Source organism: Frankia nepalensis (assembly GCF_016786325.1).
Taxonomy (GTDB): Bacteria; Actinomycetota; Actinomycetes; order Frankiales; family Frankiaceae; genus Pseudofrankia; species Pseudofrankia nepalensis.
The window spans coordinates 1-40,834 of record NZ_JADWYU010000123.1; the positions used below are offsets into that span (position 1 = coordinate 1).

Genomic DNA, 40,834 nt, shown 5'->3' on the forward strand with positions numbered 1-40,834 from the left:
TGGGGCTTACCCCGGACGATGGCCGGGGCCTTGCCGGGAGCGCACTGGCCGATGGCGTTGCACTTCATGTCGGTACGCCCGTACTTGCGGTTCGCCTCGGCGACCGACTGGCGCATCTCGGCGTCGGGGCTGACCCGAAAGCCCGTCGGGTCGGTGTAGGTGACCGGGTTCGCGGCGGCGTAGGTGTAGCGGTTGTCGGCAGGGGCGCCGGTCCAGGGCAGGTCGGCGGTGTCGCGGGACAGGAAGGTGGCGGTGGCCGGGTTGTACCAGCGGGCCTGGGCGTTGACCAGGCCGGTGTCGGGGTCGGTCCAGCTGCCCTGGTAGCCGATGCGCAGGTTCGGGTCGCCGGCGACGACCGGGGCGCCGAAGGGGTCGTAGGCACGGTCGTCAGTGAGGGCCGTGCCGTCGATGGTGAACGCCGCCACGATGTCGCCGGCACCGTCCGGCCAGGAGGAGCGGCCAGCGCGGCACCGACATCCGACGGCCACCAGCGCCGACGTCACCTGAGATGCCGCGAGAGCGGCCGCGTCGCTGCCGGGTGAGATCGCCGATCGGTGGTGGTGCGTAGGGTGGTGGGCGCAGCGTGATCCGTGCCGCCTGGCCTGGGAGTGTGACGATCGATGGCTCGCCGGTTCCAGACGGCTGGTCCGTGCCGGCCTGGAATCGACTACATGATCCCAGCGGTGTCACGGTTGCCGGAGGTTCCCGATCTGGTGAACCAGGAAGGGTACTTCGTCGTACACGCGCCCCGACAGACCGGGAAAACGACCACACTGACCGCGCTCGCCGAGGAACTGACAGCCAAAGGCCGCTACGCCGCCCTGTTGTTCTCCTGCGAGGCGGGGCGCGCCGCCGGTGACAACTACGGCGCCGCGACTCGCGACATTCTCTCCCGGATCCGCGCCGCGGCCAACACGGCGCTGCCTGCGGACCTACGCCCGCCGCCGTGGCCGGAGGCGTCGGAAGGCACCCTTCTCGCGGCGGGCCTCGCGGCCTGGGCCCAGGTCTGCCCCCGGCCGCTGGCACTGTTCTTTGACGAGATCGACGCGCTGAGCGGACAGAGTCTGATCAGCGTTCTCAGCCAGCTGCGGGACGGCTACCGCGACCGCCCGACCAGCTTCCCGGCCTCGATCGCGCTGTGTGGCCTGCGCGACGTCCGTGACTACAAGGCCGCCTCCGGGGGCGACCCATCCCGGCTGGGGACGGCAAGCCCGTTCAACATCAAGATCAAATCGCTGAGGCTGGGGGACTTCACGGCGGACGAGGTCGCCGAGCTCTACGGCCAGCACACAGCGGACACCCGGCAGGAGTTCACCCCAGCGGCATTGGAGCGGGCGTTCGAGCTGACCGCTGGCCAGCCGTGGCTGGTCAACGCGCTGGCCAACGAGATAGTCAAGGAGATGGCAGTGCCAGCGTCGGTACCGATCACGGTCGACCACCTGGAACAGGCCAAGGAGCGGCTGATCCTGGCGCGGGCGACGCACCTGGACTCGCTGGCCGCCCGACTCGCCGAGCCACGCGTCCGCCGGATCGTACAGCCCTTGCTCGCCGGCGACCTGGTACAGCTCGACCCCTACGACGACGACCTCGCCTACACCCGCGACCTCGGCCTGATCGCCCCCAAGAACCCGGTCCGGATCGCCAACCCCATCTACCGGGAGGTCATCGTCCGGATCCTGACCACCCAGGTCGAGGCCAACGTCGTCGCCGACCCCCGCAGCTTCGTCCTACCAGACGGCCGCTTCGACCTCGCACTGCTGTTGCGGGAGTTCGCCGAGTTCTGGATCGAACACGGCGACGTCCTGACCTCAACCGAGCACTACCACGAGGTCGCCCCACAACTCGTCCTCATGGGATTCCTCCAACGCGTCGTCAACGGCGGCGGCTACGTCGAACGGGAATACGGCGTCGGCCGAGGCCGAATCGACCTCCTCATCCGCTGGCCCCACACCCACGACGGCAAACGCCACTGGCAGCGAGAAGCCCTCGAACTCAAGGTCTGGCACCCCGGCAAAGCCGACCCGCTGCGCCGAGGCCTGACCCAGCTCGACCGCTACCTCGACCGCCTCAGCCTCAACACCGGCACCCTCATCATCTTCGACCGCCGCCCCGACGCCCCCGACCTCAGCGAACGCACCCAATTCGACACCGCGACCACCCCTACCGGCCGCACCGTCACCGTTCTGCGGGCGTAGTCCTCCCCTCCCCCACCAAATCCTCGACGCCCCCACAGGCTACTCAAGCTCCCCAGGATCGATTGCGACGCATTCCCATATCAGTTCTTGAATTGAGTACATCGCCTCTCTGATCTTCGGCTTTTCAGCATCCCCATAAAGAGTGATCACGGATTCCATTGCAGGGAGAATGTCAGCGAGGATGTTCGCCGCGAGTCTAGGTATACACTCCACCTCCCGCCACGCGACAGCACATTCTCCGAGCCGGTCGCAGAGTTCCCGATAAGCGTCGACACTGAACCCTTCGCCCATGCGAAGGGAGGTATCAAACCGCGCCCAGGAGATCCTGAGACCTTTTGTTACATCCGACATCGCTAACCCCCTACAACCCATCTCGTTGCGCCCGGAGGAACATTCCCCACAAGAAGTACCTCGGCGGAGGCACTACTTCGATCGGTCGTCGTAACACCCCTAGTTCCGGCAGCATTACGACCCGCCGCAGCAGAAGGATCAATAACGGTGCCATCAAACTTATTCAGATCAATGAGCCTTTTCCATCTGGGTTTTCCTGATCCCCGGTCAAACTCTCCAGCGCCAACAGCGCCACCGGCTTGACCAACCGTTGTCGGTACGGCCGCCGAAAATAGACGAGTCCCCGGTAGATCACAGGGTGCCTAATCCACTGTTCCCTGACCGAGGACTCTGGTTGCTAACCTACCCCGGCACCATCGACCTGCCCGAAGCGACCCTGGACTTCCTGGCCGCACTCCTCGCCGACGACCGCGCCCAGCGCGGGACCTGGCGCAAGCTCCAGACCCGTGAGCAGGCGCTTCTGGTGCTCGCGCACCTGCGCAACGGCGACACCTACACCCGCCTCGCCGAGGGCTTCGGCATCGGTGTGGCGACCGTGTGCCGCTACGTCCACGAGGCCGTCGACCTGCTCGCTCGCCGCGGCCGGACCCTGCTCGCCGCCGTCTGGACCTTCGCCTGGACCTGGAGCAACTTCCTCATCCTCGACGGCACCCTCGTGCGCACCAACCGGATCCGCGCCCACAACAAGCCGTACTACTCCGGCAAGCACCGCCACCACGGCGTCAACCTCCAGGGCCTGATGGACCCCCACGGCCGCATGATCTGGATCTCCGACGGGCTGCCCGGCTCGACCCACGACCTCACCGCCGCCCGGACCCACAACGTCCTGCACGTGATCAACCAGGCGGAGACGATCTACCTGTACGCGGACAAGGCCTACGTCGGCGGCGAGAGCGACCACCTCCTCGTCCCCCACAAGAAGCCCCCCAACGACGAACTACCCGACGAGTTCAAAGAGGCCAACCGCGCCCACGCGGCCACCCGCGCACCCGGCGAGCGTGGCTTCGCGGTCCTGAAAAACTGGCACATCCTCGACCGCTACTGCGGCTGCCCCCGCCGCGTCGGCCCATTCGCCCAGGCCCACCTCGTCCTGCCGGGGCCAGTTCCCATCACAGGGTCCGGTAGGCGCCGCCGTCGGCGAGGATCTGCGCGCCGTTGAGGTAGGCCGACGCGTCGCTGGCGAGGAACACGCAGAGGCCGACGAGGTCGTCGGGCCGGCCGATCCGCCGCATCGGGTTCGCCTCGCCGGCGTGTTGCTTCTGCTCTGGTGTCCAGGCCTTGGTGATGTCGGTGTCGAAGGCCCCGGGCAGGACGACGTTGGCTCGTACCTTCGGTGCCCAGGCACCGGCCAGTCCGAGCGTCATCGCGTTCAGGCTGGCCTTGGCCATCGCGTACGGCAGGTCGTCCACGCCTGGGCGCAGCGACCCCGCCGTGGACACGTTGATGATCGACCCGCCGTCGGCGGCGTGCATGCGGGTACCGAACAGGGCCGCCAGCCGGAACGGCCCCTTGGCGTTGACCGCGTGCGTCTTGTCGTACAGCGCTTCGGTCACCGATACCAGGTCGGTGTACAGCGGCGAGAGCCCGGCGTTCGAGACGAGGACATGGCAGGCGCCGAAGGCGTCGTACACCGTGTCGACGAGGCGGTCGCACTCGTCCCAGTGGCTGACGTTCGTCGCGACGGCCAGCGCCTTGCGCCCGGTTGCGCGCTCCACTTCGGCGGCGGCGGCGCGGCAGTTGTCGAGCTTGCGGCTGGCGATGACGACGTCGGCGCCGGCCGCGGCGAGCCCCTCGACGACGGCGTGGCCGATGCCGCGGCTGCCGCCGGTCACGACCGCGACCTTGCCGTTCAGGTCGAACAGTTCCGACGGTGATCTGGACATCAGCGTGCCTCCGGGTAGTCGCTGGTTTCGGCGAGTTCGGCGGCGTCGCGCATGAGCTGCAGGACGATGGGGCCGAAGCTGCGCAGTTTCTCGTCGTCGCCGGCGCGCTGGAAGCCCTGCTCGAGCACGATCGCGAGTTTCCAGCGGGCCAGGACTATGTAGTAGTCGAAGTCGTCGACCTGCCGCCCGGACCGCGTGGCGTAGTGGTCGAGCAGCGCCGAACGTCCCGGCATGCCGGTGACGTCGATGTAGCCGACGCTGCCGGCGTCGGCGGTGGTGTTCTCGGGCCAGCCCTGCAGGGCCCAGGCCAGGTCGAGCTTGGGGTCGCCGACGGTTCCCATTTCCCAGTCGACGATCGCGGCGAGCCGGCCGGGGCGGCCGTGGTGGAACATCACGTTCGCGAACTGGTAGTCGCCGTGCATGATGCCGGGCTGGAAGTCGAGCGGGCGGTGGCGGTCCAGCCACCGGGTCGCCTCGTCGTAGCCGGGCACCTCACGGGCCCGGATCCGGTGGTAGAAGGACGTCCACCGCGCGACCTGACGGTCGTGGAAGCCGTCCGGGCGGCCGAGGCCGGACAGCCCGTTCGCCTGCCAGTCGACCGCGCCCAGGCGTACGACGCCCTCGATCAGTTCGTGGGCCAGTTCGGCGCGCGCGGCGGGCTGGCTCTGGAACGGTTCCGGCAGCAGCCCGATGCTGCCCATCGGCGACCAGCCGTCGACGAAACCCATCAGGTAGAACGGCCGGCCCAGCACGGCGGCGTCCGGGCACATGGCCAGCGCCTTGGTGTGGGGCACGTCCGTGCCGGACAGTGCCTGGATGATCCGCCACTCACGGGTGATGCCGGCGTCGCGCTGGGCGGGCGCGGCGGCCGGTGGCTCGCCGCGGGAACCTCCCCCGCGCCGGAATGGTGCTCGCCGACGGCCACCGATCGCTCCGGGACGACTTCGAGGTGTCGAGCCCGGAACTGGACGCCGCCGTCGCCTCCTGCCAGGCCGCCCCCGGCTGCCACGGCGCCCGCCTGACCGGCGGAGGGTTCGCCGGCTGCGTGGTCGCGCTGGTCGACACCGCTTACACCGACCTTTTCGCGGAAGCCGTCCTCGGCGACTACCGCGCGCGGACAGGGCTGCAGGGAGCGCTTCACCTCTGTGTTCCGGTCGACGGCAGTTCCCTGGTGCCGGTCATCGCGGGCAGCAACATGGCCTGGGCTCGGTAGCCTTCATCGGATTCGCCCACGCCGCCTGCCATCGAGCCGCCGGCTCTGTTCCGCTTCCGGCACGCTGGATGTTGACGGGGTACGAACCGTGCCCCGCCCGGCCTACGAACCTTTGCCCACGACCTCCACGGTGATGCCCTCTCCTTCGAGGAGTTCGAGCTGTTCAAGCGAGGCGTCGTAGGTGCCCAGGTGGACCGTCTGGGCGGAGTAGCCAACCCCGGCGGTGTTGTAGTAGAAGCCGAGATTCCCCCACGGGATGTAATAGATCAGGTCGCCGTCCTCCGGGTCGGACCCCGGGGAATCGCGGTACTCAAGTTCGCGCGGAAGGTAGCTGATCTTTTCCCGGCCGGTGAACTCCTCAATGGTGAGTGTGAGCGGAAGCATCGAGAGAAAGTCACGGGCGGCGGGATTGTCTTCATCGATGGTGACGTCGACCGACGTCGCGCGGGAGGAGAATCGCACGACGGTACCCACTACCTGGTCCACGTCGCCGCCCGCGCCGCCCGCCGCGGCCGAGCTGGGTGACGCGGGCGGTGTGACGGATTCGCCGGGCTGAGCGGTCGGTGAGGACTCACCGTCCCCTCGTGTCTCGCCCGCTGGAGAGCCGCACGCGGCGAGCGCGACCAGCGCCGCGAGGCCGAGGGCGGCCGCGAAGGCCTTCGGTCGCATTGTTCATCCTTCCGAGTCGACGCGCGGGCGGCGGGCGGTCAGCAGCGGGCTCGGCCGCCGTCGACGAGGGCGCGGCCGATCGGGAAGCCGGGGAGGTCCAAGCACCGTCACGGCACCGCCGAGGCGATCTCTTCGGGGCCGCGGGGGTCACACGGTGAGCAGTGTCTTGATCGCGCGGCGTTCGTCCATGGCCCGGTAGCCTTCGGCGGCGGCGTCGAGGGGCACGGTCAGGTCGAAGACCTTGCCCGGGTCGATCTGGCGGCGCCAGATCAGGTCGATCAGCTCGGGCAGGAAGCGGCGTACCGGGGCGGGTCCGCCGTGCAGGTGCACGCCGGAGAAGAACAGCTCCTCGCCGGGCAGCCGCACGTTGTGGGCGACGCCGACGTAGCCGACATGCCCGCCGGGGCGGGTGGAGCGGATGGCCTGCATCATCGATTCCTGCGTGCCGACGGCCTCGATCACCGAGTGCGCCCCGAGACCTTTGGTGAGCTCCTTGACCGCGGCGACGCCGTCGTCACCGCGCTCCGTGACGACGTCCGTCGCGCCGAACGCGCGGGCCAGCGCCTGCCGGTCGGCGTGGCGGCTCATCGCGATGATCCGTTCCGCGCCGAGCTGCCGGGCGGCGAGCACCCCGAGCAGACCGACGGCGCCGTCACCGACGACCGCCACCGTCTTGCCCGGCCCGGCCTCCGCGGCGACGGCGGCGACGGCGGCGAACCATCCTGTGCCCAGCACGTCGGACGCGGCGAGCAGGCTCGGGACCAGCTCCGCCGGCGGCATCTCCGGGGTGGCGACCAGCGTGCCGTCGGCGAGCGGGATGCGCGCCCGCTCGGCCTGCGTCCCGATCGCGCCCATCAGGACGGCGTGCACGCAGCGGCTCTGGTAGCCGGCCCGACAGATCTCGCAGGTGTTGTCGGAGGCGAAGAACGACCCGACGACGAACTGCCCGGGCCTGAGAGTCGCGACCGCGCTGCCGACCTGTTCGACGACGCCGACGTACTCGTGCCCCATCGGGGCGGGCCCGTCGAGCGCGTCCACGCCGCGCCACGGCCACAGGTCCGACCCGCAGACACAGGCCGCCGAGACACGGATGATCGCATCGGTCGGCTCGACGATCGTCGGGTCCGGCCGCTCCTGCACCTGGACCTCTCCGGGGCCGAGCATCACCACACCACGCATCTGCCACTCTCCGTCGTATATCGCGACTGCTGACCGCACGTTCCCCTGCCTGTGGCGCTGCCCGAGACAGGCCAGGCCAACCAGCGGCGCGGCGACGCGGCCTCAGGCCGGAGCGCCCCGCTCCTGATCGCCACCGGTCGGGCACCGATAGCGCGCCGCGTCGCGCTCGGCACGACCATGCAACGCGTCTCGGCGTGCCTGTGGGAGGGCGGGCTTATCGGGGTAGAAGCTCTCCCTCCCACCCCAGGAGCAGCCTCCGTAGCCTGGTTGGGGTGGACACCCGGGCCGAGATCCGCGACTTCCTGGCCACCCGCCGCGCCAAGATCAGCCCGCAGCAGGTGGGGCTGCCCGTCACCGGCCGGCGGCGGGTCCCCGGGCTACGGCGCGAGGAAGTCGCCGTACTCGCCGGCATGAGCACCGACTGGTACGTACGCCTCGAACGCGGACACATCGCCGACGTCTCCGACGACGTGCTCGCCGCGGTCGCCCGCGCGCTCCAGCTCGACGAGGCCGAACAGGCCCACCTCCACGACCTGGCCCGCGCCGCCAGACCGACCCGCAGACCCCACCGCCGGCCCAGGCCACGCATCCGCCCAAGCGTGCAGTGGATGCTCGACTCGATGACCGCCGCGCCGGCGTTCGTCCGCAACGGCCGCATGGACATCCTGGCCAGCAACACACTCGGCCGCGCCCTCTACGCCCCCATGTTCGACCACGGCGACCAGCCCGGGCCGGTCAACATCGCCCGGTTCAACTTCCTCAACCCGAGAGCACGCGACTTCTACCCCCACTGGGACACCGCCGCCGACACCACCGTCGCCATCATGCGCACCGAAGCCGGCCGAGACCCCCACGACCGCGACCTGACCGACCTCGTCGGCGAACTCGCCACCCGCAGCGACGAGTTCCGCTCCCGCTGGGCCGGCCACGACGTACGCCTGCACTACACCGGGCCCAAAAGCTTCCACCACCCCGTCGTCGGCCACCTCGACCTCGTCTTCGAAGCCATCGACCTGCCCACCGACGACCTGCGGGGCCTCAACCTCACCGTCTACACCGCCCCACCCGGATCAGCCACCGAAGACGCCCTCAAGCTCCTCGCCAGCTGGGCCGCCAGCCATGACACCACGATCGCCCCTGACGCTGGCGAGGCCATAACCGCCGAACATCCGATCATCGGCGAGCAGTAACCCTCGCTCCAACACCCCAGTTCCGGGCAGGACTGTGCCGTCGCAGTGACCCGATACTGGGAGCTCCGCCGACCCGGCGCCCCGGTAGCCGCCAATCGGCGAGGACATGGCGCAGATTGAGCTGCAACTTCGCTGCCAGACGCCCTCGTACCTGACCCCACATGATGGTGCGGCTGGTGTCCCTTGCCGTGGTCCGGACACGCGGGCTGACACGATCGAGATGGCGGTTCCCCGGCTGCGTCAGGGCTCGTAAACCCCCGGCCGGCTGTTAGGTCAACATGGCCTCGTCAAAGATCGCGTAACGGCTGCCACCGCTACGCTTCGCGACGTACATCGCGCTGTCGGCGGCACGCAGCAGTCTTTCGCAGTCATCTAGCTCCTCGCCCGACAGGGCGACGCCCGCGCTGGCGGTCACCGCGATCGCCTGTCCGTCCGCAGTTCGCGTGACGTTCACGGCGGCGATCACGGAGTCGGCGAGAGTACGGATCGAAGCAGGTTCGGCGATGGCTGGACGAAGAATCGCGAACTCGTCCCCCGCGACGCGGGTCACGGTATCGCCTGGACGAACAACCTGCCTGAGCCTTGTGGCCACCTCCCGGAGCACCTCGTCGCCCGCCTGGTGGCCCAACGTGTCGTTGACCGCCTTGAATCCATCAAGATCGACGAAGACGAGGCCGATCTGGTTCCGATGCCGTCCAGTATCGATCAGCGCCCGGCGAAGCCGGTCGACCAGCACCGTCCGGTTCGGCAGGCCGGTGAGTTCATCGTGCCGGGCTCGATGGCGGGCCTCCGCCGCCGCGGCCCGCTGCGCCTCATCCATACCTGCCCTGACCACTGCGGCCGAGATCTGGCTGGCCACCAGCTCTACGTAGTCACAGTAGTCACGGTCGAAGGCAAGACGGCTTCCGATCCCGGCGACAAGGAGTCCGATGGGCCAGTTCTCGGAGCTGCTGGCGAGAGGCACGATGATCGCCGCGCCCGGCGCCGGCGACCCGTCCCGTCTGAGGGGAAATGATCTCGGCAGCCGTTCGACAATCCTCGGCTGGTGGGACGACAGCGCGACCGCGAAGTCTCGGGGCGGGTCGGGGTCGAACACGCCCAGCAGGCCAAGCGCGGCCTGCTCATCAGCCAAGCCCCACGTGGCCATCGGACGAAGAGCCGGCCGAGCCCGCGACTCGTGGAGGAGAATCACCCCGAATGGAATATCGTCGTAGAAACGGTCGAGCACCGCGGCGGCGGCGCGACAGACCGTCTGCCGGCTACGCTTGTCTGAAACGGCGAAGCCGATCTCGCGGAGGCAGGCGAGACGCCTGGTCGCGAGGATCTGTGGGGTCGTTTCCAGGAATGTGCCGAGGATCCCGGCTACGACACCCCCGGCCGAGATGTCGCGAATCGGGCTATAGGAAATGGTTACGTAGCACTCCTCCGGATAGCCATACCGATCAACGGACAAGCGCCAGTCCTCGAACCATGTGGCACCTCGACCCGACATCACCTGATCGAATATCGGGCGCATGGCACCCCACATCTCGGGCCATCCCTCAGCGAAGGGGCGCCCAAGGACGTAAGGATGCTTACGCCCCAGAAGTGGAGCCACGGCGTCGTTGTACAGGTAGACGTGCTCCGGCCCCCACTGGACCACCATCGGGAAACGGGACTCCAGGCAGATGGCCACGGCCGTCCGCAAGCTGACGCTCCAGTCCGGGACTGGGCCAAGGGGGGTGGAGGCCCAGTCCTTCGCCGCCATGAGCGGCCCCATCATGCCTCTGACCGCGAAGAGCCGGTCAGTGACCGTTGCGTCCGCGCCGACGGCCCCGTCCTCGCCAAGGAGCAGGCGGGAACCGACAGCGGCGAGCCGACGCCGCTGCTGCCTCCAGCCGCGTCGGCTCCCACCGCGTCGGCGCCGAGACTCCACCGTCCTCGCCTGCTCTCGGTGACCGCAGCCTGCCGATGCCGGACCTATCCGCCGCTACCATCCTGTCAACGAGGGTTCTTCCCCCGCCGAATCCTCGAAACCTGTGTGCTCACACCGGTCCGACGCCAGCACCCGCCCCCACGCCTGCTGGCGCCGGGAACTCGAGTCGCGCGCTGGACGATGATGTCCGGTACGGCGGGGTCGACCGGGTCAGTCGCACGAAGTGCGCCACTCCGCGTCGGAGCGGCCGGGGCGGTGGGCGCGCCGCCCCGGCCGTCCGTTCACGAGAAGAGGGGCTCCATGTTCTCCGTGAGGTTGACCGTCTTGAGTTCGTAGTAGGCCTGCACTGCCTCGGGACCGGTGTCGCGACCGATGCCCGAGCACTTCACCCCGCCGAACGGCGCCTCGGTGTTGTAGGTGAAGGAGTTGACACTGAACGTCCCGGTCCGCACCCGGCGCGCCACATCCGCCGCCCGCCGCGGGTCGCCGGTGAACACCGCCCCGTGCAGGCCATAGTCCGAGTCGTTCGCGATCGCCACCGCCTCGTCCACCGTGTCGTAGCTCAGCACGACCGCGACCGGCCCGAAGATCTCCTCACGGGCGATGCGCATCCCGTTGTCCGCGTTCGTGAAGACCGTCGGCTGTGCGTAGCTGCCCTTGTCCAACCCCGTGGGCACCCCGCCACCGGTAGCCACCGTCGCCCCTTCGGACTTTCCGATCTCGATGTAGGACAGCACCCGTTCCTGCTGACGCCTGGACACCAGCGGCCCCATCGTGGTGGAGGGGTCGAACGGATCCCCGACGACGAACGACTCCGCGGTCGCGACCAGGGCGCCGACAACCTCGTCGAACCGGCTCCTTGGAACCAGCACTCGGCTGTAGGCCGCACATACCTGGCCGGTGTTGAAGAACGACCCCACCGCCAGTCCCGCCATCGTGGTCTCGATGTCGGCATCGTCGAGCACGATCGCCGCGGACTTGCCGCCCAGTTCCAGCTGCAGCCGTTTGAAGCTCCCGCCGCACTCCCTGCCGATCTCCCGGCCGGCCGCCGTTGACCCGGTGAAACTGACCTTGTCGACCTCCGGATGCGCGACCAGCGCCCTCCCGGCGGCGCGGTCGCCGGTGAGGTAGTTGAACACCCCCGCGGGTACTCCCGCGGCGACCAGCGCCTCGGCTATGGAGAACCCGTCCAGCGGGGTCTCCGGGGCAGGCTTGTAGATCACGCTGCACCCGGCGACCAGCGCGGGCAGGATCTTCGAGATGGCCATGTTGAAGGGGCCGTTCCACGGCGCGATCGATGCCACGACGCCGACCGGCTCCTTCAGCACCGCCGTGGGGCCGTACGCGGTGCGCCGGACCTCGCTGAACGAGTCCGTCTTCGCGACTTCCAGGAAGTACCGTCCGGTGGCCAGGGCGCCCGGGATCTGCATCCGCGCGATCGACGTCGGTAATCCCATTTCCGACGTCACGAGGTCGCCGATCTGCTCGAGCTTCGGTTCCAGGAGCGTCATCGCCGCCTCGAGGATCGCGGCACGTTCCTCGACCGGCTTCCCTCGCCAGGCGCCCTCGGCGAACGAGCGGCGTGCCGCCCTCGCCGCGGCGTCGACGTCCTCGGCGTTCGCGTCGGGAGCATCGCCGATCACCTCGTCGGTGGCCGGCGACACCACCGGGATGCGTGCCGACGAACTTGGTTTACGCCACTCGCCGTCGATCAGAAACTGGTCACGGACGATCATGTTTCATCCCTTTCCGAGAGCGTGCGCTCAGCGGTCGACGTGACGGTCAGCAGGCGCAGCGCACAGCACGTCTTGTCCGACGCGGAGCGACCGCCACATTCCTGACGGCGGCCGAGCCGACCAACTCCGCGCCGGTCGGCGGATTCACTCGTGGGTGCCACGTTCGCCGACGTCCGCCCATGAGCCACTCAGCGCGCCACGGGCGCGCGCGTCGGCCGTCGGAGCGGCGGTCCGCGGCCAGTCCCCCTGGTCAGACAACCAACGTTGTTCTCCGTCACCCTCGCGTCGAGAACCACGATCCGCGCACACTCCTTGACCTTGACGGCCGAGGCGCTCTCGCCGTCCGCCTGGATCGCGTGGAACAGTCCTGGCCGCGGCCCGCAGAAAGGCCGCCGTGGAAGCGCCCGTTGGTATCACCCGCTCCACTCGGTGGCCAGCCAGAGACACGGGTAACCGGCGGGCATTCACGTGGATCCTGCTATCTCAACTGGTCCGCGCGGCCACGGCCATCAGACAACCACCCTACAACTATTAGGCTGCGAGTGTCTACGGTCACATCGACACGCCTCACGCCACCAGAGGGGGCCAAATGATCATCTCGACGGGGCTCCGCGCCCGGCAGGGAGCCAGTCCCATCCCCCGCGGGAGGCTCCCTGGGCCGCGGCGCCGAGGGACAGGCGAGCCGAGGCTCGCGCTGACGCGCTCGGACAGGGCCAGGCGCGCAGATCCAGCCACATCGGGCGGCCGGCGGGAGCCGGTCCGCGTGCACCGTGGCACGCACGCGCTCCTGGGCCCACGCCGAGGCGGGCCAGGCACATCCCCGGCCGGCATCCGCTCCGCCGGACGGCGCCGCCGCTCAGGACGAGCCACCCGCGCGCCGGCCGGACGCGACAGCGGGTCGCCTCGCCCTGGCCGAAATGACGACGTCTCCACGACCTCCTGAGGACGGCGGCGGCTCGACCAGTCCCTCCAGCACACGTCACCCAACGACGAAGGGAGATCCGGCCATGCCCTTACGCAAAAGGCCAATGTTCCGGACGATCACGGCAATGCTTTCTCTGGGCAGCCTGGCGATGCTGACCGCCTGCGACAGCCCGAGCGGTTCCGACGAGCGCACAGCCGCGCTTTCGTGCACGGCGCCAGGAGTAAGCGGGTCCGAGATAAGAGCCGGTCTGCTCTTCAGCGACACCGGGGCCGGGCAGTCCGCCTTCCAGGCATTCCGGGCCGGCGTCGACGCCCGCCTCGGCGTCGTCAATGCCGAAGGCGGCGTGAACGGCAGGAAGGTCGTCTATTCCTGGTACGACGACGCCACCGATCCGGCGCAGAACCTGGTCGGCGCGCAGACGCTGGTCGGCTCGGACGCAACATTCGGCATCATCGAGGGGACGACCACCGGCGCCGGCTCCGCCCAATACCTCGATGATCATGATATCCCCGTCGTCGGGGTGGGCGGCGAGATCGCCTGGACCCAGCACCCGAACATGTTCGCCTGGAGCTACTACACGACCTCGGCGGGCTCGAACAGCGTCTGGGGGGAGCTCATCCGAAGCCAGGGCGGTACCCGCGCCGCGCTCGTGGACATGGCCATGAGCGAGGCGATCCAGAACTTCCACCGCCAACTCGCGGAGAGCCTCGAAGCGGCCGGCGTCCAGGTTGACCAGACGTTCAACGTCACCGCGGGGACTACGAACTTCGAATCGCTGGTGCGGCAGATGAAGGCCGCCGGCATCGACACGCTCACCGGTTCGATCTTCCCCGACGTGCTCGCGAGGATATTGCCCGCCGCGCGCGCCGCCGGCCTTGACCTCAAGGTCGTCCTGTCACCACTCGGTTACGACCAGACCCTTCTGGGCCTGATCGGCCCGCAACTCGCGGGAACAGTCATATATCTCGATTTCGTCCCGTTCGAGGCCAACACCCCGGCGCACAGCCGCCTGCTCGCCGCGATGCAGATGTACTCGCCGCAAATCCAGCCGCCGGCCCAGCAGAGCGCGGTCTTCGGCTGGCTGTCCGCCGACATCTTCCTGCGCGGACTGGAGGCCGCCGGCCCCTGCCCCACGCGCGCGGCCTTCATCCAGGGCCTGCGAGCCGTCCATGACTACCACGGAGACGGGCTCCTCCCTCACCCGATCGACTTCGCCACCAACCGAGGCCACCTCAGCGGCTGCTACGACTTTGTCCGCGTCAGCGAGGACGGCAGCCGGTTCGTACCGTTGCAGCCCGTCTCACGCTGTGGTGAGCCACTCCGCTAGTGGATCACGTTGGGGAACTGGGGCAGGTGCCGCCTCGTCGCCATGGCGCGTTGCGGGCCTGCCCCGCGGGACCCATGAGCGACCGCGTCCAGGTAGTCCAGCGGCTTGAGCGAGGATCCGTGCGGCGCGCGCCGGCGAGCAGCACCTCTAAAACCGCCGGCGGACCGTCCCACAGGTCGGACACATGGATGATCACAGCGTCCTGACCGACGGACGGGTGGTGCGTGCGGATGCGGATAGTGCCTACCGTGACCAGCCCTCATCGGTCGCGGTAGGCGGCTGGTCGCTTCTCCAGGAAGGCGGCGACCGCCTCCCGGTGGTCCTCCGTCATCCCGGCGAGGACCTGGGTGCGGTCCTCCAGCGCGACCGCTGCCCGCAGTCCGGCGACCTCCTGGTTCGCCCACAGCAGTTCCTTGGTCTGCCAGACCCCGAACGGGCTGAGCTGCGCGATCGCGGTGGCGCGCTCCAACGCCGCGTCAAGCAGCTTCTCATCGGGAACGACGGCGCTGACCAACCCGATCCGTTCCGCATCCCGGGCGTCCACCGATCCACCGGTCAACAGCAGGTCCGCGGCCCGGGCGAACCCGATGGCGCGGGGCAGCAGCCAGCTGATGCCGACGTCGCAGCTGCTGAGCCCGCGCCTGATGAAGGACGCGTGAAACGAGGCCGACTCCGCCGCCAGCCGGAGGTCGCACAGCAGCGAGATCGACAGTCCGGCGCCGGCCGCCGGGCCGTTGACAGCGGCGATGATCGGGGCGCGCACCGCGCGGAAGTCCTCAACGAGTTCGGAGACGTGCCGCTGCCCCCGCAGGCCGGACTGCGGGATTCCCTCGCCGGCCGCCGGCGTCCCGGGCAGGTCACCATAGCCGTGCAGGTCGAGGCCGGCGCAGAAGCCTCGTCCGGCACCGGTGAGCACCACGGCGCGCACCCAGCTGTCGTCCCGGATGCCCCGCAGCACGTCCCGAAGCCCCTGAATCAGCTCGGCCGTGATGGCGTTGAGCACGTCCGGCCTGTTCAGCCGAACCAGCACAATGCCAGGCCGCGGCTCCTCGGTCTCGATCACGGTGACGGGCATCGCGCTGGCTCCTCGTTGGCTTTCGGTGGTCGGTTCTTTCTCGACGCGGCCGGGAGGCGGCCGCCGATGAGCTCTCGCGTGCTCGGGTGGCCGCCGTTCGTCAGCGCGGTGTTCCTCGACTCGTGGCGACGGTCGACACGTCCCGGGCCGCCGGCCGGGCTAGAGGCGCTCGAGGATGGTGGCGTTGGCCATGCCGCCGCCCTCGCACATCGTCTGCAGGCCGAAGCGGATGCCGGCGTCCCGCATGTGGTGCACGAGCGTTGTCATGAGCCGGGCGCCGCTGGCGCCGAGCGGGTGACCCAGCGCGACGGCGCCGCCCAGCGGATTGAGGCTCGTCTCGTCGGCGCCGGTCTCGGCAAGCCAGGCCAGCGGCACGGGCGCGAATGCCTCGTTGACCTCGAACACGCCGATGTCGCCGATCTTCAAGCCGGACCTGTCCAGGGCCTTCCTGGTCGCCGGGATCGGCCCGAGCAGCATGACCACGGGGTCGTCGCCGGCGACGACCGCGGTGTGCACCCGGGCGATCGGGGTGAGGCCGAGCTCGCGGGCCTTCTCCGAGGTCGTCATCAGCATGGCGGCCGCGCCGTCGCTGATCTGCGAGCTGTTGCCCGCGTGAACCACGCCGTCCGGTTTGAAGGCAGGCCTGAGACCTGCCAGGGTCTCGAGGGTGCCGCCACGGCGGATGCCCTCGTCCCTGCCGACGACCACGCCGTCGGGATTGGTCACCGGAACTATCTGCCCGTCGAACCGGCCGTCGTCCTGGGCGGCTGCCGCCTTCGCGTGGGAGCCGAGGGAGAACTCGTCGAGCTGCCCGCGCGACAGCCCCCACCGGTCGGCGATCGACTCGGCACCCAGCCCCTGGCTGGCCATCGGCACGCCGAAGCGCTTCTCGAAGCCCGAACCCATGGGGTTGTCGCCAACCGAGACAGTCGAGGCCATCGGCACCCGCGACATGCTCTCCACTCCGCCGGCGACAACGACGTCGTAATGGCCTGCGATCAGGCCGGCGGCGGCGAAGTGCACCGACTGTTGTGACGACCCGCATTGCCGGTCTACCGTCGTACCTGGTACGGACACCGGCCAGCCGGCCTGCAGCACGGCGTTGCGCCCGATGTTGAGCGCCTGGTCGCCGACCTGATCGACGCAGCCCCAGATGACGTCGTCGACGATGTCCGGGTCGACGCCCGCGCGCTCCACGACAGCCTTGAGTACCTCCGCTGACAGGTCGGTCGGGAGAATCCGCGACAGCCCGCCGTCGCGCTTCCCGACCGGCGTCCGCACGGCCTCGACGATCACAGCGTCCCGCATGTCCTGCTCCTCGTGTGTCTCGTTTCCGCGCCGGGGTGGAGCGTTGTGGGCCGCCGCCGCGGACAGGTGCCGGGGCTGGGCACCCGCCCGCGGCGGCGGCCGTCCGAGCGGGGCCCCAGCTCACCGGCCGACCGCGGGGCGGTCCGCGCGCTCTGCTTCGGCTACCGCGGTGCCATGCGGATGGCGCCGTCGAGCCGGATGGTCTCGCCGTTGATCATCGGGTTCTCAACGATGTGCGCCGCGAGCGCTCCGTACTCGGTGGGGTCGCCCAGCCTGGCCGGATGGGGCACCTGTTTGCCCAGCGACGCCTTCGCCTCCTCAGGCAGGCCCGCCAGCAGCGGCGTGTCGAACAGACCCGGCGCGATGGTGTTGACCCGGATGAGCTTGTCCGCGAGGTCGCGCGCGATGGGCAGCGTCATGGCGACCACGCCGCCCTTCGACGCCGAGTAGGCCGCCTGGCCGATCTGCCCCTCGAACGCGGCGACCGACGCGGTATTGACGATCACCCCGCGCTCGCCGTCCAGCGGGTCGAGCCTGGCCATGCGCTCCGCTGCCAGCCGGATCACGTTGAACGTCCCGACCAGGTTGATGGTCACGATCCTCGCGAAGGCGTCCAGCGGGAAGACACCGTCCCGGCCGAGGACGCGGACCGCGTTGCCGGTACCGGCGCAGTTGACGGCGATCCGCGGCGGCCCGAGCGTCTCGGCGGCGTCGAGCGCGGCCGCCACCGCGTCGGGGTCGGTGACGTCCGCCGGCGCGAACACGGCGCCGTCGCCGAGCTCCCCCGCGACCCGCTCGCCCGCCGAGCTCGCCAGATCGACCAGCACGACCTTCGCGCCAGCGTCATGCAGCCGCCTCGCCGTCGCCAGCCCCAACCCTGACGCGGCACCGGTCACGAGCGCGACCGCCCCCTCGATCCTCATCTGGCGATCTCCCTTTCGTAGGTTGCGGCACGGTCAGAACGCCACCGCGCTGTCGCGGCCAGCTGACGGCGAAACCGTCGACGCGGTCAGCCCCACCAGCCATCGACCCGGCGACCGAGGTTCAGGCGTCCGGGCGCTGGGGTGCCAGGCCGGTGATGTCTCCTCGCCAGGGGGCAGGTCGACGAAGCCCGCCGGGCCGTGGGACAGCAGGCGCCTCGCCGCGCGACCACGGCGGGCCGGCCTCAGCGCAGCAGGTCCCGGCTGATGATCTCCTTCATGATCTCGTTCGTGCCGCCGTAGATACGCTGGACACGGGCATCCATGAACGCCCGGGCGATCGGATACTCGGTCATGTAGCCGTAGCCGCCATGCAGCTGGACGCCGGTGTCGATGACCTTCCACTGCACGTCGGTGGCCCACCATTTCGCCTTCGCGGCGTCGACCGCCGACAACGTCCCGGCGTTGAGCTGCCGGACGCAGCGGTCGAGGTAGGCCCGCGTCACCTCGACCTGCGTGCGCAGTTCGGCCAGCGCGAAACCCACCGTCTGAAACTGCGCGACCGTCCGGCCGAACGCCCGCCGCTGCCGGACGTAGTCCAGCGTCCAGCGCAACGAGGCCTCCGCCGAACACTGCGCCGCCACCGCGATTCCCAGCCGCTCCCGCGGCAGGTTGCGCATCAGCGAGCGCAGCCCCTCGCCGACACCGCCCAGCAGGTTGTCGGCGGGCACTTCGACGTCGCGGAAGAACAGTTCGGCGGTGTCCTGCGCCGGCAGGCCCACCTTGTCCAGCTTGCGCCCCCGCTCGAAACCGGGCATGCCCCGCTCGACCACGAACAGGCTGTATCCTCCGGCGCCCTCGGTCTGGTCGGTCTTGGCGAACACGATCACCAGATCCGCGAGGACACCGTTGCTGATGAACGTCTTCGACCCGTTCAGCAGCCAGCCGTCGCCCCTACGGACTGCCTGGGTGACGACCCCCCTCAGGTCGCTGCCAGCTTCCGGTTCGCTCATCGCGATGGCGCTGATGGTCTCGCCTGAGGCGAATCCCGGCAGCCAGCGCGCCTTCTGCTCCTCCGTCGCCTGTTCCAGCAGGTAGCCCAGCACGATGTCGTCGTTGACGCCGAACGACGACTGCAGGGCCGCCGCCCCGACGTTCGCGATCTCCTCCGAGACGACGAAACGGTACCGGTAGTCGCTGACACCCGCGCCGCCGAACCGCTCGGGCACCGCGAGGCCTGTCAGGCCGGCGGCCCCCGCCTTTGTCCAGGTTTCCCGGTCGACAGCGCGCTGCCGGTCCCATCCGTCGACCTTCGGCACGACCTCACGCCGGATGAACTCTCTGGCCGTCTCCCGGTAGGCCTCGTGATCGGCCTCGTACAGATCGGTTTCCATCACCGCTCCTTCCGCCGAACCGTGCTACGTTCCGCCGACGCGGCGCGCGTCCGCCGCGGGCCATCCGCCGGTCAGCGCCGCTACGCGAGCCCGTAGACGGCCTGCTTGAGCAGATAGGCGTCCAGGCCCTCGGGGCCGAGCTCGCGTCCGAGCCCACTCGCCTTCACACCGCCGAACGGCGAGGCGAAGTCGATGACGTAGTCGTTGACGCCCACCGTCCCGGTCTCCAGGCGCCGCGCCAGCGCCAGCGCGTCGTCCTCGTCGCCGCCCCACACGGTCGCGGCAAGACCGAAATCCGAGTCGTTCGCGAGGGCCACCGCGTCGTCGAGGCCGTCGTAGGGCAGGACGCACAGGACCGGGCCGAAGACCTCCTCGCGGGCGATCGCGGTGTCCGGGGCGACGTCCGCGAAGACGGCCGGCCGGACGAAGTTCCCTGGCCCGGGGAGCGCCTCCCCGCCGACAACGAGCCGGGCGGCCGTCCGCCTGCCTGCCGCGATGTGGGCCAGCACCCGGTCTCGCTGCGCCGGGCTGGCCAGGGGTCCGATCTGGGTCTTCCTGTCGAGCGGGCTGCCGATGACGTAGCTGGCCACGACGTCGCTCACGCGCGCGACCACCTCGGCGTAGCGCGCTCTGGGCGCGAGAATCCGGGTGCTGGCATGGCAGGTCTGTCCGGAGTTCGGCAGGCACACGTCGAGCAGCTTCGCGGTGAACACGTCCAGATCGACCTCGTCGGTGAGGATCGCCGCCGACTTGCCGCCGAGCTCGAGCGTGACCGGGCGCAGCAGTTCGCCGCAGGCGCGCGCGATGGCCCGGCCGGCCGCGGTCGACCCGGTGAAGGCGACCTTGTCGACCCCGGGATGAGCCACGAGGTAGGCGCTGACCTCGCGGTCGGCCGGGACGATGTTCAGCGCTCCCGGCGCCAGCCCCGCCGCCAGCGCTGCCTCGGCGAACACCCGGGCGTCCAGCGGCGTCTCGGGCGCCGTCTTGAGCACGACGGTGCAGCCGGCCGCGAGCGCGGGCGCCACCTTCATCGCCGCCAGCGACTGCGGGTAGTTCCACGGGACGACCGCCGCGACGACGCCGACAGGCTTGCGCTCCACCGCCGACCTGCCGCCGAACATGGCGGGGCGGAACTCCTCCCACAGGACATCGCTGATCAGGCCGGCGTAGTACCGGAAGATCGCCATGGGCGCGTATCCGTTGGCGGTCGCGGAAAGCGAGATCGGCATGCCGTTCTCCCGGGAGACCAGCTCGGAGGTTTTCCGCGCGTTCTCCTTGAGGTGGCGCGCCATCGCGGCCAGCCGCTCGGCCCGCTCCTGAGGGCTCGTCGCCGACCAGGCGGGCAGCGCGGCCCGCGCGGCGTCGACGGCGCGGTCGACGTCGGCGCGCTCGCCGAGCCGGACCGTGTCGAGGGCCTCGTCCGTGGCGGCGTCACGGACGACCCGTGGCGCCCCGGCCCCCGCCGACCATTCGCCGTCGACGAACACGTCACCGCTACGCGTCATTCGGATTCCCTTCGTCGTCGGGGCGCGCGGATCAGGTGGCGGGTGCGCTGGCGAAGACCGTCGCGCTGACGAGCGGGGCCGCCGGCCCGCCGATGAGCAGCGAGACGTCGGCTTCGGCGACCGGGTTCGGCGAGCCGCCCCGGATCTGGCGGACGGCCTCGACCACGAGGTTGATGCCGTGGACGAATCCCTCCGCGAGGTTGCCTCCGGAGGTGTTGAGGGGAAGCCGGCCGCCGTCGACGACGAGGTTGTCAACATTCATGGTTCTCACAGCGGCCGGGCCGGGTTCGCACAGCCCGAAGTCGATCATCGAGGCGACCGCGGGGCCGGTGAAGTTCTCGTAGAGCTGCACCACGTCGACGTCGTCCGGGCCCACCCCGCAGGCGTCCCAGAGCCGGTCGACCATCGCGCGGTGGAAACCGGCGCTGGTGTAGGCGGCCTCGTTCTCCAGCGACTCCGACCAGTCCGGTCCCGAGCCCTGTACGCCGCCCAGGATGTACGCGGGACGGCCGCGGTACCGGTCCACGTGCTCGGCGGGGACGACGAGAACCGCGGCGGCGCCGTCGTTCTCCCGCGAGCAGTCGAACAGTCGCAGCGGGGAGGAGACCCAGCGGGCGTCGCCGTACGTCCGCCGCGTCAGCGGCTGGCCGTAGGACACCGCCCTGGGGTTGCGCTGCGCGTGGTGGTAGCCGGCCAGCGCGACCGCCTCCATCGCCTCGGCGGGGACGCCGTCGAGCTCCAGCATCCGCTGGGTGCGCAGCGCGCAGATCTGCGCCGCGGTGAACAGGCCGTGCGCGGTGTACAGCGGGCCCAGATGGTGCGTGACGTAGGAGCCCCGCCCGTCGTCGGCCTGGGTGATGGCGCGGTACACCGCGACGCAGTCGGCCTGGCCGGTCGCCACCGCCGCCGCCGCGGCGTTGACGGCGGCCGCGACTCCACCGCCGCCACCGCCGAAGACCAGCGTCGACCAGCGGATCTCGTCGACGCCGAGGTTGGCGCCGACGCGCAGCCCCTCGTTCGAGTCGTGCGCGTACGAGGCGAAGCCGTCGACCGCGGTCGACGAGACGTCGGCGTCCTCGCAGGCACGCAGCACCGCCATCGCGGCCAGCTGCATCGCCGAGTAGGGGCTGGTGCCGCGGCGGTAGAGCTCCGTCTCACCGACTCCGACGACGGCCGCCGCGCCGCGGAACCGGCGCTCGCGGTCACTGGCCATCGTGGTCTCCCCCGGTCTGTCCATCCGCGTCGCCGGGCCGGCCGGAAAGCCGCCAGCGAAGGATCTTCCGGTCGCCGGCGCCGAAGGGCACGAAGTGCCCGTCGACCGGGTCTCCGATCGCGGGGGTCACCGCGTCGGGCGTCGGTTCGAGAAGGGCGGCGACCCGGACGCCGCCGGCCTGGGGTAGCTCGACGAGGGCGACAACGAACGGCACCCGGCCAGCCATGGACGGCTCGAACGGCTGAACGGTCCGCGTCCACGCGAAGATGAGCCCTTCCGCGGCGACAGGTGCGTAGCCGAGCTCGAAGCTGCGGCAGCGCGGGCAGAGGTGGCGGGGGCCCCAGATCCACGTCCGGCAGGCGGAGCACCGCTGGACGCGCAGTTCTCCCTGGTTCATCGCCACCCAGTGCCCGGCCTCGACGGGCGGGTAGCCGCCTTCGGGGAACACCGGGTCGGGCAGGCGCGCGGGCAGGTTGCGCGCCTGCTGGACACGCCAGGAGCCCTCATACGGGACCCACCGCAGCCGCACGTCCCGGGCGCCGCCGTCTGGACCCGTCCAGCGCAGCAGTGTCTCGACCGAGAAGCCCGCGCCAGGGCGCACCGCGGTGACCACCACGTCCGTGACAGGTATGGGGAGATCGAGCGAGGCGAGGATCTGCTGCCATCGGTCCGGAAGAAAGTCGGCCACCACCGCCTGGCGGTCGCCGGCGCTTAACGAAAGCGCATGTCGCTGCGCGCACCGCCGGACCTCGTCGAGGTCGGTTGTCGTTGCTGTGTGCACACTCATCACTCCGGCGTTGAAACGGTCGGCTACCGGTGGCCACATCCGGCGGGCAGGCACCGTCCGCGTGACGTGTTTTCGCCGCCCGGCGGTCGTGCGCGGCCGGCGTCAGGACGTCACCGGAAAGTTTTCCAGCGAGGCGGCCTTCCAGGAGCCGTCGCGCAGTTCCCAGGTGGAGCGAAGCCCGATCCGCCCCCGCGGGGTGTCGTAGACCGTCTCGCCCACCCAGGTGTCACCCTCGGGCCGCATGTCGACAATGTCGAATGCGTCGATCTCGCCGCGGGGCACTGTGACCCCTTCAAAGATCAGCGGAATGTTCACCATGTCGGCGAGGACCGCCGTGCGGTCTCCTTCGACGACCAGCTGGACGTGCCGCCGGTAGAGTTCCTGGAATTCGGGCCGCTGCGTGGGCATTGCCAGACCTCCTCGTCCCGCGGCCAGCTGGCCGGAGTCGCAAATCTTCCTAAACACCCGATCCCATCCGGGAGATGGCTTCCTCTCGGGCATGGCGCGACAATCCCGCCGGCATCTCGGGCGCTGTTCCGAGGCCGCGTCGGGCACCCCGAGGCGAAGGCGGCCGTCGCCGCCGCGGTCCATGTTCGGAGCGCGCCGGGGGGAAACAGTGCGGGCGAGGTCAGGAGACGAGCCGACCGAGCTCCCGGCGGAAGATCTGGTTGGCCAGTTCGTTGCGCCCGAGCAGCATGCCGCCCGCGTCCGCGCTCTCCAGGCCGGCCTGGGAGCTGCGTAGCAGTGGGAAGTCCTCTGCGTGCAGCACGGCGAGCAGGATCTGCCAGTTCTTCTCCCAGAGCCGCGTCCACGCGTCCTCGGTCAGGCCGCTGGCCTCGACGGTCGGCACCAGGACCCGCATCTCCATGCGGCACCGGCCCGGGTCCTTCGGGTGCGGACGGAACGTCAGCAGTTCGAAATGGTCGGGCTGGCGCAGCAGCGTGCTGTTGGGCAACAGGAAGTGGGTCTCGGTGACGTGCGGGGCGAGGCTGTTCTCGCCCGGGTCCTCGTCGACCCAGGGGTCGATGGTCTTGCGCGGCGCGACGAACCGGCAGTGCCGGCCGAAGTCCTCCAGCGCCATGACGTTGGTGTGGATGTGCCTCGCCGCCGTGTTCGCGTGGGCGTACTGGATGTGGTAGCCGTCCAGGAAGGCGTCCTGCATGATCTTCCAGTTGACGGGCTCGTCGAATCCCCCGGCGCGGTAGCTGACGAGGTCCGCCAGACCGTATCCGGCGAGGATCTCGTCCATGGGCGAGCCGAGCCAGGCCGCGACGTCGATCTGCTGGGTCGCGTCGTCCACCAGCCAGACGAAGCCATGGCGTTCCTCGCAGGGCAGTTCGACCAGGCCGTGGCGTGACCGGTCGACCTCACCGAACGTCGCGTCCCGGGTGATCGACCGCAGCGAGCCGTCGGTGCCGTACGCCCACCGGTGGTACGCGCAGGAGAATACCCGGCAGTTGCCGTTCTCCCGCTCCTCGAGCAACGCGCCGCGGTGCCGGCACAGGTTCACGAAAGCCTTCAGCCCGCCGTCGGCCTGCCTGGCCACGATGACTTTGTTGCGCGGCATCTGCAGGGTGATGAAGTCACCCGGGCGGGCAAGCTCCGAGCTGTGCGCGACGATCGAGGGAACCCGTCCGAACACCAGGTCCCGCTCACGCGCGGCGACGTTTGGGTCCGTGTACTCGGCGGCGTCGAACGGCGTCACGACGTCATACTCGTCCGTCGACCCGTTGCGCAGGTGTTCCAACGCGCGCCTGATCCGGGTTTCACGCGGCGCCGTCAGCTGGATCATGCCCGCCTCCCTGGTCCTGAAGGCCCGCAATGCTCACCACCCGGGCCCACACTCACAGCCTAACACTTTTAGGTTGAGATGCCACGCCCGCGCGAACCCGCGCCAGAAGGGTTCCTCGACAATGTCCCGCGCTATGACGCCCGTCACAGCGCGCGCGCCGGTCACTGATGCCGCGGTCCGCGAGTCGCGACGGGTCGCTGCCATAATCTGGGCATGTCCCGCCAGCCCACACCCTCGCTGACCCGGCAGGCGATCGTCCGCACCGCGCTGGCCATGGTGGAGCGCGACGGCTACGCGGCGTTCACCATGCCGCGGCTCGGCGAGGAGCTTGGCATCCGGACCGCGTCGCTCTACCACCACTTCCGCGACCGGGCGGACATTCTGACCGAGATCGCCCGGACCATCGTCCTGGAGACCGACGTACCGCGGCTCGCGCCCTCCACCCACTGGACCGAGTACTTCGTGACGCTGGCCGTCAACTTCCGGCGGACGATCCTGCGGCATCGCAATGCCGCCCCGATCCTCCTGCAGTTTCTGCCCCGCGACGTCCTCACGCCGCTCTACGAGACCGCTGCCGAAGTCCTCGAGCAGGCCGACGAACTGGCGCCGTCCAGCCGCATACTCGTCCTCGACGGAATGGACCGCATCGGGCTCGGATCCGCGTTGCTCGAGGCCGCCGCCGCGCCCGACGCCCACGGCCCGTTTCCGAACGCCTCCCCGCAGGCCCAGCCGACGCTGACCGCCGCCCTCGAGCGCAACACGCTCGACGCCGAGCAGCTGTTCGTCGAGTCGATCCGCGCCTTTCTGGCGGGCGTGCTGGCGGGCCAGCAGGCGCGGCGCGGCTGACCCGTCAGGCACCGGCCGACAGCGCGGCGCTCCCGCCCCTAGTAGTACCGGGAACCGCTGTGCCGCCGGGAACCGCTGTGCGCAGGGCGGGATCGCCGGGCGGCGGCTGCAGGACTCCGGCATGTACGAACTCCTCGATCCGGTCGTCGGTCAGGCCGAGAAGCGAGGCGCAGATCTGCCGGGTGTGCTCCCCCTGGGCGGGAGCCGGGCGAAGCTCCGGGTCGGGGACTGTCGAGAACCGGGCGACCCGCGCGTTCGCCGGCATCGGCGTGGGCAGCGCATCGTGCCGCAGCTGCGCGAAGGTCGCCCGCTCGACGAGCTGGGGGTCGGTGAGCTCCTCCGGCAGGCGCAGCATCACGCCCGCCGGGACCCCCGCTTCCTGCAGCCTCGTCATCACCTCCCGCGGCGCACGCCCCCGCGTCCAGGCGGCCACGACGCCGTCCGCCTCGGCCCGCCGCGCGGCACGCGCGGTGGCGGTACGGAACGCGGGATCATCCACGAGATCCGGACGACCGACCACCTGGCAGAGCCGGGCCCAGTCGTCGTCGTCGCGGACGGACACGACGCACCATTCGTCGTGCCCGGCGCAGGGATACACGCCGGACGGTGCCTCATCCGTGACGACGCCGACGGGTGCCGGCCGCTCGCCGCCGCCGAGCGACTCGGCCGCGAGCCGTGCGCCGAGCGCGACCAGCGCGACGTCGGCCTGCGCGCCGGTGACCACCGCGCCGCGTCCGGCGGCGCCGGCGCGCCGCGCGCGCAGCCGGCCGATCAGCGCGGCGAGCACCGCCACGGCCGAGGCGTACCCTGCGACGTGATCGGGGTACACCGTCGAGCCGTCGCAGAAACCGTCGACGGTGCCGGGCACGCGCCACAGCTCGGAGACGCCGCAGGAGGCGCGCACCAGCGGCCCGTATCCCATCCGGGTGCGCCATGGCCCCTGACCGCCGAAGGCGCCGCTGTCCGAGACGATGACCGCCGGGTTGATCGCGGTGAGCGCCGCGGCGGAGAAGCCCAGGGACTCCATCGTTCCCGGCTTGAAGTTCGCGAGCACGATGTCGGACCGCGCCACCAGCGCGCGGAAGAGCTCGGCACCCCGCGGGTCGCGCAGGTCGAGCCCGAGGCCGCGCTTGTTGCGGTGGCCCCACGCGAACGAGGCGCTCATCGCCACGCCGCGGCGCGACTGGCGCAGCCCGTCCGGGAACGCGGCGTTCTCGATCTTGATCACGTCGGCGCCCTGGTCGGCGAACAGGCGGCCGAGCTCGGCGCCGAACACGATCACTCCGAGATCCAGTACCCGGATGCCTTCCAGTGGCCGGCCCGGGCCGGTCCGGGGTTCGGACGGAGCCGGCCGCGCCGGGGGTGCCGTGCTGGTGGTCGCGCCGAGCGGTGCCGTCTCGGTCGGCCCGTCGAGCAGAAGGTGGCTGTGCTCGCCGGGCAGCGGGGCGCGCCGGCGGAACCCGGCGCGTTCGCCGTCGACGCTGACGTGGCCCGACGGGATCCTGGCGCGCAGGCCAGGCGCGATCTCGGCGTCGACCAGCGCGCCGGTGACGGCGAAGTGCTCGGTGGCCAGCACCTCGGCCGGCGTCAGCACCGCCGCGATCGGCACGCCGCGCCGAGTGCCTTCCGCGACCAGCTCGTCGCGGGGACGGTCACGAAACAGCGCGGCGATCAGTGGATGCAGCCGGTCCGCCGCCCGGAACCGGGCGGGAATCGTGTCGTAGCGCGGGTCGGCGAACTGCGCCGGCTCTCCGAGCCAGGCGAACATCGCCCGCCACTGCCGCTTCGCGAGCAGGCAGATCCGGACGTGGCCGTCGCGTGCGGCGAACACTGGGTAGAAGGCGGCCGCGTCCGGCCGGTCGCGGGGGAAGTCCTCCTCCCGGCCCGCCGCGGCCGTGCCCTGCGTGCCAAACGCCGGGTCGAAGCCGTGGACGACGGCCTCCAGCGCGGACATGTCGACCAGTTCGCCGGTGCCGGTGCGCAGCCGGTTGACGTAGGCGACCAGCGCGGACCACGCGGCGAGTACCGCCACGGTCGTCTCCACCAGCCCGTCCGGTGGCAGCAGGGGCGCCTCGCCGGGAAGGCCGGACCGCGACAGGACACCGCCGAGCGCGGCCAGCACCGGCTCCGTCGCCGACCAGTCCCGGTAGGGGCCGGTCTGGCCGAAGCCGGTCACGGACACCACGACGAGGCCCGGGTCGTCGGCGAGCAGGTCGCGTGGCCCGATGCCGAGCGCGTCGAGCCGGCCGGGGGGTGCCGACTCGACGACGATGTCCGCGCCGCGGACCAGGCGACGCAGCCGGTCGCGGTCGGCGGCGGCCTCGAGGTCGAGGACGACGCCCAGCTTGTTCGCGTTGCGCAGCAGGAACGGCAGGCCGACCTCTCCGGCCGGCCCGTGGCCACATGGGCGGGAGGCCGAGCCGCCGGGTGGCTCGACCTTGACGACCTCGGCGCCCAGATCCGCGAGATACCGGCCGCACCCGTCGGCCATGCCGTCGGTGAGCTCGACCACCCGCACACCGGTGAGTGGAAGCGTCATGAGGTTGCCCGTCCTTCTCCTTCGCTCATGGGGCCATCGGCACGCGTCGCGGCGTCCGCGCCGGTGCCGGGCGCGGACACGAGCGCGAACACCGGCAGCACCTCGCCCGCCGGCGGCGCGGACGGCTCGCCCGACGGGACGAAGCGGACCTCGACCTCGGCGCCGGCCCGCGGCCCGGCCGGGTCGGACCCGACGAGTCGCGCCAGCAGCCAGGGGCCCTCGGCGAGCTCGACGAGCGCGCTGATGTAGGGCACCGCGGGCACCAGTGACGGCAGGGGAGCCTGGTGGACGACGGCCCAGCTGACGAGGGTGCCGCGGCCCGACACGACGACCTCGTCGAGATCGGCCGAACCGCATCGCGGGCACGTGCGTGTCTCCGGCGCGAGCACGTCGCCGCCGATCCGGCACCGGCGGACCAGCAGCTGACCGCGCGCGGCCGCGTCGAAGAACGCCGCGCTCGCCTCGTCCCGCGCGACCAGGGGAAACACCGGGCCCACCGCCCGGTCCCGCGCGCTCATGCCGCGTTCCCGCGCCGCCGGTGCGGGCTGAGCACCAGGGTCGCGTGGTGCTCGAGGATCCCGCCGTTGCCGCTGACCAGGATCACGTCGTTGCGCGGCGCCTGCCGCGTTCCGCCCTGGCCACGGGCCTGCACCACCGCCTCGGACAGCGGCGTCATGCCCCACATGTAGTAGCCGGACAGCTGCCCGCCGCCCGTGTTGCAGGCGAGCTTCCCGCCGGGGGCGAGCCGGCCGCCGGCCACGAACGCCCCGCCCTCGCCCTTGGCGCAGAAGCCGTAGTCCTCCAGGGTGACGACGACGGTGTAGGTGTAGCAGTCGTAGAGCTCGCAGACGTCGACGTCGTCGACGCCGATGCCGGCCATCCGCATCGCCTGGGGGCCGCAGCGGGCCGCCGGCGTCACCAGGCCCCAGTCGGAGCCGGACAGCATGCGGCGCGGCTGGTGGGCCTGCCCATAGCCCCACAGGTGCACGGGAGGCTGGCGAAGGTCCGCGGCGCGGTCCGCGGCGGTCACCACGACGGCGACCGCTCCGTTGGTGACCAGGCAGCAGTCCAGGAGCCGCAGCGGCTCGGCGATCGGACGGGACGCCTGGTGCTGCTCGACGGTAAGTGGCTCGCGCATCGTCGCCAGCGGGTTGCCCGCCGCCCAGGCGCGCTGGGCGACGGCCACCTCCGCGAGTTGCTCAGAACGGGTGCCGTAGCGTTCCATGTGCCGCCGCGCGGCGAGAGCGTAGAGGATGTTCGGGTTGGTGGCGCCGGAGGCGAGCTGCCAGCCGGCGAGCCCGACGGCGCCGCCCGCCCCGGCCTTCGGGGCGCCCCACGCCGCTCCGGCGGGGCGTTGCGGGCGCAGCGGAGTGTCGGCGAACACGCAGGCGACGGTGCTGGCCACGCCCGCGGCGATGGCCTGCGCCGCCTGCGCCACCATCGCGCCCGCGCTCGCGCCAAACGCGTTGACCTGCGCGAGCAGACCAAGCGGCCCGGTGCTCAGCACCCCCGCGAGGCTCACCCCCACGTCCTGGCGGATACCGCCGCTGATCAGCAGTCCGTCGAGGTCGCCCAGGGACAGGCCGGCGTCGGCCAACGCGAGCCGGACCGCCTCGGCGGCCAGGCTTGTCGACGACCGGCCGTAGACCTTGCCGAGCCTGGTCATCCCCAGCCCGGCGATGGCCGCGAGGTCCGCACCCGTCATCGGCCCTCCCACCGCGGCTGCCGCTTCTCGGCGAAGGCGCGGGCGCCCTCGCGGGCGTCGCGGCTGGCGAACACCTCCCGCACACCGTCCGCGTTGATCTTCCAGACGTCGCCGTCCCAGTCGGAGCCGGCCGCGTACGTACGATGCACGATCCGCTTGCTGGTCTGGACCGCCAGCGGCGCGTTCGCCGCGATCTTCTCGGCCAGCCCCAGCGCCACCGCCAGCGCCGTGCCCGCCGGGGCGACCCGGTTCACGAGGCCGAGGTCCAGGGCGCGCGCCGCCGGAACGGGTTCCCCGGTGAGCGCGATCTCCAGCGCCGCCTTGAGCGGGATCTGCCGCTGTAGCCGGATCACTCCGCCGGCGGCGGCGAACAGGCCACGGCGGACCTCCGGGAGCCCGAGCGAGGCGGTCTCGTCGATAACTGCCAGATCACAGGCCAGGACGATCTCGGTCCCGCCGCCGAGGGCGAACCCGTTGACGGCCGCGATGGTGGGTTTGGCTACCCAGTGCTGCGCGATCCCGGCGAAACCCCAGTCCGGGTGCTCCGGCGCGTCCACCCGATGGCCACGGGCGATCTCCTTCAGATCGGCGCCGGCGCAGAACGCCCTGCCAGCTCCGGTGATCACGACGACGCGTACGTCCGGCTCGCTGCGCGCCCGCTCCAGCGCGGCGCCGGCGGCCGTGGAGAGCGCGGAGTTGACGGCGTTGAGGGCGCTGGGGCGGTTGAGGGTCACGACGGCGACGTGCCCGCGCAGCTCGAGCAGCGCGCCCTCCTCGCCGGCTCCCCTGGCGGGGACGCGGGCGGCTGGGTCGGTGGTGTCGATCGTCAAAGGGGGCCTTCCTTATCGAATGCCGATCTGGACCTCAGGAGGGCCCGTCTCCGGCGGGCCCGACCTGACCTCGCCACGGCTGCCGCGTGCCCACGAGCTGGAAGCCCCACGGTCTCGTCCGGCCGAACGCCGACTACCTACAGATTGTAGGTTAGAACTGCTCAAGTTAGACCGTCAACAGATCCGGCCGATCCATACACCAGCGCTTCCAGGTGTTGACGGCACGCGGCCGCCCGCTACCCTAAAACATATAGGTAGCAGCTCTGGTCACCTGGAGGCCCGGGCCGGTCTCCCACCGGCACCGCGGCGACTGACGCCGCACAATCCTCATCATCGCTGACATCGCGTCGACCAGGTACTCGCACCTTCCGGACACAATCAGTGCGCGCCGACAACAGAGGAGACCCATGGCAACGTCGATCACGTCGGCCTTTGACTGGTGGGCGCGGACCGTGCCCGAGCGAACCGCGCTGGTTTTCGGCGACGATACCGTCAGTTATCGGTTATTGGCCACGTGGTCAAGCCGGGTCGCCGGCCGCCTCGTCGCCGCCGGCGTCGGCACGGGCGACCGGGTCGCCGTCGCCGGGGACAACAGCGCCGAGTGGGCCGCCGCCGCTCTCGGCGTGCTGCGCGCCGGCGCGGTGCTGGTTCCCGTCAACCCCAGGCTCGTCGGCGCCGAGGTCCACCGGATCCTGGACGACTCCGCCACCGTCGGGGTCCTCGCCGACGGCTGCGTCGAGATCGCGCTGAAGGACGCCGCCGAGCTGGGCAGCCGGTTCTGGACGATCGCCATGGACGAGGTCACGGGCCTGCGCGACGGCGGCGACGACCATGTCCGGATCGACCGGGAGCCCACCGAACCGGTCGCCGTGCTGTTCACCAGCGGGTCCACGGGCCGGTCCAAGGGTGTGATCTGCACGAACCGCACGCTGCTCGACATCGTCTTCGAGGCGTCGCTGCGCGAGGAGGGGCTCGGCACCGGGGTGCGGACCCTGCTGATGCTGCCGCTCTGTTTCACCCCTGGCCTGGTGTACGGGCTGGTGATGACCGGAGTCCTGGGCGGCACCCTCGTGGTGGAACGCGCCTTCGACCCGTCCCGAGCCGTCAGCTTGCTGGAGCGGCACCGGATCCAGGCCATCTTCGGCGTCCCGCTCATCTACGAGTCCATGGCGCGGGCACCGGAGTTCGCCGACGCCGACCTGTCGGCGCTGGCCTCGGCGATTGTCGGCGGCGCCGCTGTGGCCGTGCCGCTGCTGCGGGTCTGGGAGGGCAAGGGCGTCCGCCTCCGCCAGATCTACGGCATGACCGAGGCGGGTGGCGTCGCCACCGCGAACCTTCCCGAGGAGGCGCAGACGCATCCGGACTCCTGCGGGGTCGGCTCCGTCTTCACGGAGCTGCGGGTGGTGCGCCCCGACGGCACCGACTGCCCGCCCGGCGAGCCGGGCGAGATCGTGGTGCGCGGACCGGGAGTCACCCCCGGCTACTGGAACGATCCGGCGACGACCGCGGCCGCGCTGCGGGATGGCTGGCTGCACAGCGGCGATGTGGGCACCCGCGACGAGACCGGGCGGATCCGGTTCGCGGACCGGATCAAGGACCTCATCATCTCCGGCGGCATCAACATCTCACCCGTCGAGATCGAGTCGGTCATCAGCCAGATCCCGGGCGTCGAGGAGGTCGCCGTCATCGCCGCCAGGGACGAGCGGTTCGGCGAGACCCCGGCGGCGATCGTGCGGGTGAGCGCCGAGTTGGACGAGGCCGCCATCGTGGCGGCCTGCGAATCCCAGATGGCCGCCTACAAGGTTCCGCGGTATGTCGTCGTCCGGGACGCGCCGCTGCCGCGGCTTCCGAGCGGGAAGCTCGCGAAGCCCGCCATCCGCGCCGAGTACGCCGACGTCGAGCAGCGGTACGCCCGGGTCCGCTGAGCCCGCGTGCTGGGCAGCGCATCAGAAAGGCCGGCGGAGCCCATGGCTCCGCCGGCCTCCGCGTTCCCGTCCGGCGGCAGGGAAAGCCGGTGGTTAGGCAGCCGCGATCTCCGCCAGACGTGCCCGGGCGGCTCGACGGCTACTGGTTCAGGGACAGTTCCTGCGGCCTGGCGGCACCGGGCTGCTCCCGGCCGCTGGCCTCCTCGTCGGTGGTGTCGCGGGCCGGGCGCGGCCGTCTCCGGCCGCGGCCCTGCTGGCGCCAGACCGCGAACGAGACGGCGCTCAGCAGCGCGAGGCCGTTGAACATGTCGGGCAGCCACTGGACGCCGGTCACGAGCTGAAGGCCCTTGATCCCGGTCGCCAGCGCGTAGAGCGCGATGAGAGTCCCCCACACGTTCACGTGCCCGGGCGTCAGCTGCGTCGAGCCGAGAAAGACCGCGGCGAAGGCCGGGAGCAACAGCGCGCCGCCGAACGTCAGCGACGGGCCGGACAGCGAGGCGTAGAAGACGCCCGCGACGCCGCACAGGGTGGCCGAGGTCGTGAGCGCGAGCCAGGTCCAGCGGCCGGTGCGGACGCCGGACAGCCGGGCGGCCTCCGCGTTGCCGCCGACGGCGTAGAGGTAGCGGCCCGCGGGGGTCCGGGCGAGGCCCCACCAGACCACCACCGCGATGGCCAGCATGTAGAAGACGATGATCTGGAAGCCGAGAACCTCTCGCTGTGTGAGGGCGCTCCAGGCCGTCGAGGTCGGTGGGAGCGGCTGGGCCTGCCCGGCCGTGATGGCCTGGAAGGCGGCGATGACCGACGCGCTGCCCAGCGTCGCGATGAACGAGTTGACCCGGCCGACCACGACGATGAGGCCATTCACGGCGCCGATCAGCGCGCAGAGCAGGACAGTGGCGATGATGGCCGGCCACATGGACCAGCTGTGGTTGCTCTGCAGGACGGTCACCATGATGGTCGCGAAGTTGACGGTCGCCCCTACCGACAGGTCGTAGGTGCCGCCGGCGAGCGGCACGAGAACGGCGATGGCGACGATCGCGGCGATGGCCTGCTGCGCGGCCACCGAATGCACCGTTCCCGCGGTCAGGAACAGATGTGGGACCCAGATCGCGAACACCGCGACGAACAGCGCCCACAGGTAGAGCCCGCTGAATCGGTCCAGGCCAAGGCTGGGGCGGCGGCGCGAACTCATCACGGTCGTCCTACCTTTCCGCGGCGAGCGCCGCCCTGTTGACAGCGGGTACCGACAGCGCGGGGCCGGACAGGTCCGCCACCGCGTGCCCGCCCCGCAGGACGACGACCCGGTGGCACAACGCCACCAGTTCGTCGACATCGGCCGAGCTCACGACCACCGCGGCGCCGTCGTCGGCCGCCGCCACGATCCGCTGGTGAATCTGCGCCTTGGCGCCGATGTCGACGCCCTGCGTCGGCTCGTCGAGGAGGAGCACGCGGGGCCGGCAGCGCAGCCACTTGGCCAGCAGCACCTTCTGCTGGTTGCCCCCGCTCAGGGCGGCCAGCGGGAGGTGGACCGCGCCCGCCGGCCGTACATCCAGCCGGGAGAACCAGGAGCGTGCCTCGACCCGCTCCGCGCCCAGCCGCAGCATCGGCGGCCGCCACAGCGCCCGGAGGTCGGGAAGGGTGAGGTTCGCGGCGGCCGGCAGACTCATGATTCCGCCGTGTGCCTTCCGGTCCGCCGGCAGATAGGCGACCCCGGCGTCGATGGCGCGCCGGGGATGCCCGGGGCGCAGCGGCGTGCTGTCGACGAGCACGTCGCCGCCCTCCGGGTGCACCGCGCCGAAGACCGCGGCCAGGGCGCTTTCCCGGCCCGACCCGGTGAGGCCGGCGATCCCCACCAGCTCTCCGGCCCTGACCTGCAGCGACAGGGACCGAAGCTGCCCGGCGGCGAGGTCGTGGACGCGCAGCACCGCGTTCGCGCGCGGCGGCGGCAGCGCCTGGGAGGAGGCATGGGCCTCGTCGAGCTCGCTGCCCAGCAACTGGTTGACCAGGCGTGTCCGCGTGAGGTCCGGCACCGCGCTCGACGCGACGACGCGCCCGTCGCGCAGGACGGTGGCGACGTCGGCGATGTCGAACACCTCGTCGAGATGGTGCGTGACGTACAGGACCCCGGCGCCGGTGGCCGCCGCCGCCCGCACGGTCGCCAGCAGCTGGCGCACCTCGTCGTCGGGCAGGGTCGCGGTCGGCTCGTCCAGGACGAGCAGCGCCACGTTCCCTGCGCCGGGACGCAGCGCGCGGGCGACCGCCAGGCCGGTCCTGACCGCCGGGCTCAGGCCAGCGACGGGCTGACGAGGATCCAGGTCCAGGCCGACGCGGGCCAGGTCGTCGCGGGCCGCGCGCAGCAGCCGCGCCCACCGGATGGTCCCCCACCGCGCGGGGAAACCGGACGTCAGGAAGAGGTTCTCGGCGACCGACAGGGTGTCGACGAGCCCGAGGTCCTGGTGCACGAACCGGCACCCGAGCGACGCGGCGTTCACGGGATTACCGAAGGACAGCGCGCGACCGGCGACGAGAACGCGTCCGCCGGGGTCCGGCCGGTGATAGCCGGCCAGGATCTTGATCAGTGTCGACTTCCCCGAGCCGTTCTCGCCGAGCAACGCATGGACCTGGCCGCGCTCGACCGTCAACGCCACGTCGTCGAGCGCGACGGTCGGCCCGAAGGCCATCCGCAGCCCGGACACCTCGAGCGCCGGGGCTCGGCCGCCCGGGATCCCCCGGGCGGCCGAGTCGGTGGCACCGGCGCTCAAGCGAGGCCCCACAGCTTCCTGAACTGGGCCGCGTAGTCGCTCGGCACGTCGACCGAGTCCTCCGGTGTCCTGATCGTCTCCTTGGTCAGCAGCTGGTAGGGCGTCGGCCCGCCGCCGTCGGCGATCGGCATCCCCTGCGCATACCGGAGCGCGACGTCGACGGCTTTCCAGGACGTGATCTTCAGAGGGATGTTGACGAACGCGGTCTCGGTGCCGGCGAGAATCGCCTGCAGGTCGACGATTGTCGGGTTGATGCCGATGACCTTAATGTCCGACCGCCCCGCGGCCTTCGCCGCGGGCACGACCCCCCTGGTCCACTCACCCTCGACCGTCACGACGTAGTCGATCGACGGGTCGCGTTGCAGCGCCGCGACGACCGCGGGCACGACGCCGTTCGTCGCCGTCTGCGCCAGGGTGACGTCCACCTGCTTGACGGCGCAGCCCGGGCAGGCGGACGTCACCTGGGTGGAGAAGTCCCCGGTGAACTGTTTGAACGCCCCGATGTCCGGCACGTTGAGGACCAGCGCCTTGCCCTGGCCGCCGGAGTCCGTGACGAGGAAGCTCGCGATGGCCTTCGCCTGGGCGGTGATGTCGGCCGGGCCGTTGAGACTGCCCGCCGGAATCACGGGGCTGTCGCTGGTCTCGCCCACTCCGACGGGAATGAGCGGCACACCCGCGGCCTCGAAGGCCGGCACCTGGCCGCTCCAGACCGCCTCGGGAAGGCCCGCGAACGAGACACCGATCGGAGCCGGCCGCAGCGCGAGGGCCTGTTGCATTCCGGCGATCAGCGTGGCCGGATCGGCCGACTTGATCGGTATGGACTTGTACTCCAGGCCGGCGGCGTCCGCCGCCGCGTTCATGTTCTTGTTGAGGATCTGGCACAGCGCCAGCTCGCAGGCCAGGTAGACGAACGTCCCGCCGGCGGGCGCCTGCTTGAGGCTTTCCGTCACGCCGAGGGAGGTGGGCGGCTTCAGCAACTGGTCGACGACCGCCTGGGCGCTGGCCACGGCGGCTGGCGCCGACGCCGCCGACCCCCCGGCGGGCTGGGCTCCCGTGCTGGAGTCCGCGTCCCCGCACGCCGCCGTCGCGAGCACGGCTCCAGCCACGGCGCCAATGGCAAGGACCGATCGTAATCCGGTGCGCGGTCGTCGTGGACGGTCATGTCCGGTGCGAGGTTCGCTCATCTGTGTTCTCCCCGAGTGCGGGCGTGGCGGACGGCCGAATGGCGGTGAATGGCACGGCGGCGGCCACGGCCACCGGTGCGCGGATGCGTTGGCCCAACAGCGCGGCCCGGCGCAGACTAAAGCATTTAGGTTGCGGAGCCTACAGCACGCCCAGAGGCTGTCAATACCATCCAGGGCGGTCGCGCCACCGAGATCGGGACGCGGCGCCACTACGATCGCGAGGCGGCTCCGCGAGGCCCGACGACCGCCACAGCGAGTCCGAGAGTAGCAACGTGAGTGCTTAGAGTACTCACTCGGGATTGACTGTCATCGAAACGCAACGAGCGAGATCCTTGCCGTATCCATCACCACGGCTCGGTCGTCCCCCGCGCTCAAGCAATCGACGTCCGGACCAGACCGACCAGCGCACGCCCACCCAGCAGACCGAGTCAATGCGTCGACGGGCGACTCGACACCTGTTGACCGCACCGGCTAAATCCTTTAGGTTGTCGACGCCGGTCACATCGGTCGCATCAGCGCACCCACCACATCGCACCGCGGGTTGGACACCCCCGCGTTTCCTCTCTATGGAAGGACTCCGGCATGCCTAGGCTGCGGGACAAAGTCGCTGTCATCACCGGGGCGGGATCGGGCCTGGGCCGGCAGGCATCTCGGCTGTTCGCCGCCGAGGGCGCCAGGGTCGTCGTCATGGACATCCTCGGAGACCGCGCCGAGGAGACCGTCAAGTTAGTGACGGACGACGGCGGAGTCGCCGTGGCGGTCCAGGCGGACACCACCCAGGAGGACGACGTCGCGCGGACAGTGGAGACCGCGCTGAGCGAGTTCGGCAAGCTCGACATCATGTGGGCGAACGCCGGCATCGTGTCCCGTGGCGGCGTCCCCTCGGTGCTCGGCGGCGAGCAGCTCGCGTTTCAGGACTTCCCGCTGGCGGACTTCCACAAGGTCATGGCCGTCAACCTGGTCGGGCCGTTCCTGTGCGCCAAGCACGCGGTGCCGCCCATGCGGGCCGCCGGAGGCGGAGTCATCCTGATGACGTCCTCGGCGGCGTCCCTGGCCGCCTACCACAGCATTTCCCCGTACATGGCGACCAAGTCCGGCGTCAACGGCCTCGTGCGCGGGCTTTCACTCGACCTCGGCAAGTTCGGTATCCGGGTGAACGCGATCGCCCCGACCCACGGCATGTCACCGAACTTCCTCATGGAGCAGGGCTCCCCCGTCGTCGGTCAGTCCTACGAGGAGGTCGCGGGTCCGTGGGACCCGAAGATCTCGCCGATCCCACTGAAGCTCAACCGGCCGCCGTCCCTGCTCGACAACGCCCACGCCGCGCTGTTCCTGGTCTCCGACGAGTCCGCCTACATGTCCGGTGTCGTCCTGCCCGCGACCGACGGCGGCACGCTGTCCCGAGTCGCCATGCAGTTCCCGGAGGACCTGCCCGAGCCGCCGGCCTGACGGGGTACCCGAGTCTCCCCCGCATTCACCTCGTCGTAGCGGCAAGGACAGGAGCGACGCTGACATGACGACCACTCGTGCCGCGATCCCGGACAGCCTCCGGGTCGACTTCGACATCTACGACCCCGCGCTGGCCTCCCCGGTCGACATCATGCAGGAGAAGATGGCCGAGCTCGCCGCGCGCGGACCCGTGACCTGGTCCAGCGCGTACGGCGGGCACTGGATCGTCACCGGCTACGCCGAGGCCCACGCGGTCCTGCGCGACCACGAGACGTTCTCCAGCTGGCCGAACAACCTGGCGCTCCGGGACGCGGGCGTCCCGATGATCCCGCTCGAGATCGACCCGCCGGACCACGCCGCGTTCCGCCACGCGCTCCAGCCGCTGTTCGCGCCGACCCGGATGCGCGCCCTCGAAGCACAGATCCGCGGCATCACGGGCGAACTGATCGACGGCTTCGCCGCCAGCGGCGGCGCCGAGTTCGTCTCCCAGTTCGCCCACGAGCTGCCGACCCGCGTGTTCCTGGCGCTCATGGGCTGGCCACTCCACGACGCGCCGATGTTCACCGCGGCCACCGACGCCATCCTGCTGGGCGAGCCCGGCGGGACCGAGGAGGAGTCGAACGCCGCCCGGCTGCGCGCGCAACAGCAGCTCTTCGGCTACTTCGCGGGCGTTCTCGCGGATCGCCGGGGCGCCACGGGCCCGGCCGCGGACGTCACCGCGGCGATCATCGACACGCCCGTCCCGTTCCGGGACGGGCCCAGGCTGCTCACCGACGCCGAGCTGTGCAACATGTTCTTCCTCCTGCTCATCGCCGGGCTGCACACGGTCCAGGGCTCACTGGCCTGGAGCCTCATCCACCTCGCCGCCCGCCCCGAGCAGCGCCGGCGCCTCCTCGACGACCCGGGTCTGATCAAGGAAGCCGTCGAGGAACTGCTCCGGATCGAGGCGGCGGTCGCCATGGGCCGGCGGGTCACGCGGGACACCTCGCTCGGCGGCGTGGAACTGGCGGCCGGCGACCAGGTACTGGTCCTGCTCGCCGCCGCCAACCGCGACGAGCGCGAGTTCAGCGAGCCGGACGAGGTACGCATCGACCGGTCGCCCAACCGGCACATCTCCTTCGGAGCCGGTGTCCACCGGTGCCTGGGTTCGCACCTTGCCCGGGTCGAACTGCGGGTCGCGCTCGAGGAGCTCCTCCGCAGGATTCCCGACTACCGGCTGGACCCTGACCAGCCGGTCGTTTCCCATGGCAGCCAGGTCCGCGGCGTCGTCCGTCTCCCGATCCGCTTCACCCCGGCGACGGCGACGGTGCCGGCGCCGCGGGCCGACTAGGGCCAGTCTCCAAGTGAGGTCAGGGCCAGTCGTTGATGACAGCGATGTGGAGGTTGGCGTCGTATCGGACGGCGAGTTTGTCGTTTCTGGTGGCGACAACGCGGTGGCGTTTGAGCCGGTTGATTCCGCATTTGGCGGCGTGCCGGGCTCGGTAGTCATCCGGGCTGAACCTGGGAGGGCGGCCGCCTCGGCGGCCGCGGCCCGGCCAGCGCATCGACGCGGCGGCGGCCGACGGCCGTGGTCACCTCGGTGTCGCATCTGACGGCGCGCACATAACCAATCCGGTGTTCTTCCAGCCAGTCACACAGCTCAGAGCCGCAGCCATAGACCTTGTGGCACTGCGACCTCGAGCCCCGAAAGGCGCTCCTCGAAGGATGGCCCTCGATCGGCGTCGGACTCGGCCCGATCCCGTCCGATCCGCACGTGCTCGGCTGGCAGCTGCGCCGCGGCACCCCGGCGCCGCGCTTCTCGGCGCGGACGCCCCCGTCGGCCTGCACGCCGAACTGCTCGTCAGGCGCCAGCCGGACAGCCTGCTGTTCGCCAGCTTCATCCACCACACCACGGACGCCGCACGACAGCGGTGCGCCCGGGTCAAGGGGTGCATACGCCCCTCATGCGCCTTCTCCTCGAGCAGGCGGTCGCCCGGGCCATGCGGGGAGACCAGTGAGGATGCCTGTCGCCGGTCGTCTGGCCGACCCGTGGCTACCTGCCCGTTTTCGCCGCAGAGGGGAGTGACAGTCTGCCGGGGAGCTGGTAACACAGGGGACCTGTTCGCGGCAGACGAGGTGAGGAGCCAGGTTTGGCCATGATCGGCCTGTCGGAAGGCAGGCTCGCCCCGGAGTGGGCGTCGCGGTACCCGGCGCACGCCAGGGGCGCCATCCGGCTGTACGGCGAGGAGTTCCATCGCGATCCGGCCGCGGTCTACTGGCGATTGCGGACGTGTTCGCCCGGGCCCGTGACGGCCGGCGCAGCGCGCTGGACGTCCACAAGCCCTACCCGCACGAACGGTTCAACGCTGGCGTCACCAACGGCAGCCAGCTGTTCCGCGAGATCCGCGAGGCCGGCTACACCGGCAGCCTGGCCGTCGTCCTGGCCTATCTACGCCCGCTACGCGCCGCCGGCCGCGCCCCCGTTCCCGCACCAGCGGCACCGAAGGTCCGCACCGTCGCCCGCTGGATCCTGACCCACCCCGACCGCCTCGATACCGACGACACCGCCGCCCTGGCAGCCATCCTCGAGCGCGGCCCTCAACTGGCCGCCCTCACGGCCCACGTCGCCGCGTTCGCCGAGATGCTCTGCGAACGCCACGGCGTCGGCCTCGACGCCTGGATCACCGCCGTCGAGGCCGACGCCGACCAGGCCGACCTGCACCGCTTCACCCACGGCCTGCGCCGCGACCGCGACGCCGTCCTCGCCGGCCTCACCGAACCCCACAGCTCCGGCGTCGTCGAAGGCAACGTCAACCGCATCAAAACGATCAAACGGCAGATGTTCGGCCGCGCCAGCTTCGGCCTACTCCGCAAACGCGTCCTCCTCACCCGATGATCACTAGAACGGCTAGAAGGATCACAAGATCAGCGCCAGATCCACTCGAATCTCTCAAAGCCAGTGCTGGCCGCCTCGCCCCACCAAAAGGCGCGACGGTGAAACCGGAGGCGCCGCGAGCACGAAGTGCCAGCCGAGCGGG

Annotated in this window: 33 protein-coding genes and 3 pseudogenes; 10 read left to right on the forward strand and 26 right to left on the reverse strand. The window is 70.8% G+C overall.

Annotated elements, in window-relative coordinates:
- On the reverse strand, positions 1-425 hold a 425-nt coding region (locus I6A81_RS16130; protein ID WP_203003643.1), incomplete at its 3' end, for an RHS repeat-associated core domain-containing protein.
- A 195-nt stretch (positions 426-620) separates the two neighbouring features.
- Here I6A81_RS16130 and I6A81_RS16135 point away from each other — a divergent pair.
- On the forward strand, positions 621-2,195 hold the full coding sequence (locus I6A81_RS16135) for an AAA family ATPase (RefSeq protein WP_203003644.1): 1,575 nt from the start codon (positions 621-623) through the stop codon (positions 2,193-2,195).
- Positions 2,196-2,234: 39 nt separating this feature from the next.
- Here I6A81_RS16135 and I6A81_RS16140 read toward each other — a convergent pair whose 3' ends face one another.
- Positions 2,235-2,546, reverse strand: a complete 312-nt coding sequence (locus tag I6A81_RS16140; RefSeq protein WP_203003645.1) for a hypothetical protein — start codon at positions 2,544-2,546, stop codon at positions 2,235-2,237.
- A gap of 334 nt (positions 2,547-2,880) precedes the next feature.
- Between I6A81_RS16140 and I6A81_RS16145 the strand changes: the two genes are divergently transcribed.
- On the forward strand, positions 2,881-3,705 hold the full coding sequence (locus I6A81_RS16145) for a transposase family protein (protein WP_238429305.1): 825 nt from the start codon (positions 2,881-2,883) through the stop codon (positions 3,703-3,705).
- Here the strand turns inward: I6A81_RS16145 and I6A81_RS16150 are convergent.
- Both I6A81_RS16150 and I6A81_RS16155 read right to left on the reverse strand, forming a co-directional pair.
- Positions 3,656-4,429, reverse strand: coding sequence for an SDR family NAD(P)-dependent oxidoreductase (locus I6A81_RS16150; protein WP_203003646.1), 774 nt, complete (start codon positions 4,427-4,429; stop codon positions 3,656-3,658). The genes I6A81_RS16145 and I6A81_RS16150 overlap by 50 nt on opposite strands.
- Positions 4,429-5,316, reverse strand: a pseudogene (locus I6A81_RS16155) (phosphotransferase family protein); the annotation flags it as partial. The gene I6A81_RS16150 and the pseudogene I6A81_RS16155, both read right to left, overlap by 1 nt.
- Positions 5,317-5,333: 17 nt before the next feature.
- Here I6A81_RS16155 and I6A81_RS16160 point away from each other — a divergent pair.
- Positions 5,334-5,642 (forward strand): hypothetical protein, encoded by a 309-nt coding sequence (locus I6A81_RS16160; protein WP_203003669.1) that lies wholly within the window; start codon positions 5,334-5,336, stop codon positions 5,640-5,642.
- A 102-nt stretch (positions 5,643-5,744) separates the two neighbouring features.
- On the opposite strand, the gene I6A81_RS16165 is transcribed toward I6A81_RS16160, so the two are convergent.
- Positions 5,745-6,311 (reverse strand): cyclophilin-like fold protein, encoded by a 567-nt coding sequence (locus I6A81_RS16165; RefSeq protein ID WP_203003647.1) that lies wholly within the window; start codon positions 6,309-6,311, stop codon positions 5,745-5,747.
- A 147-nt stretch (positions 6,312-6,458) separates the two neighbouring features.
- The gene (locus I6A81_RS16170) at positions 6,459-7,490 is read right to left on the reverse strand and encodes a zinc-dependent alcohol dehydrogenase family protein (RefSeq protein ID WP_203003648.1); all 1,032 of its coding nucleotides are present in this window, start codon (positions 7,488-7,490) and stop codon (positions 6,459-6,461) included.
- A gap of 263 nt (positions 7,491-7,753) precedes the next feature.
- Between I6A81_RS16170 and I6A81_RS16175 the strand changes: the two genes are divergently transcribed.
- The gene (locus I6A81_RS16175; protein WP_238429311.1) at positions 7,754-8,680 is read left to right on the forward strand and encodes a helix-turn-helix transcriptional regulator; all 927 of its coding nucleotides are present in this window, start codon (positions 7,754-7,756) and stop codon (positions 8,678-8,680) included.
- 268 nt (positions 8,681-8,948) lie between these two features.
- On the opposite strand, the gene I6A81_RS16180 is transcribed toward I6A81_RS16175, so the two are convergent.
- The gene (locus tag I6A81_RS16180) at positions 8,949-10,427 is read right to left on the reverse strand and encodes a sensor domain-containing diguanylate cyclase (protein ID WP_203003650.1); all 1,479 of its coding nucleotides are present in this window, start codon (positions 10,425-10,427) and stop codon (positions 8,949-8,951) included.
- A 449-nt stretch (positions 10,428-10,876) separates the two neighbouring features.
- Complete coding sequence (locus I6A81_RS16185) at positions 10,877-12,331, reverse strand: aldehyde dehydrogenase (RefSeq protein WP_203003651.1); 1,455 nt, start codon at positions 12,329-12,331, stop codon at positions 10,877-10,879.
- Positions 12,332-13,380: 1,049 nt separating this feature from the next.
- Between I6A81_RS16185 and I6A81_RS16190 the strand changes: the two genes are divergently transcribed.
- Positions 13,381-14,583 (forward strand): ABC transporter substrate-binding protein, encoded by a 1,203-nt coding sequence (locus I6A81_RS16190; protein ID WP_238429306.1) that lies wholly within the window; start codon positions 13,381-13,383, stop codon positions 14,581-14,583.
- Between the two features lie 259 nt (positions 14,584-14,842).
- Here I6A81_RS16190 and I6A81_RS16195 read toward each other — a convergent pair whose 3' ends face one another.
- The 9 genes from I6A81_RS16195 to I6A81_RS16235 form a co-directional block, all read right to left on the reverse strand.
- On the reverse strand, positions 14,843-15,658 hold the full coding sequence (locus I6A81_RS16195; protein WP_203003653.1) for an enoyl-CoA hydratase/isomerase family protein: 816 nt from the start codon (positions 15,656-15,658) through the stop codon (positions 14,843-14,845).
- 159 nt (positions 15,659-15,817) lie between these two features.
- A complete protein-coding gene (locus tag I6A81_RS16200) occupies positions 15,818-16,966 on the reverse strand; it encodes a thiolase family protein (protein WP_203003654.1) in 1,149 nt (382 codons plus the stop codon).
- Positions 16,967-17,127: 161 nt separating this feature from the next.
- A complete protein-coding gene (locus tag I6A81_RS16205) occupies positions 17,128-17,889 on the reverse strand; it encodes a 3-hydroxyacyl-CoA dehydrogenase (RefSeq protein ID WP_203003655.1) in 762 nt (253 codons plus the stop codon).
- Between the two features lie 242 nt (positions 17,890-18,131).
- A complete protein-coding gene (locus I6A81_RS16210) occupies positions 18,132-19,280 on the reverse strand; it encodes an acyl-CoA dehydrogenase family protein (protein WP_203003656.1) in 1,149 nt (382 codons plus the stop codon).
- Positions 19,281-19,360: 80 nt separating this feature from the next.
- Entirely contained in the window at positions 19,361-20,785 is a 1,425-nt protein-coding gene (locus I6A81_RS16215; protein ID WP_203003657.1) for an aldehyde dehydrogenase family protein, read from the reverse strand.
- Between the two features lie 31 nt (positions 20,786-20,816).
- Positions 20,817-21,998 (reverse strand): thiolase C-terminal domain-containing protein, encoded by a 1,182-nt coding sequence (locus tag I6A81_RS16220; protein ID WP_203003658.1) that lies wholly within the window; start codon positions 21,996-21,998, stop codon positions 20,817-20,819.
- Positions 21,988-22,689, reverse strand: coding sequence for a Zn-ribbon domain-containing OB-fold protein (locus I6A81_RS45600; RefSeq protein WP_203003659.1), 702 nt, complete (start codon positions 22,687-22,689; stop codon positions 21,988-21,990). Before I6A81_RS45600 ends, I6A81_RS16220 begins: the two co-directional genes overlap by 11 nt.
- 198 nt (positions 22,690-22,887) lie before the next feature.
- A complete protein-coding gene (locus I6A81_RS16230; protein ID WP_203003660.1) occupies positions 22,888-23,193 on the reverse strand; it encodes a hypothetical protein in 306 nt (101 codons plus the stop codon).
- A gap of 220 nt (positions 23,194-23,413) precedes the next feature.
- Positions 23,414-24,577, reverse strand: coding sequence for an aromatic ring-hydroxylating oxygenase subunit alpha (locus tag I6A81_RS16235; RefSeq protein WP_203003661.1), 1,164 nt, complete (start codon positions 24,575-24,577; stop codon positions 23,414-23,416).
- A gap of 213 nt (positions 24,578-24,790) precedes the next feature.
- Between I6A81_RS16235 and I6A81_RS16240 the strand changes: the two genes are divergently transcribed.
- Positions 24,791-25,423, forward strand: coding sequence for a TetR/AcrR family transcriptional regulator (locus tag I6A81_RS16240; RefSeq protein WP_203003662.1), 633 nt, complete (start codon positions 24,791-24,793; stop codon positions 25,421-25,423).
- A 4-nt stretch (positions 25,424-25,427) separates the two neighbouring features.
- On the opposite strand, the gene I6A81_RS16245 is transcribed toward I6A81_RS16240, so the two are convergent.
- The 4 genes from I6A81_RS16245 to I6A81_RS16260 are packed head-to-tail and all read right to left on the reverse strand — an operon-like array spanning position 25,428 to position 30,497.
- Positions 25,428-27,962 (reverse strand): CaiB/BaiF CoA transferase family protein, encoded by a 2,535-nt coding sequence (locus tag I6A81_RS16245; RefSeq protein ID WP_203003663.1) that lies wholly within the window; start codon positions 27,960-27,962, stop codon positions 25,428-25,430.
- A complete protein-coding gene (locus I6A81_RS16250) occupies positions 27,959-28,480 on the reverse strand; it encodes a Zn-ribbon domain-containing OB-fold protein (protein ID WP_203003664.1) in 522 nt (173 codons plus the stop codon). The genes I6A81_RS16245 and I6A81_RS16250 overlap by 4 nt, the downstream gene beginning before the upstream one ends.
- Positions 28,477-29,667 (reverse strand): thiolase family protein, encoded by a 1,191-nt coding sequence (locus tag I6A81_RS16255; protein WP_203003665.1) that lies wholly within the window; start codon positions 29,665-29,667, stop codon positions 28,477-28,479. Before I6A81_RS16255 ends, I6A81_RS16250 begins: the two co-directional genes overlap by 4 nt.
- A complete protein-coding gene (locus I6A81_RS16260; RefSeq protein ID WP_238429307.1) occupies positions 29,664-30,497 on the reverse strand; it encodes a crotonase/enoyl-CoA hydratase family protein in 834 nt (277 codons plus the stop codon). The genes I6A81_RS16255 and I6A81_RS16260 overlap by 4 nt, the downstream gene beginning before the upstream one ends.
- Before the next feature lie 407 nt (positions 30,498-30,904).
- Between I6A81_RS16260 and I6A81_RS16265 the strand changes: the two genes are divergently transcribed.
- Positions 30,905-32,422, forward strand: a complete 1,518-nt coding sequence (locus I6A81_RS16265) for a class I adenylate-forming enzyme family protein (protein ID WP_203003666.1) — start codon at positions 30,905-30,907, stop codon at positions 32,420-32,422.
- A gap of 139 nt (positions 32,423-32,561) precedes the next feature.
- On the opposite strand, the gene I6A81_RS16270 is transcribed toward I6A81_RS16265, so the two are convergent.
- Genes I6A81_RS16270 through I6A81_RS16280 form a run of 3 tightly spaced genes read right to left on the reverse strand, consistent with a single transcriptional unit; the run spans position 32,562 to position 36,290 of the window.
- A complete protein-coding gene (locus I6A81_RS16270) occupies positions 32,562-33,614 on the reverse strand; it encodes an ABC transporter permease (RefSeq protein WP_238429308.1) in 1,053 nt (350 codons plus the stop codon).
- 10 nt (positions 33,615-33,624) lie between these two features.
- Positions 33,625-35,184: a sugar ABC transporter ATP-binding protein gene (locus I6A81_RS16275; protein ID WP_238441512.1), complete on the reverse strand. Its 1,560-nt coding sequence runs from the start codon at positions 35,182-35,184 to the stop codon at positions 33,625-33,627.
- Positions 35,181-36,290 (reverse strand): sugar ABC transporter substrate-binding protein, encoded by a 1,110-nt coding sequence (locus tag I6A81_RS16280; RefSeq protein ID WP_307874706.1) that lies wholly within the window; start codon positions 36,288-36,290, stop codon positions 35,181-35,183. The genes I6A81_RS16275 and I6A81_RS16280 overlap by 4 nt, the downstream gene beginning before the upstream one ends.
- A 660-nt stretch (positions 36,291-36,950) precedes the next feature.
- Between I6A81_RS16280 and I6A81_RS16285 the strand changes: the two genes are divergently transcribed.
- Both I6A81_RS16285 and I6A81_RS16290 read left to right on the forward strand, forming a co-directional pair.
- On the forward strand, positions 36,951-37,817 hold the full coding sequence (locus I6A81_RS16285; protein WP_203007723.1) for an SDR family NAD(P)-dependent oxidoreductase: 867 nt from the start codon (positions 36,951-36,953) through the stop codon (positions 37,815-37,817).
- A 64-nt stretch (positions 37,818-37,881) separates the two neighbouring features.
- Positions 37,882-39,147, forward strand: coding sequence for a cytochrome P450 (locus tag I6A81_RS16290; protein ID WP_203007724.1), 1,266 nt, complete (start codon positions 37,882-37,884; stop codon positions 39,145-39,147).
- Between the two features lie 19 nt (positions 39,148-39,166).
- Here I6A81_RS16290 and I6A81_RS46190 read toward each other — a convergent pair.
- Both I6A81_RS46190 and I6A81_RS46195 read right to left on the reverse strand, forming a co-directional pair.
- Positions 39,167-39,343 (reverse strand): annotated as a pseudogene (locus I6A81_RS46190) (IS5 family transposase); the annotation flags it as partial.
- Positions 39,333-39,479 (reverse strand): annotated as a pseudogene (locus I6A81_RS46195) (IS701 family transposase); the annotation flags it as partial. The pseudogenes I6A81_RS46190 and I6A81_RS46195, both read right to left, overlap by 11 nt.
- Positions 39,480-40,086: 607 nt before the next feature.
- Here I6A81_RS46195 and I6A81_RS43480 point away from each other — a divergent pair.
- Entirely contained in the window at positions 40,087-40,692 is a 606-nt protein-coding gene (locus I6A81_RS43480) for a transposase (protein ID WP_203007725.1), read from the forward strand.
- Positions 40,693-40,834: the final 142 nt, after the last annotated feature.

Bases quoted from the DNA above. Each gene is read 5' to 3' on its own strand.
- I6A81_RS16150 (WP_203003646.1), bottom strand. From the start codon at position 4,429: ATGTCCAGATCACCGTCGGAACTGTTCGACCTGAACGGCAAGGTCGCG.
- I6A81_RS16210 (WP_203003656.1), bottom strand. From the start codon at position 19,280: ATGGAAACCGATCTGTACGAGGCCGATCACGAGGCCTACCGGGAGACG.
- I6A81_RS16230 (WP_203003660.1), bottom strand. From the start codon at position 23,193: ATGCCCACGCAGCGGCCCGAATTCCAGGAACTCTACCGGCGGCACGTC.
- I6A81_RS16220 (WP_203003658.1), bottom strand. From the start codon at position 21,998: ATGGCCAGTGACCGCGAGCGCCGGTTCCGCGGCGCGGCGGCCGTCGTC.
- I6A81_RS16270 (WP_238429308.1), bottom strand. From the start codon at position 33,614: ATGAGTTCGCGCCGCCGCCCCAGCCTTGGCCTGGACCGATTCAGCGGG.
- I6A81_RS16285 (WP_203007723.1), top strand. From the start codon at position 36,951: ATGCCTAGGCTGCGGGACAAAGTCGCTGTCATCACCGGGGCGGGATCG.
- I6A81_RS16290 (WP_203007724.1), top strand. From the start codon at position 37,882: ATGACGACCACTCGTGCCGCGATCCCGGACAGCCTCCGGGTCGACTTC.
- I6A81_RS16205 (WP_203003655.1), bottom strand. From the start codon at position 17,889: ATGAGGATCGAGGGGGCGGTCGCGCTCGTGACCGGTGCCGCGTCAGGG.
- I6A81_RS16215 (WP_203003657.1), bottom strand. From the start codon at position 20,785: ATGACGCGTAGCGGTGACGTGTTCGTCGACGGCGAATGGTCGGCGGGG.
- I6A81_RS16195 (WP_203003653.1), bottom strand. From the start codon at position 15,658: ATGCCCGTCACCGTGATCGAGACCGAGGAGCCGCGGCCTGGCATTGTG.
- I6A81_RS16140 (WP_203003645.1), bottom strand. From the start codon at position 2,546: ATGTCGGATGTAACAAAAGGTCTCAGGATCTCCTGGGCGCGGTTTGAT.
- I6A81_RS16250 (WP_203003664.1), bottom strand. From the start codon at position 28,480: ATGAGCGCGCGGGACCGGGCGGTGGGCCCGGTGTTTCCCCTGGTCGCG.
- I6A81_RS16240 (WP_203003662.1), top strand. From the start codon at position 24,791: ATGTCCCGCCAGCCCACACCCTCGCTGACCCGGCAGGCGATCGTCCGC.
- I6A81_RS16160 (WP_203003669.1), top strand. From the start codon at position 5,334: ATGGTGCTCGCCGACGGCCACCGATCGCTCCGGGACGACTTCGAGGTG.
- I6A81_RS16170 (WP_203003648.1), bottom strand. From the start codon at position 7,490: ATGCGTGGTGTGGTGATGCTCGGCCCCGGAGAGGTCCAGGTGCAGGAG.
- I6A81_RS16190 (WP_238429306.1), top strand. From the start codon at position 13,381: ATGCTTTCTCTGGGCAGCCTGGCGATGCTGACCGCCTGCGACAGCCCG.
- I6A81_RS16165 (WP_203003647.1), bottom strand. From the start codon at position 6,311: ATGCGACCGAAGGCCTTCGCGGCCGCCCTCGGCCTCGCGGCGCTGGTC.
- I6A81_RS16265 (WP_203003666.1), top strand. From the start codon at position 30,905: ATGGCAACGTCGATCACGTCGGCCTTTGACTGGTGGGCGCGGACCGTG.
- I6A81_RS16235 (WP_203003661.1), bottom strand. From the start codon at position 24,577: ATGATCCAGCTGACGGCGCCGCGTGAAACCCGGATCAGGCGCGCGTTG.
- I6A81_RS16200 (WP_203003654.1), bottom strand. From the start codon at position 16,966: ATGCGGGACGCTGTGATCGTCGAGGCCGTGCGGACGCCGGTCGGGAAG.
- I6A81_RS16180 (WP_203003650.1), bottom strand. From the start codon at position 10,427: ATGGCGGCGAAGGACTGGGCCTCCACCCCCCTTGGCCCAGTCCCGGAC.
- I6A81_RS16135 (WP_203003644.1), top strand. From the start codon at position 621: ATGGCTCGCCGGTTCCAGACGGCTGGTCCGTGCCGGCCTGGAATCGAC.
- I6A81_RS16245 (WP_203003663.1), bottom strand. From the start codon at position 27,962: ATGACGCTTCCACTCACCGGTGTGCGGGTGGTCGAGCTCACCGACGGC.
- I6A81_RS16255 (WP_203003665.1), bottom strand. From the start codon at position 29,667: ATGACGGGTGCGGACCTCGCGGCCATCGCCGGGCTGGGGATGACCAGG.
- I6A81_RS16185 (WP_203003651.1), bottom strand. From the start codon at position 12,331: ATGATCGTCCGTGACCAGTTTCTGATCGACGGCGAGTGGCGTAAACCA.